Raw genomic sequence first — 53670 nt, 5'->3', positions numbered from 1 at the left:
CTTTGCCAAGTTCAGCGCTCCTGCGCGTGGAATCGATTGTCACGCACGTGGAAACGGCGGTACGCGGTATTTATTGGACGCAATTAGTTTGTCAATATGCCGTAAATGAGACGGCCGGGCCTCGATTGACGAGACCCGGCCGTCTTGCATGCGAATGGAATGTCAGCCCTTGTTGCGGTTGAAATAGCCGAGCAGCCGCATGGCATTGGCGGTCACCAGAACCGTCGCGCCGGTATCGGCGAAAACGGCGAGCCACAGGCCCGAAACGCCGGTGACGGTGGTGACAAGGAAGACCGCCTTCAGGCCGAGCGCGATGGTCACGTTCTGGCGGATATTGCTCATGGTGGCGCGCGACAGGCCGATCAGGCGGGCGGCGTCGCCGACATTGTTGCGCATCAGCGCCGCATCCGCCGCTTCCATCGCCACATCGGTTCCGGAACCGATGGCGACGCCGACGCTGGCCGCCGCGAGGGCCGGCGCATCGTTGATGCCATCGCCCACCATCACCACGGTCTTCTTTTCGGCAAGCTTGCGGATTTCCTCGACCTTGTTCTGCGGCAGCAGTTCACCGCGCGCCTCAAGGCCCAGCTTGTTGCCGATAGCACGCGCCGTGCGGGCATTGTCACCCGACAGCATCAGCGAGGAAATGCCCATTTCCTTCAGCGCTTTCACGCCTTCGGCCGCATCCTTGCGCGGCTCATCACGCATGGCGAAGAGGCCGCTTGCCGCCCCGCCGACTATCACGACAGCCACCGTCTTGCCTTCGCTTTCCAGTGCGGAAATGCGATCGGAAAGGTCCTTCGAGAGGGTGCCGACTTCCGTTGCAAAGCGCGGTGCGCCGATGAACAGCTCTTTTCCGCCGACATTGCCCTGCATGCCGCGACCGGAAATCGCCTTGATGTTGGAGCCGGGCAGGGGCTTCACGCCCAGCTTTTCGGCATGATTGACGATGGCGCGGGCGAGCGGATGGCTCGATTCGTGCTCGATGGTTGCGGCTTGCGCAATCAGCTCGGCCTCGTTGCCGTCAAGCGCCACCACGTCGGTCACGACAGGTTCGCCGAGCGTCAGCGTGCCGGTCTTGTCGAAGGCGACGGTTTCGGTGCGCGCCAGCATTTCGATGACCGCGCCGCCCTTCACCAGCATGCCGTGGCGTGCCGCGGCCGAAAGGCTGGAGGCGATGGCCGCGGGAACCGAGATGACCAGCGCGCAGGGGCAACCGATCAGCAGCAGGGCGAGACCGCGATAAATCCATGTATCCCAGTCGCCGAGGCCGACAAGCGGCGGCACGATGATGGTCAGCACCGAGATCGCCACGATCAGCGGCATGTAATAACGCGAGAAGCTCTGGATGAAGCGTTCCGTCGGGGCGCGGGCATCCTGTGCTTCCTCGACGAGCGTGATGATGCGGGCAATGGTATTGTCTTCCGGTGCGCGGTCGACGCGGATGCGCAGCGAGCCGTCGTGGTTGATCGAGCCGGCAAAGACGCGCGCGCCCTTTTCCTTGGCGACGGGGATGCTCTCTCCGGTCATCGGCGATTCATCGACGCTCGACTGGCCTTCCATGACAACGCCATCGGCGGCGATACGGTCGCCGGGACGCGCCACGACCACCTGGCCGATGCGCACCTGATCGGCCGCAACCTGTCGCAGCGCGCCGTTTTCTTCCACAAGCGCCGTTTTCGGCAGCAGCGAACCGAGCGCCTTGATGCCCGAGCGGGCGCGGGCGGCGGCGAAACCTTCCAGCAATTCGCCGACGGAGAAGAGCAACACGACGATGGCCGCCTCTTCCGCCTCGCCGATGATGATCGCGCCGATGGCGGCAATCGTCATCAGCATTTCGATGGTGAAGACCGCGCCGAAACGGGCGGCGTTGAAGGCATTTCTTGCGATCGGGAAGAGCGTGACCAGCGTGGCGATAATGAAGGCGTAACCGCCCCATGCCGGGAAGGTGAGTTCCGCCGCATAGGCGATGGCGACCAGAATGGTGCCGGTGAAGGTGTTGCGCGCCTTTGCGGTGCGCCACCACGCGCCTTTTTCATCCGCGCCATGGGCATGTTCCCCGCTCTGCACTGCAGCCGCCGGAGCGGAACCATGCGAATGGCCCGCATGGTCGTGGCCGGAATGATCGTGACCAGAATGGTCATGCTTGGAGTGGTCATGAACATGCCCGCCGCAGGACGCGTGATCGTGTGCGGAATGGTCATGCCCCGAATGGTCATGGTCGTGGTGATGGCCGCTGCATGACCCGTGATCATGGTCGTGATTGTGATCTGCTGCTTTTTCTCGCGCGGTCTTTTCCTGCGGCAGCAGGGCCGGCTTGAATCCGAGCTTGCGCAGCGTGTCCTCGATTTTTTCGACTGGAGTTTTGCTCTCGGCGAGCGAAAGGTTCAGCCTTTCGCGCGCAACGGAAACCTTGACGTCGGCAACGCCGGGCAGGCGGGAGAGCGCGGTCTCGATCTTGGCGGCGCAACTGCCGCAATCCATGCCGCCGACCGAGAAGGTCAGCGCATTGCTGCTGTCGGCGCTCGCTCCGGTATCGGCATGGTGGCCGCCGCAGGACGAATGATCGTGGTCATCATGACCGTGGCCGTGATGATCCGCTTCGACTTTTGCGCGGGAGACTTTTTCCTGCGGCAGCAAAGCGGGTTTGAATCCGAGCTTGCGCAGCGTGTCTTCGATTTTTTCGACCGAGGTTTTGCTTTCGGCGAGCGAAAGGTTCAGCCTTTCGCGCGCAACGGAAACCTTGATGTCGGCAACGCCCGGCAGGCGGGAAAGCGCGGTTTCGATTTTCGCCGCGCAGCTGCCGCAATCCATGCCGCCAACGGAGAAGGTCAGTTGCTCGCCGTCTTTGCCCTTGATGTTTATGCCTGTCGAAATATTCATGGTTTCCGCTCCTGAATTCCAGTCGACAGCCAATCTGGCACCTCTAGCAACTAGAGCTTCAAGAGCAAAAATGCGGTTTTTCGATTTTTTTTGAAAAACCGACGCCAGCTTCGCGCCAGCCGCACGGTTCATCATGCCGGCAGATTGGATTCCATGAAGCGGTTCAGATGATAGCACTCCTTTTGAAAAACGGTCGCCGGGCGGCCTCTCTGGCGGGGCTTGCCCTGCTGCCTCTCATGAGCGGCTGCCTTTTCGTGACGGATACGACCCGGATGGACCCGGATGTTTTCGTCAGGGAAACGGCGCCGGTATTCAATTTCAACTCCGTCAGCTCCAATCGTCAGCCGGAACTGCCGCCGCAGCCGGGCCAGCTTTCGACGCGCCCGCCGGATCTGTTCAGAACCCGCTTCCATCAGGAATACGGTCCGCCGGTGCGCGGGCAGGGGCTGCAAGCCCCGCAGGTGCAGGGTTATAACGCGCCGCAGCCGCAGGGCCAGACGATGGCATATGGCCTGCCTGTCTCCAATCCGCTGCACCGGGTCATGTATGGCCCGATCCGCGATGAGGACCGCTCGCTGCCGGCCATTCCCTATGGCCGCATCGATCCGCGTTATCTCAGGCAGGAAGTGAGCTACCAGACGGCGGAAGCCCCCGGCACCATTATCGTCGATACCAGACAGCATTTTCTCTATCTCGTGCAGTCCGGCGGCAAGGCGATCCGTTACGGCGTTGGGCTGGGGCGCGACGGTTATGCCTGGTCGGGCCGCGGCAAGATCCAGTGGAAGGCGAAATGGCCGCGCTGGACACCGCCCGATGAAATGGTCAAGCGCCAGCCGGAGCTCGCCTCCATCTCGGCCGCCAATGGCGGCATGACGCCCGGTCTCAACAACCCGCTCGGCGCGCGTGCGCTTTATATCTTCAAGGATGGCAAGGACACGCTTTACCGCGTGCATGGCACGCCGGACTGGCAGTCTGTCGGTAAAGCGACGTCCTCCGGCTGCGTGCGCATGCTCAATCAGGATGTGATCGATCTCTACGAACGTGTGCCGCAGGGGGCGCAGATTGTGGTTATCTGAACACGTTCTAAAAGAAAGAGATATTGGACCCATTCCGCCAGCGCCTTGTGACTGGCTTTTAGCGGTCGGTTAACTATTTTCGCAATACGCATGAAACGGAACAAATGACGTACAACGGCGATATAGCCGTTCGAAATGTGGGACAAACCGGCCTTATGACAAGCACCGACACAGATCTTTCCAGACGCACCTTCCTTTCCCTTCTCGGCATCTCCTCCGCTTCGCTTCTCGCAGGCTGCGCCTCGTCGGGCACGGGAGACGCCATTCGCCAGCAGGCAAGCGCCATCGGCAGCGATTTCCGGCAGATGTTTTCGCCGGGCGTCAGCGATGCGGAACTGGCCGTCATGTACGGCTCGGTTGAGGATGGCGGTTACGTCATTCCCGCCGTCCCCTATCAGAAAATCGACCGCCGTTATTACCGCCAGCGGGTTGTCGACCCGACCGGCGAACGTCCCGGCACCGTGGTTGTCGATACGCGCTCGCGCTTCCTTTATGTCGTGGAGCAGGGCGGCAGCGCCATGCGTTATGGCGTCGGCATCGGCCGCGAAGGTTTCGCCTGGTCGGGCGAGGGCGTCATCCAGTGGCGTCAGAAATGGCCGAAATGGACCCCGCCGGACGAAATGGTCGCCCGGCAGCCGGAACTGGTCAAATATTCCTCCAAGAACGGCGGCATGCCGCCGGGCCTGAAGAACCCGCTCGGCGCCCGCGCGCTTTATATCTTCCAGAACGGCAAGGATACGCTCTACCGTCTGCACGGCTCCCCGGAATGGAACTCCATCGGCAAGGCCGTCTCCTCCGGCTGCGTGCGCCTGATGAACCAGGATGTCATCGATCTTTACGACCGCGTGCCGCAGAAGGCGCGTGTGGTGGTCTGGCAGTAAGCCGGACTTCCCTTGCATAAGAAGGCGGCCTCTGGGGCCGCCTGGTCTTGCTCCCGGTGGCAAAACGATGGGCGAAAATGTCTCATCCGCACACCGTCACCCCGGACCTGATCCGGGGTCCAGCGCGATCAAGTCCTTGATCGCAAAAGACTCTTCCACGGCGCAGACGCGCCGTGGCTGGATGCCGGATCCAGTCCGGCATGACGTGGAAATGTTGCGCCCTGTTTTTTCGAGATCACGGACGGCTGAGACTGTCCTTCAGCGCATTCACCCGGTCGCGAATCTGCACCAGCTCCTCCAGCCCGCAGCCGGTGGCGCTGCCGATTGCCGCCATGATCTTCACGCCCTCTTTTTTGAGGTTCGCGCCCTTCGGCGTCAGGGCCACCAGCACCTGCCGCTCATCCACCGTGCCGCGCTTGCGGGTGATTAGCCCCGCATGTTCGAGCCTCTTCAGCAGCGGCGACAGCGTGCCCGAATCGAGACCCAGCATTTCGCCGAGCGCCTTGACGGTGGATGTCTCTTTTTCCCATAGCGCCATCATGACGAGATATTGCGGATAGGTCAGCCCGATCGGGTCGAGCAGCGGCTTATAGGCGCGCGTGAAGGCGTGTGCCGCGCCATAAAGGGCAAAACATATCTGCTGGTCCAGCCTCAGCAGGCTTTCCATCTTCTTCTCGTCGCCCTCTGCGTCCATTTTCCTGCTCCAAAATCAACCGGGAAGGGAACAATCAGCCCCCGCTTTCGGTTCCTGCCGCATGGATGCGCGGCGAAATTTCGTGAAAATTATCGCAAAAAACAAAATCTCATTCAATGTGCAAAACTATATTGCGCACAATTTAATTGTGCGTTATAAGATGCCCAACACCAACCCGAAGGAGTAAATGTCATGCCCATTCTCTACACGACCAAAGCATCCGCCACCGGTGGCCGCGCAGGCAACGCCAAGTCGGAAGACGGCGTTCTCGACGTGACGCTGACCGTTCCGAAGGAGCTGGGCGGCGATGGCGCCCGTGGCACCAATCCGGAACAGCTTTTCGCAGCCGGTTATTCCGCCTGCTTCCTGGGCGCGCTGAAATTTGTCGCCGGCAAGGAAAAGGTAAAGATTCCTGAAGACACGACTGTGACGGCAACCGTCGGCATCGGCCCGCGCGAAGATGGCGGCGGCTTCGGCATCGAAGTGTCGCTGAAGGCCAATATTCCAGGCGTCGAGCGCGAAGTCGCCGAAAAGCTGGTTGCCGCCGCGCACATCGTCTGCCCGTACAGCCACGCCATGCGCACCTCCACGGAAGTGCCGGTCTCGGTGGCCTGATCCAGTTTGCGTGACTATGCTATCTGAACAATGGGGCCGGGTTCATCCCGGCCTTCTTGTTTTCAGAAAGAAAAATGCTATATTCTTTCCAAGGAAAGGATATGCGCCATGAATATTCACGCCAAAAGCGCCATGGATCCCGCCTCGCAGGGCAGGGTCGTCACCAAGGCCGTTATCGCCGCCGCCGAGCGGCTGGGCCTGAATGCCGCGCGCACGGCCGATATTCTCGGCGTTTCCGCCCCCACAGTGTCGCGCATGAAACGGCTCGATTTCCTGCTGGAACCGGGCGCCAAATCCTTCGAGCTTGCGGTGCTGCTGATCCGGGTTTTCCGCTCGCTGGATGCGATTGCCGGCGGCGATGAGGCCGTGGCGAAAAACTGGCTGCGCAATCACAATGTTGCGCTGAACGCCGTGCCTGCCGACAAACTGACCACCATTACCGGATTGATCGATGTCCTCTCCTATCTGGACGCCCGACGCGCTCCTGTCTGAAAAACGCGCCGTATCGGGAAAATACTGGCGTCTGGTGGAAGCGCAGCATCAGGTCTCCACCATGAAACTGGTGGATACGGTGGAGGAGCAATCGCTGCTGGAAGATATTCTGGAGACGAGCAAGCGGCCCTTTCCGCCGGAATGCGCCGGTTTCGATTATCTTCTCGCCACGCCCTTCCGGTATGGAGCCGCCTATCCGCATGGTTCGCGCTTCCGCCGCGCGGGCTATACCGAAGGCGTTTATTACGCCGCCCAGAAGGTGGAGACGGCGCTCGCCGAAATGGCCTTTTACCGGCTGCTGTTCTATGCCGAATCGCCGGGCACGCCGCTGCCCGCCAATCCCGCTGACTATTCCGCCTTCGCCGCCCGTATCGCCACCGATGCGGCGCTCAACCTGACGAAACCGGAATTGAGCCGGGATACTCACCTGTGGACCGATCTGCAGAATTACGAACCATGCCAGGCGCTGGCCGATCAGGCGCGTCTGGCGAAGATCGAGGCTATCCTCTATCGCTCGGTACGCGACCCCGCCGGTGGCCTCAACATCGCGGTTCTGTCGCCGAAGGCTTTTGCCGCGAAGACGCCGGTGGAACGGATGAGCTGGCGTATCCACCTGTCGAAAACGGGGGTGCAGGCGCTCTGCGAATTTCCGATGCGCAGAACGGGTTTTGCGGTTTTGGATTTCGCCGACGATCCACGCCTCGCCAGCCTTTTGGGCTGACGGGCGTTTGCTTTTCAAGACCATCAGGCCGAGGCGAAAAACCCTTCGGGATCGTCGACTTCCACCAGCCTGCGCTTGTCGATCAGCCAGAAGCGGGTTCCGACAGCCCGCACGAAACTCCTGTCATGCGAGACGAACACGCAGCTGGCTTCGCGGTTGATGATTTCCGCCTCCAGCGCTTCCTGCCCCTCAATATCCAGATGGTTGGTGGGCTCGTCCAGCAGGTAGAAATTCGGCTCCGCCAACCGCAGCGCCAGCATGGCAAGCCGCGCCTTCTGCCCGCCGGAAAGCGCGGCGATGCGGCGTTTCTGCATTTCCATGTCGATGCCTGCGCCCGCGAGCAGGCCATGGATGCGCTGGTCGCCAATATCGAAGCGGCGTGATAGCAGCGAAACGGGCGTGCTATCGTCATCGATCTCGGCGAGCGACTGGTCGACATATCCGGCCACCAGCGAGGGCGTGGCCTTGATGCCGTCCTGTATCTGGCCCGCGCCCGATACGGCCGCCTTCAGAAGCGACATCAGCCGAGTCTTGCCGACGCCGTTGCGGCCGAGAATGACGATGCGGTCCCCCTGACGGACAAATTGCCGGCCGGTGCGAAACAGCACTGTTCCGTCCGGTGTCGAGACCGGCACATCTTTCAGAGTGACCAGAACCCTGGCATGGGTGCCGCGATTGGCGAGCTGGATCTTGCCGGCGGATCGCTCGATATGGGCTGGTCGCGCCTTCTCCTCGATCTTTTCCGCCCGCTCACGCAATTGCTTGGTCTTGACGGTCAGAAGATCGCTGCCGGAGTTGATGCCGATATTGTTGAGCTTGGCGGCCTGACGGCGCAATTGCTGGGCGGTTTTCATGTCGCGCTGGAAACGCCGCTCATCGGCGGCATCCTCTTCTTCCAGGACCGCCCGTGCGTGGCCATAGGGCAGCCGGAACAGCGCCGAATTTTCCGGCCGCAGGAACAGCGTGCTCCTGGTGACATTATCGAGAAAGGCGCGGTCATGGCTGACGATGATGACAGCCGTATCGCGCGGCAATTCACCGAGCCAGTTTTCCAGCACATTGATCTTTTCGAGGTCGAGATGGTTGGTCGGCTCGTCGAGCAGCAGCACATCCGGCTCGGTGATCCATGCCCGCGCCAGCATGGCAAGCCTCTGCCAGCCGCCGCTTAGCTCTTTCAGGCGGCGCTCGCGGAACGGCTCCGGCACCAGCATGGCGTCGAAAATAATGTCGGCGCGCCAGCTCTCGCTCTCGACCGTATCCTCCGGCAGGGCGGAAAGCACGGCGTCCCGCATCGTCTGTTCCATAAGCGGCAAGGGTAGATGCTGGTGGACGATGGACTGCGTCAGCCCGCGCAGCCGGGTGATATCGCCGCTGGTGGGCTCCATGTCACCGGAAAGGCAATGGAGCAGGGTGGATTTGCCGCAGCCATTGGCGGCGACGATGCCGATGCGGTCTCCCGCATTCACCGTGAGGCTGAGATTGGAAAAAAGCGGCTTGCCCAGAATGATTCCGAGGTTTCGAAGCGTGATGATGGTCATGAAGTCGTCTCTGGCAAGACGGACCCGTGACGAACCGTGGTCTGCCACAGGCAGTACGGGATTTCGGTTCGGGGTGATCCGTCGTGAAAACATGCGCAACGGCAGACAAGCTGCATTCTGCGCGGCCTTTTGGGCAAACCAGAGTGTTGGTGTTCCGGTCAGCCCTGCAAACGTGTCTGCAGGGCAAAAAGGTGGCAGAGCTGACGATTGCGCCAGAAGCAGGAAATATCCATGCGAAGCCTCCTTTCTTGAAACGGGTTGAATCGCTTCACCATTAACAGCGGCGGTTGTTCGAGGCAACGGCTTTTGCAACGGCAGGCGGGGGGAGAATGCGGCAAGCCCGCACACTCCCATTTTAATCCGGCGCTCGCCTGAGCGGCTTTATTGCTTCGCGACACGCGCGCGCAGTTCTTCCACATGCGCGGCGATTTCCGGCGTTACGGCGTCGCCGAAGTCTTCCATTTCGAACATCGGGCGGATTTCGATTTCGCTGCGCTCCAGCATCGGGTTCGGGCAGCGTTTCACCCAGGCCACGGCCTCGTCCATGTCCTTCACAGTCCAAATCCAGAAGCCGGCGACCAGCTCGTTGGTGTGCGGGAAGGGGCCGTCGATCACCGTGCGGCTGTCACCGTCGAACACAACCCTCTTGCCCTTGGAGGAGGGGTGCAGGCCGTCACCGGATTGCATGATACCGGCATTGACCAGCTCTTCATTGTATTTCCCCATCGCCTCGATCAGCTCGGTCGTGGGCATGCCGCCGTCTTCGCTGCTTTTGGTGGCTTTTACAAAAACGATTGCACGCATGATCATTCCTCCTTGATTGCGCTTTCTTCGTAGTGTCGCTCCCCGGCACGACGGCCGGATGACATTGTCGCCGACAAAAGTGGCGTCATGCCGTCAGTCCCGTCAGCCGAGGTCGACAAGGTCACGGCGCAGCCGGTCGGGGTCGCCGCTGCCGATGCGGGCTTCGATTTCGGCATGGGTCTGTTCCCAGATGGGGAAGGCGGCGGCGAGCACGGCCATGCCGTCCGCCGTCAGCCGCAGCCGCTTGCCGCGCTTGTCCTTCGGGTCCTGCTCGATGCTGACCAGCCCGCGCCGCTCCAGCGGCTTCAGCGCCGCCGTCAGCGTCGTGCGGTCCATGGCCAGAAGATTGGCGACCGGTCCCATCGGCGGCGGCTCCGGCCGGTTGAGCGACATCAGCAGCGAAAATTGTCCATTGGTGATGCCGACCGGCTTCAGCGCATTGTCGAACAACCGCGCCAATGCCCGTGCGGCGCGCTGCGCATGCAGGCACAGACAGGCATCCCGCACGAAAAGAGTTGTCGAAAAAGGAATCACGCTGGCGTTTGACATGGGATAAATATGTTGATATCAACCTAATTAGTCAAGCGGAACTTGATGTCCCGCAGACTGTTTATTGACTTTCAGCACAGAAATAGCCGGCGCCCACCGTCAAAGCGGGCGGTGCCGTGGTGAAAGACGGATCCAAGGAGGAAAGATCATGTCTCATCCCGTCGTTTCGAAAGAGGAGTGGCTTGCGGCCCGCCGCGATCTGCTGGTGAAGGAAAAGGAAATGACCCGCGCCCGTGACAGGCTGAACGAGGCCCGGCGTGCGCTGCCGTGGGAAGAGGTGACGAAGGATTATATCTTCGATGCCCCTTCCGGCCCCAAATCGCTGAAGGAACTGTTCGGCACCTGCAGCCAGCTCATCGTTTATCACTTCATGCTGGCGCCGGACTGGGAGGAGGGCTGCGTCGGTTGCTCCTTCTTTGCCGATCATGTCGATGGCGCGCTGATCCACCTCAAGCATGGCGATGCGGGTTTCGTTGCGGTTTCGCGCGCGCCGCTTGAGAAGATCGAAAGCTACAGGAAACGCATGGGCTGGAAATTCCCCTGGGTTTCGGCCGAAAGCAGCGATTTCAACTACGACTATCAGGCCTCGTTCCGCGACGAGGACATGGCCAAAGGTGAAATCACCTATAATTACCGTGATATGGCGCCCTATGGCGACCTGAAGGACCTGCACGGTATCAGCGTTTTCGCCAAGGGCGACGACGGCAAGATCTACCACACCTATTCCACTTACGCCCGCGGCGCGGAACAGACGCTCGGCACGCTGATGCTGCTCGATCTAGTGCCAAAAGGCCGTAACGAAGAGGAGGTAATGGACTGGGTGCGCCGCCACGACCAGTATGAGGACGCGCCGAAGGCGGCAGCCTGCTGCCACTGAAAACGGACGGACGAGGAGGAAACAACAATGGAAATGGAAATCGCCAAGCCGCAGAAGGAACATGAGTTCCTCAAGAGGATCGTCGGAGACTGGGTCATGACCTCCAGTTCCGGCCATGAGGGCTACGATGGCGACGACCCGTCGCAGCAATTCACCGAGACCGTCCGCTCCGTCGGTGGCTTGTGGATCATCGGCAACGGCACCGGCAAGATGCCTGACGGCACGGATATGACGGCTGTGATCACGGTCGGCTTCGACCCGGCCAAGGGCAATTTCGTCGGCACTTGGGTAGGGTCGATGATGACCAATCTCTGGGTCTACAAGGGCTGGCTGGAAGAGGACGGCAAGACCCTGACGCTGGAAGCGGAAGGCCCCGCCTTCGACGGTTCCGGCCGCATCGATACCTATCACGACGTGCTGGTGTTGCATGACGACAATCACCGCAGCTTTTCCGGCAGCGTCAGGCAGCCGGACGGCACATTCAAGACCTTCATGACATCGGAATTCCGCCGCACGGCCTGAGGCCCTGCGAAAATTCACCCGACAACCACCGGCGCCGCCGCATCCTGCGGCGGGCGCTTGCCGAAACACACCCGCCAAACTCTCCATAGGAGACGACAATGTCCGATACACATGGAAAATTCATCTGGGTCGAGCTGATGACGCCCGACATGGAAGCGGCAGCCCGCTTTTATGGTCATGTCGTCGGCTGGCAGACCAAGGATTTCGGCTCGCCGGAAATGCCCTATCTGGTGCTGGAGGCCGATGGCAAGGGCATGGGCGGCGTCATGGAGCTGACCGACGAGCACAAGGGTCAGGGCATTCCCCCGAACTGGACCGCCTATGTCGATGTCGACGATGTGGACGCCACGGCGAAACAATTCGCTGAAAAGGGCGGCGCGGTCAGGCGTCCGCCGCAGGATATTCCCGAAATCGGCCGCTTCGCCGTGGTCGCGGATCCCTTCGGTGCGGTGATCTGCATCATGACGCCGCTGCCGATGGAAACCGGCGGTTTCCCCGAGGATATGCAGGAAAAGCAGGGCCATGTCGGCTGGCACGAGCTCTTTACCGATAATGTTGACGAGGCCATGGCCTTTTATGGCGATGTGTTCGGCTGGACAAAGGACCATGATTTCGACATGGGCGACATGGGCCCGTACCGCATCTTCGCTTATAAGGGCAAGGCCGTCGGCGGCATGATGAAACGCATGCCGCAGGTCCCCGTCTGCCATTGGGGTTATTACTTCAATGTGGACGGTATCGATGACGCCATCACCCGCGTCAGCACCGGCGGCGGCCAGGTCGTCAACGGTCCGATGGAGGTTCCCGGCGAAAGCTGGATCGTCAATTGCGTCGATCCGCAGGGCGCTTATTTCTCGCTGGTTTCGCAGAGAAAATAGCCCTGTTTTCTAAGGATCTGCCGGGGCTCGCTCCGGCAGATTACCGCTCTCTCGACAGGCGGACGTGATCGATGAAGGCGCGCAGCTTCGGCGCAAGATTGCGGCGGCTGGGATAATAGAGATAAAATCCCGCAAAGCTCGGGGAATGGTCTTCCAGCATGGAAACGAGCTGCCCGCTTTCCAGATAGGGGCGGAATGTCTCTTCCATGCCGAATGTGATGCCCGCGCCGGCGCAGGCCAGCTTGATCATCAGCTGCATGTCGTTGGTAGTGAAGGCCGGCTCCACGGCCACCGCAAATTCACGGCCGTTTTCCGCAAATTCCCACCTGTATGGCGCTACACCCGGACGCGGTCGCCAGCCGATACATCTGTGCCGTATCAATTCGCGGGGCTGCGCCGGCAGGCCGAAGCGGTCCCGATAGTGCGGCGAGCAGACGGCGAGCTGCCGCTGCGGAGCGGAAACCGGAACCGCAATCATGTCCTGCGCGATCAGTTCTCCAAGACGCACGCCGGCATCGTAGTGCTCGGCGACGATATCGAATTCCTCGTCCGTCACGACGATATCGAGCTGCACTTCCGGATGTATTTCCGCAAAGCGCGCAAGCAATGGCCCGGATAAAAAGCGCTCGGCTATCGAGGAAACCGCAAGCCGCAACTGCCCGCGCACGGCGCCGCTCAGGGATGACGCGGCATTGGCAGCCTCAACGAGATTGCCGATGGATGGCGAGACATCCGCATAAAGCTGCTGTCCCGCTTCCGTCAGGCTGACGCTGCGCGTCGTGCGCTGCACCAGCGCTATTCCCATCGTTTCTTCAAGCTTGCGGATGGTCTGACTGACGGCGGAGCGGGTTACGCCCAGCCTGTCTGCGACGGCCCGGAAGTTACGTTCCTCGGCAACCATGCAGAATGTCGAAAGCGCGTTGAGATCGATATTCATTGGTTAGAAATTCTACCCATTGAGGTTATGATTGAGGCGGTTATCACGACAATGCACAAGCTTTATCTTCTCCGCAATGGCCGCTTCCAGAAAAGCCGGCCGTAACACCAAGGAGAAAGCCATGACATTGAACAAAGTCGTTCTCATCACAGGTGCATCGAGCGGGATCGGTGAGGGTATCGCAAGGGAACTGGCCGCGGCCGGGGCGAAGCTGGTGCTGGGCGCGCGCCGCATGGACCGCTTGCAGGCGCTTGCCGAAGAATTGCGCGGGAAGGGCGCCGAGGTCGTCATCCAGCCGCTGAACGTGACCGACAGACAGAGCGTCGAGGCCTTTGCGGAGGCAGGGCGCAAGGCGTTCGGGCAGGTCGACGTCATCGTCAACAACGCCGGCATCATGCCGTTGTCGCTGATGTCGTCCCTGAAGGTTGACGAATGGGACCGCATGATCGACGTCAACATCAAGGGCGTGCTTTATGGCGTCGCCGCCGTTCTGCCCGAGATGACCGCCCGCGCTTCCGGCCACATCATCAACATCGCCTCCATCGGTGCGCTCGCCGTTTCGCCCACGGCTGCCGTTTATTGCGCGACGAAATTTGCGGTGCGGGCGATTTCGGACGGGCTGCGGCAGGAAAACCGCGACCTGCGGGTCACCTGCATTCACCCCGGCGTGGTGGAAAGCGAACTTGCCCACACCATCACCGATCCCGCCGCCGCGGAACTGATGCAGACCTATCGGGCCATCGCCCTGAAGCCCGACGCCATCGGCCGCGCGGTGCGCTACGCCATCGAGCAACCCGACGATGTGGACGTCAATGAGATCGTCGTCCGCCCCACCGCCGCTTAAGGAGGATTGGCAATGAACATTGTTTCGACATCCGTTGCGCTCCTGCTCGCAACGGCTTCCACCGATACGGGTTCCAGCAAAACGAGCAACGCCATGGACGTGAATATGACCGAAACGTCTCAAACCCGGAACCACCCCTATATCGGCATGTGGGTCACCGGCGATGGCCACATTCGCCAGGAACTTCTGCCGAATGGCCGCTATGACGAGGCGCGGGGCAACCGCAAAAGCGCCTATCAGGGACGGTATGAGGTGAAGGGAAACCATATCGACTATTGGGACGATACCGGCTTCACCGCAGACGGCGAATTCGTCGACGATGTGCTTTATCACGGCGGCATGATCTTCTATCGCCAGAAGTAACGTCCCGCCAATCACGCGCCGCCCGCCCCATCGAGGGTGGGCGGCGTATCTGTTTTATCGCTTCAAACTACCGAGAATCCCGCGCACGATGGCGCGGCCGACCGAGGTAGCAACCGAGCGGGCCGCGCTTTTCATCGCCGCCTCGATCACCGTTTCGCGCTGGTATCCGGTCTTGCGTGCGCCGCCATTGCGCGAGCCGGTGGAGGCCGGTGCGGGTTCTTCATCGCCGAAGCCGGGCAGGCGCCAGCGGCCGGACGCGCTCTCGGACTGGCTGGCGGCGTTTTCTTCCTCCGCACGTCTGGCGGCTTCTGCATCGGCAGCCTTCTGGGCGCGGGCGGCGAGGATTTCGAAGGCCGATTCCCGGTCGATATCCTTGTCATATTGCCCGGCGACGGGGCTCACATCGATCAGGGACTTGCGTTCCGCATCGGTGAGCGGCCCGACACGGCCGGATGGCGGGCGTACCAGCGTGCGCTCGACGATGGAGGGAGCGCCCTTGTCGTGCAGGGTGGAAATCAGCGCCTCACCGGTGCCGAGCGTGGTGATGGTGTCGGCGGTGTTGAAGGCCGGGTTCTGCCGGAAGGTGTCGGCCGCGGTGCGCACCGCCTTCTGCTCGCGCGGCGTGTAGGCGCGAAGCGCGTGCTGCACGCGGTTGCCGAGCTGGGCGAGAACGGTTTCCGGCACGTCCAGCGGGTTCTGCGTCACGAAATAGACGCCGACGCCCTTGGAGCGGATGAGCCGCACCACCTGTTCCACACGTTCCACCAGCACCCGCGGCGCGTCGTTGAAGAGCAGATGCGCCTCGTCGAAGAAGAACACCAGACGCGGCTTTTCCGGGTCGCCCACTTCCGGCAGCTCTTCGAACAGTTCCGAAAGCATCCAGAGCAGGAAGGTGGCATAAAGGCGCGGGTTCATCATCAGCCGGTCGGCGGCGAGAACCGAAATCGTGCCGCGCCCATCCGTGCCCACACGCATGATGTCGGCGATCTTCAGCGCCGGTTCGCCGAAGAAATTCGCCGCGCCCTGCTGTTCCAGAACCAGCAACCCGCGCTGCAGCGAACCGACCGAGGCCTTGGAAATCAGGCCGAACTGGTTGGAAAGCTCGGTTGCGTTTTCGCCCATATAGTTCAGGAGCGATTGCAGGTCCTTGAGATCGAGCAGCGGCAGCCCGCCCTGATCGGCGATCTTGAAGGCGATGTTGAGCACGCCTTCCTGCGCTTCCGAAGCATCCATCAACCGGGCAAGCAGCAGAGGCCCCATTTCGGCGATGGTAGCGCGCACGCGATGGCCTTTTTCACCGTAGAGATCCCAGAAGATCACCGGCGATTTGCCATAGGCAAAATCGGTGAAGCCAATCTGTTCGGCGCGCTTCTGGACCCAGTCCTTGGCTTCGCCCTGCGCGGCGATGCCGGAAAGGTCGCCCTTGATGTCGGCGCAGAAAACCGGCACGCCGGCCTTGGAAAAACCTTCGGCCAGCACCTGCAACGTCACGGTCTTGCCGGTTCCCGTCGCGCCGGTGATGAGGCCGTGGCGGTTGCCGAATTTCAGCTCCAGATATTCGCCCTTGTTGAGGCTGTCGTCCGGATTGCGGCTGGTCCCGATATAGAGCTGTCCGTCCTGCAACATCGACCATTTCTCCTGCGGCTGGTGCATGACCCTAAAATCGCTGTGGATTTTGCAAAAGTCATCTCCGAATTTAAAGCGTCACTACCATGTTGCGGCCACTTCTGACGATAGCGGCCTTTTCATAGCTTGGTTGTGATGATCTTATAAGGACAGTTTCAAGGCGCAACAACTGCTTGATGGCGATGAATAAAAACCGCTTGATGAAAGTTGCCGCACCTGACCCTGGCCGCTTGAATGCGGCATGATATTGTTTTACGTTGACGTTAACGTCAGTTATTCGATGTTGGCGTCGTTTTTCAACAGGAGGCAAGAATGAACGAAGTCGTAAGCCAGATCGCCGAGAAGGCGGGAATAAGCCCCGAACTGGCCGAAAAGGCCATTGGCATGATTCTCGGTTTTCTCCAGCGCGAGGCTGCAGACGGCCCGATCGCCCGCATGATCGAAGCCATTCCCGGCGCCAGCGAACTGGTGGCGCAGTATAATGGCGAAGGTGCCGGCGGCGGCGGTCTGCTCGGCGGCCTGATGAGCGCCATCGGCGGCGGCGGCATCATGGGGCTGGGCCAGCAGCTGATGAGCCAGGGCCTCGGCATGAGCGAGATTTCCACGCTTGCCAAGGAAACCATCGCCGTTGCCCGCCAGCACGCCGGCGACGAAACCGTCGACCAGGTGATTGCCTCGGTTCCGGGCCTCAGCCAGTTCGCCTGAGGCGAAACTATTCCATAGCGGGGCGCGGCGGCTGTTCATTGAACAGGCGCCGCGCCTCTTCTATTTCGGCATGGTGCGTTTCCGCCCATATCCAAACGCCGCAAAAGGCGCTGCCCAGCGTGCGGCCGAGGTTCGTCAGGCCGTAATCCACATGCGGCGGGATAACGGGATGCACGGTGCGGCGCACCAGCCCGTCGCTTTCCATCTGCCGCAGCGTTTTCGTCAGCATCTTCTGGCTGATATTGCCGACCAACCTGCCGATCTGCGTGAAGCGCAGCGTGCCATGCTCTTCCAGCACTTCCAGAATGAGCATCGTCCATTTGTCGGCCACCTTGGCAATGATGTCCTGAACCAGCGCCTCTATTGCCGGATCGGTATCCGCGGGCGGCGGAACCTTGCGCCGGCTTTCGATGGCCGGGTCGGCGGGGTGCCGTTTCATCTTACACTCTCCTTCGGGTAAGTATAAATCTTTTGGGTGCCTACTTTCGATTGGAGAGTATCATAGCTAACTTCCTTTCAGCCAACAAGCAAAGGATGTTCCAATGAAAATCGCTGATAACACCATTCTCATCACCGGCGGCGGTTCCGGCATCGGCCGGGCGCTGGCGGAGGCGTTTCACAAGGCCGGCAACCGGGTCATCATTTCCGGCCGCCGCAAGGCCGTGCTCGACGAGGTGACGGCCGCCAACCCCGGCATGGCCTCGATGGTGATGGATGCGACGGACGCCGCAGGCATCCGCGCGTTTGCCGAAGCTCTGGTAAAGGCCCATCCGACCCTCAACGCCGTCATCAACAATGCCGGCATCATGCGGCCGGAAGACATCGCCGCAGCACCGGATTATCTCGACACGGCCGAAGAAACCATCGCCACCAATCTTCTAGCACCCATTCGCCTGACGGCGGCGCTTTTGCCGCATTTCCTCAAGCAACCCGCAGCCACTGTGCTGACGGTTTCTTCCGGCCTCGCCTTCGTGCCCATGGTGCTGACCCCCACCTACAGCGCCACCAAATCGGCCATCCATGCCTATTCGGTCGCGCTGCGCGAACAGCTGAAGGAAACGCCGGTGGAGGTCATCGAAATCGTGCCGCCCTATGTGCAGACGACGTTGATGGGCGAGGGGCAGGCGAGCGACGAAAGGGCCATGCCGCTCGACGCCTTCATTTCCGAGGTGATGGATATTCTTGAAAATCGCCCGGACGAGAAGGAAGTGGTGGTGGAACGCTGCAAGCCGCTGCGTTTCGCCGCGCAGAACGGCAATTTCGATCAGGTCTTCGCCATGATCAATCATATGCATCCGTAAACACCGCATCTGTCTCGACTGGGCATCCTGTGATAGCGTCGCGCTCAAATCTGCGGAGCGCGCGCTTTCATGGCCCAGGGCCGGTTCCTGATGCCGAAAACCATTCTGCCCGGTGTCGTCGCCGTGGCGGCGGATAGCGACCGTTCCTTTCCGCGCCATATGCATGATCAATTCGGTATCGGCCTCATCCATCGCGGCGCACAGAAATCCCTCTCCGGCCGCGGCGTGGTGGAAGCGGGCGCCGGCCAGGTCATCACCGTCAACCCGGGCGAGGTGCACGACGGTATCCCGCTCGGGGAGGGCGGCCGCGCCTGGCGGATGCTTTATCTCGACATCGATATCGTTCAACGTGCCATTGCCGATCTCAGCGGGAAGGACAGCGGCACCTTCGAATTCGTCCATCCCGTGGAGAAGAGACCTCTGGCCCAGCGCTTCAACGCTGTCTTTTCAGCCGTGACGGCAAATGAGCGGCCGGGCGAAACTCTCCTTTCCGAGGAGACGCTGCTGATGCTGCTGGGGGATGCCATGGAGAAGGCTGCCAATCCACCTGTCTTGGCCGTGCCTGCGATCATCAGGCGTGCGAAAAACCGCATCGATGACGAGCCTTCCCGACCGTTCCGCCTTGCCGATCTGGCTGAGGAAGCCGGCATGAGCCAGTTCCGCTTCCTGCGCGCTTTCGCCAAGGCGACGGGGCTGACGCCGCACAGCTATCTTCTCCAGCGCCGCGTGCATCTGGCGCGACATGCGCTGGCCAAGGGCACCCCGCCCGCCGAGGCGGCCTTCGTCGCCGGTTTTGCCGACCAAAGCCATCTGAACCGCGTTTTCGTGCGCCAATTCGGGGTGACGCCGGCGGTTTACCGGGCGGCGGCGGCTGGTTGATCTTTGCTCTCTTCCGTCATGCCGGACGAGATCCGGCATCCAGCCATCGCACGTCTGCGGCGTGAAAGGAGTCTTTCGTGGTCAAGGACTGGACCACGCTGAACCCCGGCTTGGGTGACGGTGTGCGGATGTGGCGCTGCAATTTCATCCAAGACACCCGCCCCGCGCACCATCATGCTCCCGTCCTCCACCCAAGAGGACAGACCCGCACCATGACACCTGAATTCCTCATCACATCCTTCATCGTCGCCGCATCTCCCGGAACCGGCGTGGTCTACACGTTGGCGGCCGGCCTTTCGCAGGGGGCAAAGGCGAGCGTTGTTGCGGCCCTAGGCTGCACGCTCGGCATCGTGCCGCATCTGCTGGCCGCCATCACCGGCCTTGCCGCCATCCTGCACACCAGCGCGCTCGCCTTCGGCATCGTGAAATATCTCGGTGTCGCCTATCTCCTCTACATGGCATGGAACACGCTACGCGAGGATGGTGCGCTGAAGATCGACGATGCCAAAGCGCCGCAGAAAGCCACCCGCGTCATCGGCGAGGCGATCCTTATCAATCTGCTGAACCCGAAACTGTCGATCTTCTTTTTCGCTTTCCTGCCGCAGTTTATCGCGCCGGATGAGATTGTGCCGACATGGCGCATGACCGAACTCGGGCTGGTCTTCATGGCCGTGACGTTTCTTGTCTTTACGCTTTACGGCTGCTTTGCCGCCTCGATCCGGCGGCAGGTGGTGTCACGTCCTTCGGTCCTCGCCTGGCTGAGGCGCAGCTTCGCCGCCGCTTTCGTGGCGCTGGGGGCGAAGCTGGCCCTGACCGAGCGATAAGACGGGACCCTATAGCCCCGTTGCCTCAGTCGTCCCAGTCGGGCGCGAGATGGCCCGGATTGACGATGCGGCCATCCAGCTTGGCAAGCGCGTGGATCGCCTGCATTTCCTCTTCCGTCAGCGCAAAATCGAAGATGTCGAAGTTCTCCTTCAGGCGGCTTTCGGTCGCCGTCTTGGAAAGCGCCACGATATCCGGCTGCTGCACCGCCCAGCGCAGGGCCACCTGCGCGGCCGTCTTGCCGTGCTTCGCGCCAATGTCCTTGAGAACAGGATCGTTCGGCACCTTGCCATCGGCCATCAGATAATAGGCCGTCACCGACATTCCGTGCTTACGTGCGGCCGAAATCACCTTCGTCTGGTCTAGATAGGGGTGATATTCGATCTGGTTGGTGGCAAGCGGCGTGTCGGACAGTTTCACCGCCTCTTCGGTCAGCGCCACGTTGAAGTTGGAAATGCCGATATTGCGCGCCTTGCCGGCCTTGCGCACCGCGTTCAGCGCGCCCATGCGTTCGGCAAGCGGAACATCGCTTTTTGGCCAGTGCAGCAGCAAAAGGTCGACATAGTCGGTCTTCAGTTTCGCAAGGCTTTCATCGACGGAAGCGAGAAAATCATCGTGGCGATAGCGGTCCACCCAGACCTTGGTGGTCAGGAATATATCATGCCGGGAAATGCCGGATTGGGCGATGACCTCTCCGACAGCGCCTTCGTTCTTGTAGATCTGGGCCGTATCGACATGGCGGAAGCCAAGCTTCAGCGCTTCCGGCAGAATGCGCCTGACATCGTCTTCCGGAATGCGGAAGGTGCCGAAACCAAGTGCGGGAATATCAGCACCATTCGCGTTGACGTGATACATGGAATGTCTCTCCTGTCATTGACTTGATGGACCGGCAGTAAAGCCGGCGGTGGGGCGTTCCGTTACTAACTGGTGTCAGTGCCATCGGTTTCAAGGTTTTGCATTCGCGGCTCATGGCATCCATTGCGGGTAGCCCTTTCCGGCGTTACCAATCTGGCGCTGGAATGCCGTCACCGGACCCGGCAGACGCAACGGAGAAACATCACGTGTCACGCTCACAGCGGCTCCTTGATCTCTTGCAGATCCTGCGGTCTCACCGCATGCCGGTCAGCGGCACCTTTCTTGCCGCCCGGACCGGCGTCAGCCTGCGCACGCTGTACCGTGACATCGCGACGTTGCAGGCGCAGGGGGCCGATATCGAGGGCGAAGCCGGGGTGGGTTACGTGTTGCGTCCGGGTTTCCTGTTGCCGCCGCTGATGTTTTCCCAGCAGGAGATCGAAGCGCTGGTGCTCGGCTCGCGCTGGGTGGCGGGTCGCGCCGATGCGGGATTGGCGGACGCTGCCCGTGCGGCGCTAGTCAAGATCGGCGCTGTGCTTCCCGATACCCTGCGCGAGGAACTCGATCATTCCACCCTGCTGGTCGGGCCGGGGCAGGGCCTCGCCGCCATCCATGTCGATCTGGCCGCCATTCGCGATACGATCCGTAAGGAAAGCAGGGTCATCATCACCTATCGCGATGAAAAGGGAGAGGTGACGGAACGGGTGATCTGGCCCTTCGCACTCGCCTTTTTCGATCTGGTGCGGGTGGTGCTTGGCTGGTGCGAGACACGGCAGGACTACCGCAGTTTCCGGGCCGACCGCATCGAAGATTTCCACCCTCTCGACAGCCGTTATCCGCGCCGACGCCAGGCGCTGCTGAAAGAATGGCGCGAAAGGGAAAAACACCGGCGGCGGCATCATGCTGACAAAAACTGACAGCAGCAGGGTCTAGAAACCGTTCATCCGCAACACAGGAGAACAGCCATGACCCACCCCGATTTCACCATCCTTTACGTCGACAACCCGCCGGCGAGCACCGAATTTTACAAGGAGCTGCTGGGTGCGGAGCCGGTCGAAGCCTCGCCGACATTCGCGCTCTTCGTGCTTCAGAACGGCATGAAGCTCGGCCTCTGGTCGCGGCACACCGTGGAGCCCAAGGCATCCGTTACGGGCGGCGGCGGCGAGCTTGCCTTCCGCGTTGAAAACGCGGCGCGGGTGGACGAGATTTTTGCGGATTGGAAGGCGAAGGGCATCGACATGCTGCAGCAGCCGGCAGGCATGGAATTCGGCTACACCTTTACCGCCGCCGACCCCGACAATCATCGTCTCCGGGTCTATGCTTTCGCGGGCTGAAGTTACTTCTTCACCGCCACCACAAAAAGGCGGGGAAAGCGCAGGAGCAGGCGGCCGTCCGCCATCGGCGGATAGGCCGCCTTGATGCGCCGCGTATAGTCAGTGAGGAAGGCTTCGCGGTTTTCCTCGCCGACGGCGGTGAGATAGGGGCGCAGCCCCGTGCCCTTGACCCATTCGACGATGCTTTCCGCGTCCTTCATCGGATGATTATAGATGGTGTGCCACACATCCACCCGCGCGGATTTCGGCACCAGCGCATCGAAATAATCCGAAGGCGCGGGCAGGGGTTTGCGGCGCAGCCTGCCATCTGAAAACGCATCCTTCCAGGAACCGTTCGCTCCGGTCTCTTCCATGGCGCGATGCGTTGGCTCCTGCAGATTGTCGGGCATCTGCACGGCCAGAACGCCGCCGCTTTCCAGCTGGTCCATCAGTTGCGAAAGAACGGTGAGATGATTCGGCACCCATTGGAACACGGCATTGGCGTAAAGCAGGTCCGCCTTCTGCGCCGGCTTCCACTGGGAAAGATCGGCCTTGCCGAAGCGCGTGGTCGGCAGCCGGTCCGCCGCCTTCTCCAGCATGTCGTCATCGCTGTCTATGCCGGTAATGACATTGACGCCGTAACGGTCGGTCAGAAGTTCGGTGGAATTGCCGGGGCCGCAGCCGAGGTCATAGCCGTTCAGCACCCGCTCCAGCGGCACCTGCGCCAGAAGATCCCGCGCGGGGCGCGTCCGCTCGTCTTCGAATTTCAGATATTGCTGTGCGGACCATGCCATGATTTTTCTCCTGCGGACTGCCGTCAGATCGTCAGCATCGCATGGGCGAAATCGCCCCGCCATCATTCAATCGATGAATTATTGTGATGAATCTATTCATCAACCTTTTGTTTCGCCTCATAAAACGTGCTCACGGGGCCATCGCTTTGTTATTTTCCATCAAAATCAGAAATCGCTGCAATTAAAACTTGACCTCGTCCGGGGAGAGGCATTCACTCCGGCCGATTTCCAGCACATGCCCCGTTGCGAGCGCGCAGCGCTCTTCATCCGGCAATGCATCAGAACAAAAAAGACGGAGCGTTTTTACCGAACGAAAACGCTCGAGACAGGAGACCACCATGAGCGTCGATACCGCACCCCGATCAACCACCTGGACCTATGTTGACGGTCAATGGCTGCCCGGCAACCCGCCGCTTATCGGCCCGACCTCGCATGCCATGTGGCTGGCTTCCACGGTGTTTGACGGTGCGCGCTGGTTCGATGGCGTGGCGCCCGATCTCGATCTGCACTGCCAGCGCGTCAATCGCTCCGCCGTCAATATGGGCATGAAGCCGACCATGACGGCCGAGGAGATCGAGTCCCTGGCGCTCGAAGGCGTCAAGAAATTCGACGGCAAGATGGCGATCTACATCAAGCCGATGTACTGGGCCGAACACGGCATGCCCGGCAGTGTCGTGGCGCCCGATGCCGGCTCCACCCGGTTTGCGCTTTGCCTTTTCGAAGCGCCGATGGATGCCGGCAAGCCGCTGACGCTCACCGTCTCGCCGCTGCGCCGCCCTTCGCCGGAAACCGCCATGACCGACGCCAAGGCCGGCAGCCTTTATCCCAATAGCGGCCGCGCCATTCTGGAAGCACGCTCGCGCGGTTTCGACAATGCCCTGATGCGCGACATGAACGGCAATGTCGCCGAGTCCGCCTCAGCCAACATCTTCATGGTCAAGGACGGCGTCGTCCTTACCCCGGTTCCCAACCGCACCTTCCTTGCCGGCATTACCCGTTCGCGCGTGATCGGTCTTCTGCGCCAGGCCGGTTTCGACGTGCGCGAAGCGACGCTTTCGGTCGAGGATTTCCGGGAGGCAGATGAAATCTTCTGCTCCGGCAATTATTCCAAGGTTTCGCCCGTCGTGAAGCTCGATGATCGTGAATTGCAGGCAGGCCCCGTCGCCCGCAAGGCGCTCGATCTCTATATGGACTGGGCGCGTCTCGGCGCGGACGTTTAAGGCCGGGTAAGCCCCATAGTTTCAAAAGGCCGCGGCAGGCTCATTCCTGCCGCGGCCTTTTGTTTTGAACCGCATTATTTCCCATAAAAATTCAGGGGGAATTTAATCCAATTTTAGAGGACCACACGCTAGCTTGCGGCATTATCGATCCGGGCTAATGGGGGCCGCCAAATGTCTTTCAGCATACGTAATATACTTGTGGGATTTTTTCTGCTCGTCGGCATCGCGCTGGCGGGCTTCGTGGGCAACGGCATGTTGCAGTCCGTGCAGCGTGCCCGCAGCTTTTCGGAGGTGGCGCAGCTCGTTTCGCTGGACAGGCTGCTTTTCAACGCCTTGCTGAACTTTCGCAGTGAACGCGGCAACAGCGCCTCGGCGCTGACGGTCGACCCGGCGAAGACGGCCAGTACCATCGCCAGCGTGCAGGCGTCGCGCCAGAAGGTGGATGCCGCCATGGGCGCCTTTCTCGAACAGGCCGCCGCGCTCAATCAGGCTGGCCTCAAGGCCCCGCTTGCCCGCGTGAAGGATATCTATACGCAATTCCTGGAGCTGCGCAAAAAGGTTGACGCCAACGTCACCCTGCCGCTCGACCGTCGTGAAAACGGGCTGGACAAGACCGTGCTGGCGCTCGGTCAGGATTTCCTGACGGCGCTCGAAGCGGGCTCGACGGCGGTGGAAGGTGAGGTTCGCTCGCTGGACCAGAGCCTGACCGGCCTCATCCAGTTGCGGTCCTATGGCTGGTCGGCGCGTGCACTCGGCGGCAGCGCCACCGTTGTCATCAATGCGGTCGTGGCCCAGCAGCGGCCGCTGACCCCGCAGGAAACCCAGCAGCTCGGTAATTTCGATGCCGGCGCGGCCTTTGCCTGGAAAGCCACCGGCGACCTCGTCGCCCATGAATCGACGCCGCAGGCGCTGAAGGATATCTATGCCGTTGCCGACAGGACCTATTTCAAGGGTGATTTCGTCGCGCAGCGCGCAAAGCTGATCGACGATCTGAACAACGGCCGCACGCCTGCCTTCACCATCGATACATGGCGCAATACGGTCACCGCGAACCTCGATACGGTCGCGAAAATCGCCTCCGAGGCGATGGATGTTCTCAACGCCAATGCCGAAAAGGCCAGACAGGACGCCTTTATCGGCGCGATGATCTATCTCGCTGCGTTCATTCTCACGCTTGGCATCTGCATTCTCTGCCTTGCCGTCATCGTCGGCCGCGTCACCCGTCCGATCAGCCGCCTGACAAAGGCGATGATGGAATTGTCAACCGGCAACCTGACCATCGATGTGCCCGGCGCAAAACGCGGCGACGAGATCGGCGAGATGGCCCGCGCCGTGGAAATCTTCCGCGAAGCGGCCATCCGCAACCGGCAGCTTGAGGACGAAGCCATCGGTAACCGCGAGCAAGCCGAGCGTGACCGTATCGAGCTGCAGCAGCGCGCCGAGGCCGAGGCCGAAGAGCGTCTCAATCAGGCCACGGGGTCGCTGGCTGGCGGTCTTCGCCGGCTTGCCTCCGGGGATATGGTCTGCGAGATCGCCACGCCGTTTGCGCCGCAATTCGAGACGCTGCGGCACGATTTCAACAGCTCCGTGCATCAGCTGCGCGAAGCGCTCACCAGCGTTGGCCAGTCCGTGCAGACCGTGAACGGCGGCGCCCACGAGGTATCCTCCGCATCCGACGATCTTTCCCGCCGCACCGAACAGCAGGCCGCTTCTCTCGAAGAAACCGCCGCGGCGCTGGAAGAGATCACCGCCAATGTTTCCGCCACCTCCAAACGGGCGAGCGATGCGCGCGACACGGTGCGTGAGGCAAGGACAAAGGCCGATCTTTCCGGCAAGGTGGTGCGCGATGCCGTCGCCGCCATGGAACGCATCGAACATTCCTCGCGCCAGATCGGCCAGATCATCGGCGTCATCGACGAAATCGCCTTCCAGACCAACCTTCTAGCGCTGAATGCCGGCGTCGAGGCGGCAAGGGCGGGCGATGCGGGCAAGGGCTTCGCCGTTGTCGCACAGGAAGTGCGCGAACTGGCGCAGCGCTCCGCCAATGCCGCCAAGGAAATCAAGCAACTCATCACCGCGTCAGCCGTTGCGGTGGGTGAGGGCGTGAAGCTGGTGGCCGATACCGGCGTCGGCCTTTCCGAGATCGAGCAGCTGGTGCTTTCGGTCAACACCCATATGGATGCCATCGCCACAGCGGCGCAGGAGCAGTCGGCCGGTCTTTCCGAGGTCAACACGGCCGTCAACCACATGGATCAGGCCACGCAGCAGAATGCCGCCATGGTCGAGGAAATGAATGCGGCCGGTGCGGGTCTTGCACAGGAATGCACCAACCTTCACGCGCTGCTTGCGCAATTCCAGCTCGGCCAGCAAAGCTCGGCACTGCGGGACACGGCACGGCATATGCAGCGCGCCGCAAGCCCGGCCCACGCGCCCGCCGCACCGGTCGCACCGGCGCGGAAGGCTCGCCCCGTTGCTGCACGCGGCAATGCGGCGCTGGCCGTGAAGGGGGATGAGTGGACGGAGTTTTGAGAACGAACCTCGTGGACTGAATGTGTGGGTGGAGGCTTGGTTATGGGCTCCGTCACCCCGGACTGGATCCGGGGTCCAGCGCGATCAAGTCCTTGATCGCGAAAGACTCTCTTCACGGCGCGGACGCGCCGTGGCTGGATGCCGGATCCAGTCCGGCATGACGGAGGGGAGAGTACGGTTCCATGTCGTCAACAAGTCGAAGCCTGCCCTCGCAACGGGCGCGAGCTTCACCGTTTCCGCACATCCGGCAGCGCAGCGGCAAGCGCCCGCAGCGGCGCGGTCATATGTTTGTCGCGGCGCATCGCCAGCGCGATCCGCCGTTCAAGTGGCGGTTCGAGCGAGCGCCATTCGAGCCCGGATGCCGCGCCTTCATGCTCCATCGCCATGCGCGGCACGATGGCAAGGCCAAGGCCCGCGCCTGCGAGCTTCTTGATCGCCTCGACGCTGCCCAGTTCCATGGCGGGCTGCACGGTGCGGCCGCTCGCCGAAAACCATTGATCCACCAGCCGGCGCGTATTGCCGCCCTCGTAAAGCAGCAGCGGCCGCGCCGAAAGCGTCTCGGCGTTGAGCGCCGTTGTGTCAGAAACGGAGCCTTGCGGGAAAACCGCGACCAGCTCGTCGAGATGGATATCGCTGATATCGAGGCTGCGGCCGCTGGCGGGCAGGGCCACCACCGCCGCATCGATGGTATTGGCCTCCAGAAGCCGGAGGATATCGTGGGTATTGCCGGTCTGCACGACGATCTCGATGCCGGGCATGGCCTGCCGGATTTTGCCCAGCACCGGCGGCAGCAGATAGATGCAGGCGGTGGCGCCGGTGCCGATGCGCAGGCGTCCCGTCACCCCGCTGCGATGCGGCGCAACGGTATCGATCGCATGCGCCACTTCCTCGGCAATCCGCCTTGCATGGATGAGAAAGTCGCGCCCCGCCGCCGTCGGCTGTGCACGCCTGCCAACCCTTTCGATCAGCCGCACGCCGAGCTGTTTTTCAAGCAGCCTTATATGCAGGCTGATGGCCGGCTGCGTCAGCCCCACCTTGTCGGCGGCGGCGGAAAAACTGCCGAGATCGGCCACATCCATGAAGCTGCGCAGCTGCCGCAGGTCGAGGTCCATCATCAAAGAAAACCTTATCGTTTGTATAAGACAGATAATCTTTATTTTGGCTGCGCCGCAATGCACAATGACGGCGTGAATGATCCGCAGGACAAGAGAATGACCCTTTCCACCGTTTCCAGCCTTACCATCCGCCCTTGCGAAGAGGCGGATATTCCAGCCATTGCCGAAATCTACCGGGACGCCGTGCTGCACGGCCGCGCGAGCTTCGAGATCGATCCGCCGAGCGCGGGGACGATGCTCGAGCGCCGCCGCCTTCTGGTGGAGGGCAATTACCCCTATCTCGTCGCCGAATGCGATGGAAAGATAGCCGGATATGCCTATGCCGGCGCCTATCGCCCGCGCCCGGCCTATGGCGCGGCGGTGGAGAATTCCGTTTATATCGATCCGGGTATGAAGGGCATGGGCATCGGTCGCAAGCTGCTCGAGGCGTTGATCGAGGCGGCGACGGCAGGCGGCTTCCGGCAGATGATTGCCGTCATCGGCGATTCGGCCAATGCCGCCTCGATCGGCGTGCACCGCGCCGCCGGTTTCGAACATGTCGGCACCTTCAAGTCCATTGGCTGGAAACATGGCCAATGGCTGGATACGGTGCTGATGCAGCGTGCGCTGGGCGAGGGTGACACCACACCGCGCTTTTGAACGATCAGGGCTTGGTGGAGCCGGGTATTTCCACCTTCAGCGTATCGCCAGAAAGCTCGCTGCCCAGCTCCACGGCCTTGGTCTTCTTGTCGTACACACAGATATGGCTGACGGTCGCATCCGCGCCCCCACTCTTCCCGGTGAGTTTGGCCTTGCCGGTGAGAATGGCGAGGCCGTAATTCTCGCTGCCGACGGGATCGACCACGGCCTTCGCGTCCTCGATCATGTCCTTGGCGCCGGCAAGGCAGGCCGTCTGCACATCTGCCACGAACTCCTTCCAGGCGTCATCCGACGATGCGGCGGCGGGCAATGTGAGCGACGAGAACGCCGCAAGGAGGAGGATGGTGCGGGGGATCGGACGGGTCATGGAATTTCCTTCCTGCAATCTCGTCAAAAGCGAACCGATAGGGTGGAAAACGGTACGCCAGGGTTGTGAAACAAATGTGGTGGCGGCCGCGCGGAGAGGAATTTTCTCTTTTGTCGGAACATTTTGATATTTCGCAGGTTGCCCAAACAGAGGTTCGCTCCTATGGTCCGCTCACACGGTTTCTAGGAGCGGTAACCCGCTGCAAAAAGGAGTAAAAACCATGGCCTTCGAACTTCCCGAACTCCCCTACGACTACGACGCGCTTGCACCCTACATGTCGCGCGAGACGCTCGAGTTCCATCACGACAAGCACCACAAGGCATATGTCGACAACGGCAACAAGCTGGCGGCCGAAGCAGGTCTTTCCGACCTGTCGCTCGAAGAAGTCGTGAAGAAGTCCTTTGGCACCAATGCCGGTCTCTTCAACAATGCGGCCCAGCATTACAACCACGTCCATTTCTGGAAGTGGATGAAGAAGGGCGGCGGCGGCAACAAGCTGCCTGGCAAGCTCGAGCAGGCATTCGCCTCCGATCTCGGCGGTTACGACAAGTTCAAGGCCGATTTCATCGCTGCCGGCACCACGCAGTTCGGCTCCGGCTGGGCATGGCTCTCCGTCAAGAACGGCAAGCTTGAAATCTCCAAGACCCCGAACGGCGAAAACCCGCTGGTTCATGGCGCCGATCCCATCCTCGGCGTCGACGTCTGGGAACACTCCTACTACATCGACTACCGCAACCTGCGTCCGAAGTACCTCGAAGCCTTCGTCGACAACCTCATCAACTGGGACTACGTCCTGGAGCGTTACGAAGCCGCCGCCAAGTAAGGCTTGCGGAATGCGTGGTTGCTTATCGAAGCAGCCTCCTCCCGCGCGACGTCATCCTCGGCCTTGTGCCGAGGATCTGCTCCGTCTCTCAAAACGCGATGTGGCAGATGCTCGGGACAGGCCCGAGCATGACGACAGAGGAAATATCCACGTACTTGAGACGCCCGGCTTCAAGCCGGGTGTTTTGCATTTGTGATAGGGCGATGCGGCCTGTCGGATTTTATTGTCACAAGCCTGTCATCCGCCGGGTTTATCGCGGCGCATTATGACTGAAAAAACCACGCCTCTCTTCTCCTTCGGCATTGTCGCCGATCCCCAATATGCCGATGCCGCTCCCCGTCCGGAAATGGGCCGTTATTACGCCGAGAGCCCGAAAAAGCTCGCAGACGCGGTCGACGCCTTCAACCGCGAGGAGCTGGCCTTCGTGGTGACGCTCGGCGATATCATCGACCGCGGCTTTGAAAATTTCGATGCGATCCTCAGCGTTTATGACGCGCTTCGTCATCCTTCGGTGCTGCTGCCGGGCAATCACGATTTCGCCGTCGCGCCCGAGCATCTTTCCGCCATCCATGCCCGCCTTGGCATGAAGGCTCCCTGGCATGATTTCGCCATCGGCGACATCCGCTTCGTCGTACTTGACGGCAACGAGGTCAGCCTCTTCGCCCCGCCGCCCGGTGATCCGCGCCGCGCGATCGCGCAGGAGCGATTGAAGGGTCTCAAGGATGCCGATGCCATCAATGCGCAGGACTGGAACGCCTCACTGAGCGACGGGCAATTCGAATGGCTGCGCACCGTTCTGGAAAAGGCGGATGCGGCGGGCGAAAAAGTGATCGTGCTGTGCCATTATCCCGTCTATCCGGAAAATGCCCATAACATGTGGGACGCGCCGCGCATCCTCGATCTTCTCGGCTCCCATCCGTCCGCTGCCGCATGGTTCAACGGCCATAATCACGAGGGCAATTACGGCCTGCTCGGCACCACCCACTTCGTCAATTTCAAGGGCATGGTGGATACGCCGGACCAGAACACCTTCGCCATCGCCGATGTGTTTGCGGACCGGATCGTCATTCGCGGTTTTGGGCGGGAGGAGAATCGCCTTTTACGGCTGTGAGTACGGGCTCGCCGGCTGGTTGCTCTGCCAGCCGCTCATCCACAATTGCCGCAGCTTCTCCCCTTCCGTCTTGAAGAAGCTGCCCGTCGCGGCGCAGCCCAGCACCCGGTCCGAGCGGAAATTGCGGATCGCGTGGCGCAATTCGCACCAGGCGACGATATTCACCGTCTCGGAATAATAGATCACCGCAATCGGCCGAATCCGTCGCTGCGTTTCCGCGCCGCTTTCGTCGCGATAGCTCAGGTCCAGCCGCTCTTCATCACGCACCGCCCGCCTGACCATCGCAAGATCGATGCCGGCGGGGGCGGGCGCGATGCTGCCCCAGGCGTGCAGGGCATTGGCGGAAAGCGTCTTCGACAGCGGTTCGGGCAGGGAGGCGGCGATCTTGTCACTGACCTTTTTCGCCGCCTGGCGCAGTTCCGCATCACTGGAGCGGCCGACCATGGCGAGCGCCAGCACGATCGCCTCGGTTTCTTCGATGGAAAACATCAGTGGCGGCAGGTTGAAGCCGGGACGCAGGATGTAACCGACACCGCGCTCGCCTTCGATCGGCACACGCATGGTCTGAAGCGCGGCGATGTCGCGATAGACCGAGCGCACCGTCACTTCCAGCATGTCGGCAATCGTCTGCGCGGTCACCGGGCGGCGCGCCAGCCGCAGGATCTGGATGATCTCGAATAGTCTCGACGCCTTGCGCATTGCCGTTTCCTGGTGGCTCTCCCGACGCAACTGACACAACGCTGTCAGTTGGCTTTCCCTATAAACCGAAAAACACATTGAGAAACATGGATTTTCCCGAATGTGTCGTGAACCGTTTTGGGAGATACTGACATGAGTTACGCCGAAAATCTCTGGCTTTTCTTTCTGGTCCTGTTCGGCATCATCATCCTGCCGGGCATGGATATGCTGTTCGTGCTGGCAAGCGCGCTGACGGGCGGCAAGAGAACGGGTCTTTCCGCCGCAAGCGGCATGAGCGCCGGCGGCATCGTGCATTCGCTTTACGGCGCCCTGGGCGTCGGCATGCTTGCCGCCTGGATGCCGTCGCTGTTCCTGCCGCTTCTGGTTTTCGGCGCCGCCTATATGATCTGGATCGGCATCGGCCTGATGCGCAGCGCGATTGTCGTGAACGGCGATGAGGCGCAGGCGAGTGCTTCGGTCAGAAAGGCCTTCTGGCGGGCGGTGCTGACCTGCCTTTCCAATCCGAAGGCCTATCTGTTCATGATGGCGATCTATCCGCAATTTCTCAAACCGGCCTATGGTCCGATCTGGATGCAGGGGCTGGTGATGGGCGCGATGGTGGCGGTCACGCAGTTCACGGTCTATGGCGCGCTGGCGCTGACGGCGGATAAAAGCCGGGCATGGCTGGTTTCTTCGCCCGCCGCCACGATCTTCATCGGCCGCGCCGCCGGTTTCATGCTGATTGCCGCAGCGCTGCTGACACTGTGGGAGGCCTTGTCTTAGGCTTCTGTTTTCACGATGGAATTCACCGCAATGTGACTTCTTTTCGCCATCCGGAAAGGGCATCCTCGCGCCGTTCCATCAAGCGTCCGGTGTCCCGGCCGGAATCAAGGAGAGTTGCATGAAACTGAAAACCATCACCGCGGCCATGCTGTTCGGCTGTCTTTGCGCCGGAGCGGTCTACGCTGCCGGCGAAGTCGAAAAACGTGAAGGCATGATGAAGCAGATCGGTGGGGCGATGGGTTCGCTCGCCGCCATCTCCAAGGGCGAAAAGCCCTTTGACGCCGATACCGTCAAGACTGCCGTAACCACCATCGGCACCAACGCCAAGGCTTTCCCGGACCAGTTCCCCGCCGGCACCGAGACCGGCAGCGCCGCTGCCCCCGCCATCTGGGAAAATTTCGACGACTTCAAGGCCAAGGCCGCCAAGCTCGGTACGGATGCGGACATGGTTCTCGCCAATCTCCCCACCGATCAGGCGGGCGTCGCCACCGCCATGAAGACGCTGGGCGCCGATTGCGGCACCTGCCACCAGACCTATCGTCTGAAGAAATAATCGCAGCACTTTGGAAACGCCGCTTACCGGCGGCGTTTTCTCAGGCACGAAAGACATCTGACCGGGTCAGGTGAGAATGGGGAGAGGGGCATGTCCTCCATCTGGACGAAACTCGTGGGCGGGGCCGTCGTCGCGGCCATTGCGGGCTACGGCATATTCGCCTGGGTCACCGCGCCTCAGCGGCAGGCGCCCAGCCACTGGGTCAGCCTGGGCGAACCGGATCTGGCCAATGGCGAAACGCTGTTCTGGGCGGGCGGCTGCGCAAGCTGCCATGCCGCACCCGATGCGAAAGGCGAGGCGCTGTTGACGCTTTCGGGCGGGCAGGCGCTGAAAAGCCCCTTCGGCACCTTCCATGTCCCCAATATTTCCTCCGATCCGCAGCATGGCATCGGCAGCTGGACGCTGGCGGAATTCGGCGATGCGATGACGCGCGGTGTTGGCAGGAACGGCGAACATCTCTACCCGTCCTTTCCCTATGCCTCCTATGCCCGCATGACGCAGAAGGACATCAACGATCTCTTCGGTTATCTGAAAGCCCTGCCGGCCAGCCAGAACGATGCGCCGGATCACGAGTTGCCGTTCCCCTTCAATCTGCGCATGGCGCTGGGCGGCTGGAAATTCCTTTATTTCGACCCCTCGGCGCGGCCCCGCGTGGAGCTTGCCAATGCCAATGCCGAATTGCTGCGCGGCCAATATCTGGTGGAAGGGCCGGGCCATTGCGGCGAATGCCACACGCCGCGCAACGCGCTTGGCGGTTTCGTGAAAGACAAGTGGCTGGCCGGCGGTCCCAACCCGGAAGGCGAGGGCCGCATTCCCGACATTACCCCCGGCTCGCAAAGCATCGGCAGCTGGGCCGAGGCCGATATTGCGAGCTATCTGGAAAACGGCTTCACCCCGGAATTCGACAGCGTCGGCGGCTCCATGGTCAAGGTGCAGCAGAACATGGCGCATCTGACGCCTGAAGACCGCGATGCGATTGCCGCCTATCTGAAGGCCATACCGTCGCGGTAACCCTCAGCCGTCATGCCGGACTAGATCCGGCATCCAGCCACGGCGCGTCTGCGCCGTGAGAAGAGTCTCTTGCGATCAAGGACTTGATCGCGCTGGACCCCGGATCTAGTCCGGGGTGACGGAGATGGAGGCGACGGCGCGCAGTTCGAAAGCAGGCCCACCATTGACTCCCGACCCTGCCCATCGGATAACAATCCTGTGATGGTTCCTTCCGGGCGTTCCGGAAGGTGAAAAGGGAACACGATAGGGAGAGATCCTCATTCGTGGCTGCCCCCGCAACTGTGAGCGGAGAGCCTGAAACGAAATGCCACTGGCAAGCCATCTCGCCGGGAACCGAAGGTTTCCAGAGAGGGTGACGCCGGGAAGGTGTTTCAGGTTTTGACCCGTAAGCCAGGAGACCTGCCATCGCGGAAATATCCATGCCGGCGGGGTGTCCGGAAGAGCGGAATTTCAGGGTGGCGGGATCGACGCCTCCCTGTGTCAGTCTCGTATCCCCGTGGTGAAGTGTATCGTAGCGGCTCGACGGCCTTTGCCGTCCGGTCGCGTCCAAAGGCGCGGGGTCGCGCCGGAGAGGGGTCACCATGTCCATCAACCAGAATACGGCCAACGCCGCCGTTTCCGCAAAAACAACCAGCTTCGCGCAATCGCTGACGGCGATCGTGCTTGGCCTGTTCGTTGTCGGTTTTGTCGGCTTTTCCCATGTGGAAGCCGTTCATAACGCTGCGCATGACACGCGTCATGCCAATGCCTTCCCCTGCCATTGAGGGGAACGGCATGTCGTCTTTTCGCAATATCGTCTTTACCGCCGTTCTCGTCGGCATTCTTGGCGGTTTCGCCGTCTCGGCAATGCAGGCTTTTAGCACGACGCCGCTCATCCTTCAGGCGGAAACCTATGAAAGCGCCGGCGAAGCGCCCCACAGCCATGATGCGGCGGCCCCCGGCGCTGCCGTTCCCGCCCATGAGCACAATGACGAGGCCTGGGCTCCGGCCGATGGCTTCGAGCGCACCGCCTATACCGTCGCCGCCAATGTGCTGACTGCCATCGGTTATGCGCTGGTGCTGACCGGCCTGATTTCGCTGCGTGGCACGAATGGCGGCTGGCGCGAAGGCCTTCTCTGGGGCGTTGCCGGTTTTGCCGCCGTCATGCTGGCGCCGATGATCGGCCTGCCGCCGGAACTGCCGGGCAGCCCGGCTGCCGCACTTGAGGCGCGGCAGATCTGGTGGCTTGCGACGGTTGCCGCAACCGCGGGCGGCATTGCGCTGATCGCATTCCGCCGCGAACCCTGGGCCATCGTATTGGCGCTGGTGCTGATCGTCGCACCGCATGTGGTCGGCGCACCCTTGCCGCCGGAAGGTGAACATGCGCTGGCGCCGCTGCCGCTGGAGCGTCAGTTCATCGTCGCCGCCACCATCACGAGCTTCGTTTTCTGGGCTTTGCTCGGAACATTGAGCGCGTTTTTCCTGAAGCGCTTCCAGTCGGCGTAAATCCATGCAGGACGCGGCGGAATGGAGTGAGGAACTCGATGCGCTGCGTTTTGCCGTTCCCGGTCACGGCGCTTTCTGCGCCGTGCACCGCCTTGCCTTCAAGGCTGTCCTTGGGGCGGCCCCGGATCGCGAGGCCGCTCTCGCCTGTTTTCATGAACACGAGGCCGCTTTTATCGCTGCGGCGCTCAGCAAGATAAAAGGGTCGAATTTACCCGCCGGCCGCAGCCTGCATCTGAACAGCCGCGATATTCGCCGTGCGATTGCCGGGGAGGGCGAGGAGCCAGCGGCGCGCGTGTGCCGGGTGCTGGATCGGCGATAATCATCGCTGTTTTCACCGCCGTCACCCCGGCCTTGAGTCGGGATCCAGCCAGCCCAAGTCCTTGGGCTGAAAGGACTCTTTTCACCGCGCAGACGCGCGTCGGCTGCATTCCGGCTCAAGGCCGGAATGACGGGGAGTAGAGGGAGCGCAAACAACCGAGGCGGCTATGCCTCAGCGATGCTCCGCCGCAAAAACCTGAAGTTCCGCCTCGGCTTCCGGACCAAAGAGGCCGAGGTGTTTCAGGATTTCCACAGCGAAACTGACCGGCGCGCTGCCGGCGGCGGTGACGATGCCGCGATCGCTAACCGCTTTCGGCTGGTCGCGGTAAAGCGCCTCGCCGCTATAGACGGCATAAGCCTTGTGGGACGCCAGCGAATTGCCGGTATGGGCGACATCGTTCAGGACGCCCGTGCCGCCGAGCGCGCTTGCCGCCGCGCAGATGCCGGCCACCAGCCGGTCCCTGTCGCGAAACCGGTGCACCAGCCCGCCAAGATCGACAGCCGTTCCCTTTTCCCAGCTCAAGCCGCCGGGAATGACAAGCGCATCGATGCCAACAGGATCAAGCGCGTCATAGGATGTGTCAGGCGTCACATTCAGCCCGCCCATGGATGTCACCGGCCTGCCATCGGGGGTAGCGTAGACGATCTCGACGCCCAGATAACTGCGGGCTGCGGCAGCAAGCAGCGCCGGTTCCCAGTCCGCAAAATCCTGCGCCAGCGCAATGGCGATCCGTGTCATGGCCGTCTCCGTGGTTTTAATCAGGCGATGGACTGCATGTAGCGCATGCCGGTGACCGGCCGGGGCGCGAAATCCATGTTTTCGTAGAAACGATGCGCCGCGACATTGCCGGTCGTGGCGCTGACGGAAAGATAGTCGCAACCGAGACGCTTGGCGATATCGCGGGCGCGGGAAACCAGATGCTGGCCGGTGCCATGGCCGCGATGCCCATCGCGCACGAAGAGATGATGCAGCTCAAGCCCGCGCCGGCCTTCCTGCGCCCTGTAGAGGGGCAGAAGCAGGGCGTAACCGATCAGCGCGCCATCGGCTTCGGCCACGAGGCCATGTACCCACGGCAGCGGGCCGAACAGGTCGCGTTCCAGTTTCGCCGGCGTGATCGCCGCCGCATCGCCGTGGTAGGAGGCAAGCAGCGTGATCATCTCGTTGAGTTCCGGCAAATCCGTCTTGCGTGCGCCGCGAATGATGACGACGGGCGGTCTTTCCAGTGTAAGGGAGCTATCTTCGGTCATTTTTCGGTCCTTTGGTCTTATCGGTGCCGTCAGGACGCTTGAGAAACAACAAAGCCGCCTGACGGCGGCTTGTTGACAATATGATCTGTCGAGCCGCCCTTAGAGGTAGGCCCAAAAGTACGAGCAGGAGATGGGTGCGCGTTCGTTGATCATGGGACATCCAATGCGCCCGAATCCGTAATCTGTCAAGCCCGGTTTTCCGATCAATGCTCACCCTCGCACATGCCGTGATTGGAAAGCGCGCGGATGACGTAGCAATCCTCGATCGAATGGCCGTGGCAATGGGAGACGATGCGCTCCAGCTCATGCTCCAGCTTCTTCAGGCTGGCGATCTTCTCGCGCACATGGGCGAGGTGTTCGGCGGCGATGCGGTCCGCGCCTTCGCAGGGCATCTGTCGGTGCTGGCTAAGCGCGATCAGTTCGCGGATGGCGTCGATGTTCAGCCCGAGATCGCGCGCATGGCGGATGAAGGCCAGCCTTTCGAGATCGGTCTTTTCGTAGCGGCGCTGGTTGCCGTCCGAACGGTCGGCTTCGCGGATGAGGCCCATCTGCTCGTAATAACGGATAGTCGGCACCTTGACGCCCGTGCGTTTGGACAGTTCACCGATGGACAGCATCTTTTTCTCCATATCTCCAGTCTCTAGAGATATGGCTTTTCCGTCCCCGGTTCAATGGCCTTAAGCGGCGTCGTTGACGCCAAGCGCCTGGGCCAGTGCCTTCAGAATCTGCGATTCGAGGCTTGCCATATCCGGCTGGGCGGAAGCGGCCACCTCAGCATTGGCGCCAGTGGAGGCGGAAACGCCGCTGTCCATGTTCCAGAGAGCAGCAGCCAGGCTCGCGGAGGCGCCGGCCAGCGGGGCGACGGTGGTGGCGACATTGCCTGCCACCGAAATGGCGCGATGGGCCGCCCGCGTCAGCTCCTGCAAAGCCTCGGTGGTAGACTGGCTCTCCCGGTTATGCGCAGGCGCGATGCCGCCGACGGGAGAGGCGAAATTGATGCTGCTGGTTGCTGCGATAGTCGTCATGACTGTGAGTCCCCTAGTTCTGATGGGGCATTTTTAAGGTCCGAAACATTCCCGAAGATTGCGTCATGCACGCCTTGCGCAAAAAATAGCGGCAATATACTATACCCCCCTATAGTATATGAGGTGCCCATGTCCCATACGATCCGCAACAAGGAGAAGCTTCTGGCCCGCATCCGCCGTCTGAAAGGGCAGATGGAGGCGGTGGAGCGCGCACTGGATGATGCCAAGCCCTGCGGCGAGGTGCTGCAGCTGCTCGCTTCGGTGCGCGGCGCGCTTTCCGGCCTGACCGGGGAGGTGATGCAGGAGCATCTGCATGAGCATGTGGTGCATGCCGAAAATGAAGACGAGCGGGCGCGGGCGGCGGAAGAGCTGGCCCAGGTGCTGAAGACCTACATACGGTAAAATCGAACAGGATTAGCGACATGACGACGACATCCGAACACCGTGCAGCAGCCGGTCACGACCATGTTTTCCTTGGCCAGAACCATGAGCGCAACGAAAGGCGTGTTTGGATGGTCATTGCGCTGACCGCGGCCATGATGGTGGCGGAAATCGTTGCCGGCCACTGGTATGGCTCCATGGCGCTGACGGCGGATGGCTGGCACATGTCTACCCATGCCGGCGCGATGCTGATTTCGGCGCTCGCCTATCTTTATGCCCGCCGCGAGGCGCGCAATCCGCGCTTCACCTTCGGTACCGGCAAGTTCGGCGATCTGGCGGGTTTTGCCAGCGCCATCGTGCTGGCGGTGGTGGCGCTGCTGATTGCCGTCGAAAGCGCGATGCGCCTCGTCAATCCCGTCGAGATCGATTTCAACCAGGCTATCCTCGTCGCCATCATCGGCCTTGCCGTCAATCTCCTCAGCGCCGTGCTTTTGAAGGATGACCATCACCACGATCATGGACATGGACATGGACATGGACATGGCCACGCCCACGGTTCGCATGCCCATCATGGTCATGGCAGCCACGCCCATCATGATCACGGCTCGCATGCCGGTCACCATGCGGACCACGGCGCAAAGGGCGGGCGGGACAATAATCTGCGCGCGGCCTATCTGCATGTGCTGGCGGATGCGCTGACTTCGGTTCTCGCCATCGTCGCGCTGCTGCTCGGCAAGTGGAACGGCTGGTCGTTTCTTGATCCGGCCATGGGCATCGTTGGCGGTCTGGTCATCGCCCGCTGGTCATGGGGGCTGATCCGCTCCACGGCGACGACCCTGCTCGATGCGCTGCCGCCGGCGGAGGATTTGCCGCAGGAAATCCGTGAAAGCGTGGAGACGGAAGAGGATCGCATCACCGACCTGCATGTCTGGCAGGTAGGGCCGGGGCATCACGCCGCCATCGTGGCGATCCATTCACAGGCACCGAAAGCGCCGGCTTTCTACAAACAGAAACTTGCCGCCATACATGAACTCTCGCATGTGACGGTGGAAGTGAGCCCGGCAAGGGCCTGATTGGAATCGCCTATTCGGTATATTCCGAATAGGCGCTGCGCACCCATTCCACCTCGGCTTCCGCCTTGTCCTCGGCGGAAGCCGCCGCCGGATCCTGATAAGCGGGCGCGCTGCCGTTGCCAACGGCCCACAGCACATTGGCCAGCGACTGGGAAAGAATGGTGCTGGAAACGGTGGGATTGCCGGGGCCGCGTTTCACGGCCTGCTCTTCCGGCGCGGCCTGTGCGCTGCCGGCTTTCTCGATGTCGCGGATGCGACCCTGATAGTTATATCCGCCAATATTGCTTTCGATCTGCATGTCGGTGATTCCGCGTTCAAAAGTTAACGAATGGTTAACGGCGGCGACTTGCCTGAAACTTGCGCTTGCTGCGCTGCAGCGACCGCCAAGGGTTGACAGCCGGCGAAGTAGTGCTTCGTTTTTGCATAAAGGGGGCGGGGCAGGAGGCGATTGCCAGCTTTGTCCCTCGCGGCATTGCAGTCCGGGTTAAATTTCTGGCGCCGTGAACACCTCACTCCCGTCATTCCGGCCTTGAACCGGAATCCAGTCGACGCGCGTCTGCGCGGCGGGAAGAGTCCTTTCAGCCCAAGGACTTGGGCTGGCTGGATACCGGCTCAAGGCCGGTATAACGGAAAGAGGAAATGTCGCGGACGCGGCCAATCCGTCCGGTGTCGGATTATGCCGTTTCCTTCTCCACAGGCATAACCGCTTCCAGGAGCTTCTCCGGCTCCTCCACCGCTTCCGCCTCAACCTCCTGCGGCGCGGGCGTCACCATCGCAGCCACCAGCGTATCGAGGCCGATGCTGCCGACCGGTTTGCCGTCCTCGTCCACCACATGGGCGGTGGTCTCGTTGGCTTCCGACATGTCGCGGGCAATCGTTTCCAGCGTCGCGTTTTCCGGCACGGGCATGCCCTCGGGGCGGCTCTCCAGCGGCTCCATCACCGTGGTCGCCTGCAGCACGCGGCCGCGATTGACGTCGCGCACGAAGTCGGTGACGTAACCATCTGCCGGGGAGAGGATGATGCTCTGGCCGTCGCCCTGCTGCACCACTTCGCCGTCTTTCAGAATGGCGATATGGTCGCCGAGCCTGAGCGCCTCGTCCAGATCGTGGGTGATGAACACCACGGTCTTTTTCAGCTCCTGCTGCAGATCGAGCAGCATGGTCTGCATGTCGACGCGGATCAGCGGATCGAGCGCCGAATAGGCTTCGTCCATCAGGAGAATATCGGCATCGTTGGCAAGTGCGCGGGCAAGGCCGACGCGCTGCTGCATGCCGCCGGAAAGCTGGTTCGGATAATAATCCTCGTAACCGGCAAGGCCGACACGCTCCAGCCAGTAACGGCCCTTTTCCTCGCTTCTGCCGCGCGGTACGCCCTGAATGTCCAGGCCATAGACGCTGTTTTCCAGCACGGTGCGATGCGGCAGAAGGCCGAATTTCTGGAACACCATCGCCGTCTTGTGGCGGCGGAATTTCCTGAGCGCCGAGGCGCTCATGCCGCAGATATCCTCGCCGTCATACAGAACCTCGCCCGCTGTCGGGTCGATCAGCCGGTTGATGTGGCGGATCAGCGTCGACTTGCCGGAGCCGGAAAGACCCATGACGACGGTGATCTTGCCGCCCGGCATGGTGATGTTGATGTTGTTGAGGCCAAGCACGTGGTTGTGTTTGTCGTTCAGTTCGGCCTTGTCCATGCCGGATCGCACCGCTTCGAGATATTTCTCGGGATGCTTGCCGAAGATCTTGTAAAGGTTGCGGATTTCGATGCTTTTAGCCATGGGAGACCTCGCGGTATTTCTGCAGGCGCTTGCCAAAAGCCTGGCTCGCCCGATCGAACATGATGGCGATGGCGACCAGAGCGAAACCGTTCAGGAAGCCCACCGTGAAGAACTGGTTATTGATGGCCTGCAGCACGTTCTTGCCGAGCCCGCCGACACCGACCATGGAGGCGACGACGACCATGGCGAGCGCCATCATGATGGTCTGATTGATGCCGGTCATGATGGTGGGCAGCGCCAGCGGCAGCTGCACATTGAAAAGCTTCTGGCCATTGGAGGAGCCGAAGGCATCGGCCGCTTCCAGCACTTCGCGGTCCACCAGACGAATGCCAAGGCTGGTGAGGCGAATGACGGGCGGAATGGCGTAGATCACCACTGCGATCAGGCCCGGTACCTTGCCGATGCCGAAAATCACCACCACGGGGATGAGATAAACGAAGCTTGGCAGGGTCTGCATCACGTCGAGCACGGGATTGATGAGGCGTTGCAGGCGTTCGGAACGACCCATCAGGATGCCGAGCGGCAGGCCGATGACGATGGCGATCAGGGTGGCGATGGCGACGATGGAGAGCGTCGTCATGGCATCGCGCCAGAGGCCGACAGCACCGATCATCAGCAGGGAAAGGGCGGTTCCGGCCGTGATCTTGAAGCTGCGACCGGCCAGATGCACGATGGCGAGAATGATGAGGAGCGTGATGATCCACGGTGTCTGGATGAACAGCCGCTCCGAGGAATTGAGGAAAAGCTGCAGCGGATGCACGACGACGTCAATCGCATCGCCGTAATTGCGCACGATATCGCGAAAACCATCATCGATGGTCTTGCGTGCCACACGCATCGTGGAATTGTCGATGGCCGGGAACTTGCAGAGCATGTCCGGCAGGTAAGTGCAGAGGGCCATTATTGTTGTTTTCCCTTTGGGTTTTGGGGATGGTGCGGCGGGCGATGGAGGCTGGGATACCCCCCTCTGTCCTGCCGGACATCTCCCCCTCAAGGGGGGAGATCAGCAAGACGAGCGGCATCGCTTCATCCGCAACGTGAGAGTGGGGCGATACCCCCGCCGCAAATCGATCTCCCCCCTTGAGGGGGAGATGCCCGGCAGGGCAGAGGGGGGTAAGCGGCTTGCGCCGACTCCCCCATCAACCAATCACATCGAAGCCTTGATCTTCTCCGCCACCTCGGGCGAAACCCACTTCGTCCAGAGTTCCTCATGGTTCTCGAGGAAATACTCGGCCCCATCTTCGTTGGTACCCTGGTTCTCATCCATCCACGCTAGAACCTTGGCAACGGTGTCGTTGTCCCACTGCCGCTTGCGGATATAGTCGATGGAAGGGCCGGCCTTTTCGGCGAAGTCCTTGGTCACGACCGTGAACACCTCGGCGACCGGATAGGCATTGGGCTTCGGGTCAGCGCAGTCGGGCTTGGCGATGCAATTGTCGTAAGCTGCGCGGTCAAGCGGAACGCCATCGTCCAGCTTCACCATATCGTATTTGCCGAGAATGGCCGTCGGAGCCCAATAATAGCCGAGCCAGCCCTGCTTCTTTTCGTACGCATTGGAAATAGAGCCATCCAGCCCGGCCGCGGAGCCGGTATCAACAAGTGCAAAGCCCTTTTCGTCAGCCTTGCGTGCCTTGAACAGGTTGGCGGTCGTCGGCTGGCAGCCCCAGCCCGGCGGGCAGCCGAAAACGGCACCCTTGCTGGCATCTTCAGGTGCCGGGAAAAGCTCGGGATGCTTGAGTGCATCCTCAACCGTCTTGATGTCAGGGTGTTCGTCGGCAAGATATTTCGGGATCCACCAGCCTTCGACGCCGCCCTCGCTCAGGATTTTGACTTCCTGGATGAGGTTGCCCTTCTTGACGGCGTCCTCATAGGGGGTGCCAAGGGTGTTCACCCACATTTCGGGCGCCATATCCGGCTGGCCCTTTTCGTTCATCGAGGTGAATGTCGGAGTGGTATCGCCGCTGACGACATTGACCGTGCAGTCATAGCCGTTTTCCATGATGAACTTGTCGACGTAAGCCGCGACACCGGCGGATGCCCAGTTCATTTCGGCGATGGAGATGCTGCCGCACTCTTCGGCGGCATTGGCGGAATGTGCTGCACCGGCAGCGATGGTAAAGCCCGTTACGAGAATGGTCGAGGCGAGGAGTTTCTTCATGTGTAAGACCCCCAAGTCTGATGCAGTGTTTTCAATTGGCAAAGCGGGAGCACTGCAAAGCCCGGATTGCCAAGGGCGAACTGACATGGCGCATGGAAAAGCCGAAAAAAGACGGCAAGAAGAATATCCACAGAACACGCTGCGGCATTGCCGCAGGAAACGCGGCGAAAAGGCGCATGAATATGTCAACGACCGGCATAATACGGCCAAAAAGTGATATTGCAACGCAAAATGGCGCATCGCAGCCATGCGTTCGATTCCCGGAACATTTTTTCAGGTGGCGTAATACATGAAATGCATTTGGGATTTACTCAAGTCTATTGCGACTTTTAGTAATACGAAATAAAAATCCACGCTTCAGCAAAGTGAAGTTAAAAGAAAAGCAAGCGATGCGTTTTTGTGGAAAAAATATTCAGAAAGAGGTTTTTTGAAGGTATTTTCATACTGTTTTGTCCGGGCGGCGGCTCTGTCGCCGCCCGTTTCGCAATCAGGGTCTTACACGGCATCCCTGCCGGCCACCTTAAGCGCGAAGGCATATTCGAAGGCGATTTCTTCCAATCGCTGGAAACGGCCGGACTTGCCGCCATGGCCCGCCGCCATATTGGTTTTCAGCAGGATGGGCGCTTCTCCCGTCGTCTTTTCGCGCAGCTTCGCCACCCATTTGGTCGGTTCCCAATAGGTCACACGCGGGTCGGTGAGACCGGATAGCGCCAGAATCGGCGGGTAGGGCTTCGCACCGACATTGTCATAGGGGCTATAGGCGGCGATCCACTGATACTCCTCCGCCGATTCCAGCGGATTGCCCCATTCCGGCCATTCGGGCGGGGTGAGCGGCAAAGTGTCATCGAGCATGGTGGTCAGCACGTCCACGAAGGGAACGGCGGCGATGATGCCGGCGAATTTCTCCGGCGCCATATTGGCAACGGCTCCCATCAGCATACCCCCGGCCGAGCCGCCTTCGGCGATGATGCCCTTATAGGAGGTGAAACCTTCCTGAACCAGATGATCGGCAGCGGCGATGAAATCCTTGAAGGTATTCTGCTTGGCCTCCATCTTGCCGGTTTCGTACCATTCGAAACCCTTGTCCTTGCCGCCGCGAATATGGGCGATGGCATAGATGAAGCCGCGGTCCGCCAGAGACAGCGTCGTGGTGGAGAAGGAAGCGGGAATGGTGATGCCGTAAGCGCCATAGCCATAGAGCAGGCAGGGAGCGGAACCATCGAGCGGCGCGTCCTTGCGGTAAAGCAGGGAGACCGGCACCAGCTCACCGTCATGGGCAGGGGCCATGATGCGGCGGGTGATGTAATCATCAGGGTTGTGGCCGGAGGGCACTTCCTGCGTCTTCAGAAGCGTGCGTTCGCGCGTCACCATGTCGTAATCGAACAGCTGGCTCGGTGTCGTCATCGAGGAATAGGAGAAGCGGATGACGTCAGTGTCATATTCCGCCGCGCCATGCAGACCGAGCGAATAGGCCTCCTCGGCAAAGGCGATGGAATGTTCCTCGCCGGTGCGGCGGTCGCGGATGACGATGCGCGGCAGGCCGTCACGGCGCTCCAGCCAGATCAGATGGCGGGCATAGGCATCGACGGAGAGGATAAGGCGGCCCGGCTCATGCGGGACCACCTCTTTCCAGTTTTCCCTGCCAGGCGCTGTCACCGGCGCTTCCACGATGCGGAAATCCTTGGCGTCGCCGTCATTGGTGAGGATGAAGAAGACATCGCCGCCTTCGCACATCGAATATTCGATGCCCTCTTCGCGCTCCGCCACGATAGCAGGCTCGGCCGTCAGGTCTTTGGTGGAGAGAATGCGATATTCGCTGGTCTCATGGTCGTGAATGTCGATGAAGATGAAATCGTCGAGCACCGACGCGCCGACGCCCATGAAGAAACCGGGGTCCTTTTCCTCATAGACCAGCCGGTCGGACGATTGCGGCTCGCCGATGATATGGTGGAAGACCTTGGAGGGGCGGTGGTTCTCGTCCTGCAGCGTATAGAAGAAGCTCTTGCCATCAGGCGCCCATGCGCCGCCGCCGCCGGTGTTTTCGACGATATCGGCAAGGTCTTCGCCGGTTTCGAGGTTGCGGATGCGCAGGGTGAAATATTCCGAGCCCTTGTCGTCATAACCCCAGATGCCGTGGCTGTGATCGGAGGACTGGTCGAGACCGGCAAGACGGAAATAATCCTTGCCCTCGGCCTCTTTGTCGCCGTTCAGCAGCACGTGTTTTTCGCCGCCGCCGCGCGGGGTGCGGAAATAATGCGGCTGCTCGCCGCCGGTCACGAACAATGTCCCGTAAGCATAAGGACCGTCATTGACCGGCACGGAGGAATCATCCTGCTTGATGCGGCCCTTCATTTCCTCGAAAAGTTTTTCCTGAAGCGCCTTGGTGTCACCCATGGCCGCTTCCATATAGGCGTTTTCCGCTTCCAGATGGGCGCGGATCGACGGGTCGAGCAGAGTAGGGTCCTTGAACATGGCCTGCCAGTTATCGGCCCGGAACCATGCGTAATCGTCGGTGCGGGTAATGCCGTGATGCGTATCCTGAACGGGCCGTTTTTCGGCGGTCGGGGCGGCAGGCAGGTTCTTGAAAATCGGCAAGGGAAACTCGCTTTCGTATGAAGAATTCTTGGGCGGCACCAAGATGTAGAGCGGGCCTTGCGGCCGATCAAGTTTCAAATCTCCACAGGCGGAATGCGGCTTGGGCACAATTTCGTCAGCTTTCGATCACATTTTGGCAATATCCGGCAAATCAGCGATGATGGATGCAGGCCGCCCGGCCTGCCGCCCACCACAAGAACAAACGAAAAAACTGACAGGATCCCATGCGAAAGCTTCTTCCCGCTGCCCTTTCTGCCTTTTTCCTTGGCTTGCAGACCTTCACCCCCGCCTTCGCGATCGACGCCAGCGTCATGCGGCAGTTGAACGCGCTTGCCCCCGAAGAGCGGCTGGAACAGCGCTGCGATATCGAGGCGATGGAAAGGATAGCGACCGAGCAGAAGGGCATGCGGCCGGACAAGGTCATCGCCTATACTTTCGGCGATCCGGAAGTGGGAAAGAACTCCATCAAGGCGCCGGGCGCAGTCTTCAGGAGCGCGGGCGAATGGTACAAGCTCAAATACAAGTGCCAGCTCAAGAGCGACAGTCTCAGCATCCAGTCCTTCGATTACCGTGTGGGCGATAAAATTCCCGAAGAGCAGTGGAAGAAGTTGTATCTTTATGACTGAGCACGGAATTTTTCGATTTCAGACCGGCGTTTAGCCTCCGCTTTTCTTGCCGCGTCGTCAACGGCTCTATAACCCTGCTTGCCGATCAAAGCGAGGGAGATGGGCATGGCGACACGATTCAAGGGACTTTCGGCTTTTCCGATCACGCCGGCCGACGAGGCCGGGCAGGTCGACACGCAGGCCTTTTCCGCCCTCATCGAGCGGCTTGATGCGGCCGAGGTGGATTCCGTCGGCATTCTCGGCAGCACCGGCATCTATATGTATTTGTCGCGCGCGGAGAGACGTCGCGCCATCGAGGCCGCCGCCGCCATCCTCAAGGGCAAGCGCACACTCATGGCCGGCGTCGGCGCATTGCGCACCGATGACGCCGTGGCGCTCGCCAGGGATGCGGAAGCGGCCGGCGCCGATGCGCTGCTGCTTGCACCCGTCTCCTATACGCCGCTGACGCAGGAAGAGGCCTATCACCATTTCGCCGCCGTGGCGGGTGCGACGGCTCTGCCGCTCGCCATCTACAACAACCCGACGACGACCCGCTTTGCTTTCAGCGACGAGCTTCTGGTGCGGCTTGCCTATATCCCCAATATCCGCGCCATCAAGATGCCGCTGCCGGCCGATTCCGATTATGCCGGCGAGCTTGTGCGGCTGAGGCCGAAGCTGGGGCAAGATTTCGCCATCGGTTATAGCGGTGACTGGGGCTGCGCCGACGCTACGCTTGCCGGCGGCGACACATGGTATAGCGTCGTCGCCGGCTTGCTGCCGGTTCCGGCCCTGCAGCTGATGCGGGCCGCTCAGGCCGCCAATGCGGAAGAGGTCAAACGGATCGATGCGGCCTTCCAGCCGCTCTGGGCGCTGTTTAAGGAATTCGGCAGCATCCGCGTGGTTTATGCCGCTGCCAACATCCTGTCGCTCACGGTGAGCGAACCGCCCCGGCCGATCCTGCCACCCACCAGCGCGGAACGCCAGCGGGTGGAAGAGGCGCTGGAAGCGCTGTCGGCACTGGAAACCGCGCCTTAATTCGGGCGCTTTGCGGGCGGATTGCCACCTCTCACACTCCGGAACATAAAATGCTGCGTCGCCTCTTCATCGCCACCCTATTTTTCTGCGCCTCTTCCGCCGCCTTTGCGGGGACTGGCCTTGTCGAGCCGACGCTGAAAATGTCGCCGCAGCATGACGGCAAGGTGCGGGTGGCGATGACACTGGACGCCTGCATGGGCAAGACCGACCACCGCATTCTCGATACGCTGGTGAAGGAGCGCATTCCGGCGACGATCTTCGTCACCGCCCGCTGGCTGAAGCACAATAGTGAGGCGCTGGCCACGCTCATGGCGCATCCGGATCTGTTCGAGATCGAAAACCATGGCGAAAACCATGTGCCGGCAGTGGATAAGCCGGTTTCCATCTACGGCATCGCCGCCGCCGGCTCTGAAGCGGCGGTCGAGCAGGAGGTGGAGGGCGGCCGTCAGGCCATCGTCGCCGCCACCGGCCTCCAGCCGCAATGGTTCCGGGGTGCCACTGCCAAATACACCAAGTCCTCCATGGCCACCATCAACCGGCTCGGCATGCGGGTGGCCGGTTATTCCGTCAATGGCGATGGCGGCTCGCTGCTGGGTGCGGCCGCGACGGCGAAACACATCGCTTCCGCCAGGGATGGCGATGTCATCATCTCCCACATCAACCAGCCCACCCATGAAGCGGGCGAGGGCGTGGTGAAAGGCCTTCTGGCGCTGAAGGCGCGCGGCGTGATTTTCACAAGGCTGGACGATCCGTCCTTCGCACCGCCGGGGAATTGATCCGCAAGGTCGCCGCCCGTTTCTTCTCCCCGCCGGGGAGAAGATGCCCGAAGGGCAGATGAGGGGGCAAGCTTTCCGCATCTCTCCGCCGTCGCCCCCTCATCCGTCGCTGCGCGCCACCTTCTCCCCGGCGGGGAGAAGAAATATGCCGCACCGGCTTGGCCAAACGGCGCGGACGAAACGAGCCGACAACATCCCCACATCCATGCCCGTTTTTCGGCGGCGTGCCGCTTAAATTTGCGCTAGCATCCTCCCCATGATGCTGTTCAAACGCCCCGACACCGAAACGCTCTATTCCGCCCTTGTGAACAAGGACCCCGCCTATGAGGGCGTGGCCTATGTGTGTGTGACGTCGACGAAGATTTTCTGCCGCTTCACCTGCACGGCGCGCAAGCCGAAGATCGAAAACTGCCGGTTCCGCGAGACCATCGCCGAATGTCTGGAAGCCGGTTTCCGTCCCTGCAAGCGCTGCAAGCCGATGCTCGCCTATGGCTCCGCCGATGAGACCGTGACATCGCTGCTGACGGCGCTGGAAAACGAACCGGCGCGGCGCTGGCGCGAGGAGGATGTGGTGGCGATGGGCCATGATCCTTCCACCGTGCGCCGCACCTTCAAGCGCCGTTTTGGCATGAGCTTCTTGGAAATCGCCAGATTGCGGCGGGTAGGCGATGCGGCGGAAAGCCTCGCTTCGGGCGAAGCTGTGATCGGCGCGCAGATCGATGCCGGTTACGAATCCGGCAGCGGCTTCCGCTCCGCCATCAACCAGTTCTTCGGCTCTTCGCCCGCCGCCATGAAAGGCAAGGGGTTTTTGAAGGGCGACTGGATCGATACGCCGATCGGCCCGATGCTCGCCGTCGCCGACGATCATGCCCTGCATCTCCTCGAATTCGCCGACCGACCGGCGCTTCCAGCCGAACTCAGGCGGCTGAAGACGCGCACCGGCGCGGATATGGTGCTTGGCCGGACGGCTGTGACCGGCCAGATCGAAGCGGAACTCAAGGCCTATTTCGCCGGGCATTCGGCCGCCTTCGAAACGCGGCTCGCCGGCCACGGCACACCCTTCGAGCGCGATGTCTGGCGCAACCTGCGGGAAATACCGGCGGGTGAGATCGTCAGCTATTCCTCCCTCGCAACCGCCATGGACAGGTCATCCGCCGTGCGCGCGGTCGCGCGCGCCAATGGCGCGAACCAGATCGCCATCGTCGTGCCGTGCCACCGTGTACTGGGCGCGGATGGCAGCCTGACCGGCTATGGCGGAGGGCTGTGGCGCAAGAAATGGCTGATCGAGCATGAGCGCCGTATGGCGAGCGCGCAGGCGCAGGGAATGTCGCTCGCTTCCTGAAGGGTCTGACTGCTGGCGCGTGGGGCTTACCCCCCTCTGCCCTGCCGGGCATCTCCCCCTCAAGGGGGGAGATCGGCAGGACGCGCTACCGCCATTTCATTCTCAACGTTGAGATGGGCGAAAGCTCGCGGCAGATCGATCTCCCCCCTTGAGGGGGAGATGCCCGGCAGGGCAGAGGGGGGTAAACGCCACACGCCCCCGTCAAAGGACAATCTCCTTACAGCTCAAACCGGAGTGGTTCGCATTTCCAGCCGGAAAGCCGCCGGTCAATCCGGCAGTTTCGGCACCACCCGGCGTGAGGGGAAGAGTTCCCGCGTCACCGTCATGACGATCAGCGACAGCGGCAGCGCCAGCATGGCCCCGGCCGCGCCCCACATCCACGTCCAGAAGATGATCATCACGAAGACGAGGAAGGGGTTTATCTCCATGTTGCGGCCCACCACCGCCGGAAAGGCGAGGTTTTCCATCAACAGGTGAATGGTGAAGAAGATCGCCGCCGGCAGCAGCGCCAGAATGATGTTGTCATGGGTGATGATGCCCGCCACCGTCAGCGAAATCGTCATGGCGGTGATGCCGAGAAACGGCACGAAGCTGGAGAGGAAGGCGAACAGCCCCCACAGAAGCGGCATGGCCAGTCCGCCGAAATAGGCGATGACCACCATCGTCACGCCCAGCCCGGCATAGATCAGCGCCGCCGTGGCGAAATAGGTGCCGAGCACCTCTTCCACCGAACCGATGATGCGGATGGTGCGAAGCCGCTGGTGGCGGGCCGGAAAGGCCATGATGATCGCCTTGCGCAGCCGCAGCCGGCTATAGAGGAACATCAGCAGCGCGGCGAGGAAGATCAGGCCCTGAATGACGGCCGGGGTGACGTTGGAGCCGAGCACGGAAATGATTTCACCGCTGCGCGAAATCAGAGATTCCATCGACATCGAGCCCAGACTGAAGCTCGCCGCCGAAATATTCAGCCATCTGAGGCTTTGCAGATAAGGCAGGAAACGGTCGATGCTGCGCTCCACCAGCGCCGGCCCTTCCGAAGCGAGAAGCGAGAGCGGCTCGGTCAGCGAATTGACCACGAAGAACATCACCGCCGCCACGAGGCTCGATAGAATGAGCGCGACGCCGAAGCCGGGAATGCCGTAGGAACCGAGCTTTTCGGCGGCGATCCCGAGGATCATGCCCACCACGATGGCCATCACCACCGGAATGAGGATGAGCGACAATTCGTGGATGACCGCCATCAGCATGATAAGGAAGATGCCGATCACCGACCAGGCGACGACCACATCCAGCGCTTCGCGGCCAAGCGGCTGCTGGCTGCGCGCATCGTCGCGCCGTGAGCCGGAAGCTGGCACTTCCAGCGGGTCCGCTCTTGTTGCCGCAGCGGTTGCCGCGGTGTTGACCAAGCTGCCGGTCTTGTCCGGCCTGGCATTTTCATTCATCGAACGGTCCCCCAATAAGGTGACAAACGTTCGAAAAATGTGGCGGTTCCGGGGCGGCAAAAATTTCCGCCGCCCCTTTTTTGCGTTTAGGCGGAAAGCTTTAGGCCGATGCCCCACGGATCTTTGAGGACAATGCCGTCACTTTGCCGCTCTGTGGCGATTTCCAGCCGGTCGAGCGCGGCAATCGCCGTCTCAAGCGCGGCCGGCTCGTTGAAGGTCAGCGAATAGCCGGAAAGGCCGGTCATATTGTCCTTGCGGGCCGCAGCACCCCGGCTGTTCCAGATATTGGCGGCGACGTGGTGGTGATAGGCCCCGGAACCGAAGAAGCTCGCGCCGGGATAACGCGCCATGATCTTCAGCCCCAGCACATCCTGATAAAATTCATCCGCCTGCGGAATATTGCCCACCTGCAGATGGATATGGCCGATGGCTGTTCCTTCCGCCGCCCCGGTAAAGGCCGTCTTCGGCGCGCTGTCGTAAAGCGCCTGAAGGTTGAGGCTAAGGGTGGCCATCTCCACCGTGCCGTCCTGCTGGTAGGTCCATTCATCCGGCGAACGGTCGCGATAGACTTCGATGCCGTTGCCTTCCGGGTCGGCAAGATAGATCGCCTCGCTGACCAGATGGTCGGACGCGCCCTGAAGCTGGACATTGTTATGGGCGGCATGCGTCAGCCAATGGGCCAGATCGTTCCGGCTCGGCATCAGGAAGGCGGTGTGGAACAGGCCTGCGGCGTTGCGCGGCGCGCGTTCCGCCGTGCCGGAGGTGGAAAGTGTAAGCAGCGGCTGGCCGCCGACACCCAGCACTTCACCGCTCGGGTTCTTTTCAAGAACGGAAAGGCCGATGATCTTCTGGTAGAAATCCGAAACGCGCGGCAGATCGTGAACGACGAGGTGCGCCTGGCCGACATAGGCCGGCCGCGTCAGGGCGAATTGTTTGATTTCACTCATCATGATCTCCATATTGAATCCGAAGCGCCCTGGGGCGGATCGGTCGCCGAAACCATCGGCCGACGCCGCTTCGCGGCGTTTGTCGAAGGCGAATATGGGCTGGTTTCGTCGTTCAGCAAAGATCGTCGTCTGGCGATTGACCGTCCACTATTCGTTGACAATGCCCCGTTCCGGCCCGGCTCCGGCTTTTGACTTCGATCAAGGTGAAGGCCGTGCCAAAGGGGAAATATAAGCCTAGCCCGACACGCTAAACGGCGGATCAAGCCAAAGGAGACAGCCATGTACAAGAAGATCATCGTACCGGTAGACCTCAGCGCCACCGACAAAGGGGAAAAGATTCTCGAAAAGGCCAAGGCGCTTCTGGATCCTGATGGCGAGATCGTTCTCATCAATGTTGTCGAGGAACTGCCGGGCTATATGGCGATCGACCTGCCTGTCGACCTGATCGAAAACGCCATCAAGGACGCCAAGACCAAGCTTTCGGACATCAAGACCAGGGCCGGTTTCAAGGGCAGCCAGGAAATCAGAAGCGGCGCGCCCGCGCGTGAAATCATCGCCGCCGCCGAGGAACACAAGGCCGACCTCATCATCATCGCGTCGCACACGCCGGATTTCAGCAATTATTTCATCGGCGCCACCGCCGACCGCGTGGTGCGCCACGCCAAATGCTCGGTGCTGGTGGACCGATAAAAGCCTGACGTTTTAGCGTTGTGGGCGGGTTTTCCGCCCGTACCGGCTGGAGGAAAAAAACATGAATGTCGAAAGGTACGAGAAAATCCTGCGTGACCGCCAGCGCGAGCTTTATCGCCGCCTGCACAAAATCGAAGCCGATTTCGAAGAGCCTCGCAATCCCGATGACGAGGATCGCGCCACCGAACGCAGCAATGACGAGGTGCTGGACGAGCTGGGGCAGGTGGGTCAGGACGAGCTGCGCGCCATCGACGCAGCCCTCGACCGTATCGCCAGCGGCACCTTCGGCACCTGTGTCAAATGCGGCAAGCGGATTTCGGAGGATCGGCTGAAGGCGGTGCCCTATACGCCGTTTTGCCAGGAATGCGCTGCGGCTTTGTGATTGCGGCTAAAAATAAGCGAGGTTGTCGCGACGTCTTTCTTCTCCCCGGCGGGGAGAAGGTGGCCCGAAGGGCCGGATGAGGGGGCGCCCTCTCCGTATATCTCTACCCTTGCCCCCTCATCCCGCTGCCGCGGACTTCTCCCCGGCGGGGAGAAGAAACAAGCGGCATCCGCTCGCGCTCACGCGATTGCTCTGGGGCGGACCTCTCCTTTCGCAACAGCCTCGAACGCAATTTGATTGCCGTTAACCGGGCGCTGTCTTGTTCCTGTCTAATATTGTCTCCATGCTTTGGGGAAAGCACGCAGACGGGATTGGACTATGAGCGATTTGTGGCGGTTCGGGCGCCAGTATGATTTTCACGAGATTGTCGCCGATGGCATCGTCCATGGTGTCGGCATCGTGTTTGCGCTTATCGGTGCCACGGCGCTGATTTTCTACGCGACCGCCTGGGGGACGATCAGCGCGATCGCCGCCGCGTGGATCTACGGTCTCGGCCTCGTCGCCTGTCTCTCCGTGTCCTTCACCTACAATATCTGGCCGCACTCGAACGTAAAATGGTTCCTGCGCCGGCTGGATCATTCGGCGATCTTCATCCTCA

Annotated in this window: 63 protein-coding genes and 1 riboswitch (2 of these 64 only partly in view); of the genes, 38 read left to right on the top strand and 25 right to left on the bottom strand. The window is 61.2% G+C overall.

Translation table 11 applies throughout. The annotated features are described in order from the left end of the window. Positions 1-9: the start of a glycosyltransferase family 32 protein gene (locus tag F3H58_RS11460; protein ID WP_188128877.1), read on the bottom strand. The gene continues 774 nt to the left of window position 1, outside the view; only the first 9 of its 783 coding nucleotides appear in the window; the start codon lies at positions 7-9; the stop codon falls past the left edge of the window. Positions 10-162: 153 nt separating this feature from the next. Continuing rightward, on the bottom strand, positions 163-2883 hold the full coding sequence (locus tag F3H58_RS11455; protein ID WP_149742267.1) for a heavy metal translocating P-type ATPase: 2721 nt from the start codon (positions 2881-2883) through the stop codon (positions 163-165). A gap of 167 nt (positions 2884-3050) precedes the next feature. Here F3H58_RS11455 and F3H58_RS11450 point away from each other — a divergent pair, with 167 nt between their 5' ends. Together F3H58_RS11450 and F3H58_RS11445 are read left to right on the top strand one after the other, a co-directional pair. Further along, positions 3051-3959: a L,D-transpeptidase gene (locus F3H58_RS11450; protein WP_149742266.1), complete on the top strand. Its 909-nt coding sequence runs from the start codon at positions 3051-3053 to the stop codon at positions 3957-3959. Between the two features lie 155 nt (positions 3960-4114). Further along, positions 4115-4840, top strand: a complete 726-nt coding sequence (locus F3H58_RS11445) for a L,D-transpeptidase (protein ID WP_065654265.1) — start codon at positions 4115-4117, stop codon at positions 4838-4840. Positions 4841-5075: 235 nt separating this feature from the next. Here the strand turns inward: F3H58_RS11445 and F3H58_RS11440 are convergent, their stop codons facing one another. Continuing rightward, positions 5076-5534, bottom strand: coding sequence for a MarR family winged helix-turn-helix transcriptional regulator (locus F3H58_RS11440; protein WP_020009598.1), 459 nt, complete (start codon positions 5532-5534; stop codon positions 5076-5078). A gap of 192 nt (positions 5535-5726) precedes the next feature. On the opposite strand from F3H58_RS11440, the gene F3H58_RS11435 reads away from it, so the two are divergent. From F3H58_RS11435 to F3H58_RS11425, 3 genes are all read left to right on the top strand, one after another. Further along, complete coding sequence (locus F3H58_RS11435) at positions 5727-6149, top strand: organic hydroperoxide resistance protein (RefSeq protein ID WP_003509379.1); 423 nt, start codon at positions 5727-5729, stop codon at positions 6147-6149. Positions 6150-6257: 108 nt separating this feature from the next. Continuing rightward, a complete protein-coding gene (locus F3H58_RS11430) occupies positions 6258-6641 on the top strand; it encodes an MbcA/ParS/Xre antitoxin family protein (protein WP_020813119.1) in 384 nt (127 codons plus the stop codon). Further along, positions 6601-7362, top strand: a complete 762-nt coding sequence (locus F3H58_RS11425) for an RES family NAD+ phosphorylase (RefSeq protein WP_188128876.1) — start codon at positions 6601-6603, stop codon at positions 7360-7362. The genes F3H58_RS11430 and F3H58_RS11425 overlap by 41 nt, the downstream gene beginning before the upstream one ends. A 23-nt stretch (positions 7363-7385) precedes the next feature. Here F3H58_RS11425 and F3H58_RS11420 read toward each other — a convergent pair whose 3' ends face one another. The 3 genes from F3H58_RS11420 to F3H58_RS11405 form a co-directional block, all read right to left on the bottom strand. Next, complete coding sequence (locus F3H58_RS11420) at positions 7386-8900, bottom strand: ABC-F family ATP-binding cassette domain-containing protein (RefSeq protein WP_149742265.1); 1515 nt, start codon at positions 8898-8900, stop codon at positions 7386-7388. A 381-nt stretch (positions 8901-9281) separates the two neighbouring features. Beyond that, positions 9282-9704, bottom strand: a complete 423-nt coding sequence (locus F3H58_RS11410) for a YciI family protein (RefSeq protein ID WP_149742263.1) — start codon at positions 9702-9704, stop codon at positions 9282-9284. A 102-nt stretch (positions 9705-9806) separates the two neighbouring features. After that, complete coding sequence (locus tag F3H58_RS11405; protein WP_142778861.1) at positions 9807-10253, bottom strand: MarR family winged helix-turn-helix transcriptional regulator; 447 nt, start codon at positions 10251-10253, stop codon at positions 9807-9809. Between the two features lie 148 nt (positions 10254-10401). Between F3H58_RS11405 and F3H58_RS11400 the strand changes: the two genes are divergently transcribed. The 3 genes from F3H58_RS11400 (at position 10402) to F3H58_RS11390 (ending at position 12530) form a co-directional block, all read left to right on the top strand. Next, positions 10402-11130, top strand: coding sequence for a DUF899 domain-containing protein (locus F3H58_RS11400; protein ID WP_149742262.1), 729 nt, complete (start codon positions 10402-10404; stop codon positions 11128-11130). 27 nt (positions 11131-11157) lie between these two features. Beyond that, a complete protein-coding gene (locus F3H58_RS11395; protein ID WP_149742261.1) occupies positions 11158-11652 on the top strand; it encodes a DUF1579 domain-containing protein in 495 nt (164 codons plus the stop codon). 98 nt (positions 11653-11750) lie between these two features. Further along, on the top strand, positions 11751-12530 hold the full coding sequence (locus F3H58_RS11390; protein ID WP_149742260.1) for a VOC family protein: 780 nt from the start codon (positions 11751-11753) through the stop codon (positions 12528-12530). Positions 12531-12570: 40 nt separating this feature from the next. Here the strand turns inward: F3H58_RS11390 and F3H58_RS11385 are convergent, their stop codons facing one another. Beyond that, positions 12571-13467, bottom strand: coding sequence for a LysR family transcriptional regulator (locus F3H58_RS11385; protein WP_149742259.1), 897 nt, complete (start codon positions 13465-13467; stop codon positions 12571-12573). A 121-nt stretch (positions 13468-13588) separates the two neighbouring features. Here F3H58_RS11385 and F3H58_RS11380 point away from each other — a divergent pair, with 121 nt between their 5' ends. Together F3H58_RS11380 and F3H58_RS11375 are read left to right on the top strand one after the other, a co-directional pair. Next, a complete protein-coding gene (locus tag F3H58_RS11380; RefSeq protein ID WP_142843903.1) occupies positions 13589-14311 on the top strand; it encodes an SDR family oxidoreductase in 723 nt (240 codons plus the stop codon). Between the two features lie 12 nt (positions 14312-14323). After that, a complete protein-coding gene (locus F3H58_RS11375; protein ID WP_078051105.1) occupies positions 14324-14674 on the top strand; it encodes an Atu4866 domain-containing protein in 351 nt (116 codons plus the stop codon). Between the two features lie 54 nt (positions 14675-14728). On the opposite strand, the gene F3H58_RS11370 is transcribed toward F3H58_RS11375, so the two are convergent. Next, positions 14729-16300 (bottom strand): helicase HerA-like C-terminal domain-containing protein, encoded by a 1572-nt coding sequence (locus F3H58_RS11370; protein WP_078051104.1) that lies wholly within the window; start codon positions 16298-16300, stop codon positions 14729-14731. A gap of 312 nt (positions 16301-16612) precedes the next feature. Here F3H58_RS11370 and F3H58_RS11360 point away from each other — a divergent pair, with 312 nt between their 5' ends. Continuing rightward, the gene (locus F3H58_RS11360; RefSeq protein ID WP_149742258.1) at positions 16613-17005 is read left to right on the top strand and encodes a hypothetical protein; all 393 of its coding nucleotides are present in this window, start codon (positions 16613-16615) and stop codon (positions 17003-17005) included. 7 nt (positions 17006-17012) lie between these two features. On the opposite strand, the gene F3H58_RS11355 is transcribed toward F3H58_RS11360, so the two are convergent. Beyond that, the gene (locus tag F3H58_RS11355; protein WP_065654255.1) at positions 17013-17444 is read right to left on the bottom strand and encodes a winged helix-turn-helix transcriptional regulator; all 432 of its coding nucleotides are present in this window, start codon (positions 17442-17444) and stop codon (positions 17013-17015) included. Between the two features lie 103 nt (positions 17445-17547). Between F3H58_RS11355 and F3H58_RS11350 the strand changes: the two genes are divergently transcribed. The 3 genes from F3H58_RS11350 to F3H58_RS11340 all read left to right on the top strand — a co-directional run bounded on the left by F3H58_RS11350 (position 17548) and on the right by F3H58_RS11340 (position 20009). Continuing rightward, positions 17548-18306 carry an SDR family oxidoreductase gene (locus F3H58_RS11350; RefSeq protein ID WP_059753982.1) on the top strand — a complete coding sequence of 253 codons (759 nt, stop codon included), beginning with the start codon at positions 17548-17550 and terminating at the stop codon, positions 18304-18306. Between the two features lie 69 nt (positions 18307-18375). Further along, positions 18376-19185, top strand: coding sequence for an AraC family transcriptional regulator (locus F3H58_RS11345; RefSeq protein ID WP_149742257.1), 810 nt, complete (start codon positions 18376-18378; stop codon positions 19183-19185). Positions 19186-19397: 212 nt separating this feature from the next. Continuing rightward, positions 19398-20009, top strand: coding sequence for a LysE family translocator (locus tag F3H58_RS11340; RefSeq protein ID WP_149742256.1), 612 nt, complete (start codon positions 19398-19400; stop codon positions 20007-20009). A gap of 25 nt (positions 20010-20034) precedes the next feature. Here F3H58_RS11340 and F3H58_RS11335 read toward each other — a convergent pair whose 3' ends face one another. Further along, positions 20035-20862, bottom strand: a complete 828-nt coding sequence (locus tag F3H58_RS11335) for an aldo/keto reductase (protein WP_149742255.1) — start codon at positions 20860-20862, stop codon at positions 20035-20037. 206 nt (positions 20863-21068) lie between these two features. Between F3H58_RS11335 and F3H58_RS11330 the strand changes: the two genes are divergently transcribed. Together F3H58_RS11330 and F3H58_RS11325 are read left to right on the top strand one after the other, a co-directional pair. Continuing rightward, on the top strand, positions 21069-21776 hold the full coding sequence (locus F3H58_RS11330; protein WP_149742254.1) for a helix-turn-helix transcriptional regulator: 708 nt from the start codon (positions 21069-21071) through the stop codon (positions 21774-21776). 48 nt (positions 21777-21824) lie between these two features. Further along, positions 21825-22193, top strand: a complete 369-nt coding sequence (locus F3H58_RS11325) for a VOC family protein (RefSeq protein ID WP_149742253.1) — start codon at positions 21825-21827, stop codon at positions 22191-22193. A 2-nt stretch (positions 22194-22195) separates the two neighbouring features. Here F3H58_RS11325 and tam read toward each other — a convergent pair whose 3' ends face one another. Continuing rightward, on the bottom strand, positions 22196-22966 hold the full coding sequence (gene tam / locus F3H58_RS11320) for a trans-aconitate 2-methyltransferase (protein WP_149742252.1): 771 nt from the start codon (positions 22964-22966) through the stop codon (positions 22196-22198). Between the two features lie 338 nt (positions 22967-23304). Here tam and F3H58_RS11315 point away from each other — a divergent pair, with 338 nt between their 5' ends. Beyond that, a complete protein-coding gene (locus F3H58_RS11315; protein ID WP_059753963.1) occupies positions 23305-24186 on the top strand; it encodes a branched-chain amino acid aminotransferase in 882 nt (293 codons plus the stop codon). A 171-nt stretch (positions 24187-24357) separates the two neighbouring features. Next, complete coding sequence (locus tag F3H58_RS11310; protein ID WP_149742251.1) at positions 24358-26715, top strand: methyl-accepting chemotaxis protein; 2358 nt, start codon at positions 24358-24360, stop codon at positions 26713-26715. 227 nt (positions 26716-26942) lie between these two features. Here F3H58_RS11310 and F3H58_RS11305 read toward each other — a convergent pair whose 3' ends face one another. Further along, the gene (locus F3H58_RS11305; protein WP_149742250.1) at positions 26943-27830 is read right to left on the bottom strand and encodes a LysR family transcriptional regulator; all 888 of its coding nucleotides are present in this window, start codon (positions 27828-27830) and stop codon (positions 26943-26945) included. A gap of 96 nt (positions 27831-27926) precedes the next feature. Here F3H58_RS11305 and F3H58_RS11300 point away from each other — a divergent pair, with 96 nt between their 5' ends. Continuing rightward, positions 27927-28469 carry a GNAT family N-acetyltransferase gene (locus F3H58_RS11300; protein WP_149742249.1) on the top strand — a complete coding sequence of 181 codons (543 nt, stop codon included), beginning with the start codon at positions 27927-27929 and terminating at the stop codon, positions 28467-28469. A gap of 4 nt (positions 28470-28473) precedes the next feature. On the opposite strand, the gene F3H58_RS11295 is transcribed toward F3H58_RS11300, so the two are convergent. Beyond that, on the bottom strand, positions 28474-28836 hold the full coding sequence (locus tag F3H58_RS11295) for a hypothetical protein (protein WP_174056479.1): 363 nt from the start codon (positions 28834-28836) through the stop codon (positions 28474-28476). 220 nt (positions 28837-29056) lie between these two features. Here F3H58_RS11295 and F3H58_RS11290 point away from each other — a divergent pair, with 220 nt between their 5' ends. Together F3H58_RS11290 and F3H58_RS11280 are read left to right on the top strand one after the other, a co-directional pair. Continuing rightward, a complete protein-coding gene (locus F3H58_RS11290; protein ID WP_003522258.1) occupies positions 29057-29659 on the top strand; it encodes a superoxide dismutase in 603 nt (200 codons plus the stop codon). 265 nt (positions 29660-29924) lie between these two features. Beyond that, entirely contained in the window at positions 29925-30770 is an 846-nt protein-coding gene (locus tag F3H58_RS11280; protein WP_149742246.1) for a metallophosphoesterase, read from the top strand. Here F3H58_RS11280 and F3H58_RS11275 read toward each other — a convergent pair. Then, complete coding sequence (locus F3H58_RS11275) at positions 30759-31469, bottom strand: helix-turn-helix transcriptional regulator (protein ID WP_149742245.1); 711 nt, start codon at positions 31467-31469, stop codon at positions 30759-30761. The two genes, F3H58_RS11280 and F3H58_RS11275, sit on opposite strands and share 12 nt — an antisense overlap. A gap of 132 nt (positions 31470-31601) precedes the next feature. Between F3H58_RS11275 and F3H58_RS11270 the strand changes: the two genes are divergently transcribed. The 6 genes from F3H58_RS11270 (at position 31602) to F3H58_RS11245 (ending at position 35599) form a co-directional block, all read left to right on the top strand. After that, positions 31602-32231: a LysE family translocator gene (locus F3H58_RS11270; protein WP_003522261.1), complete on the top strand. Its 630-nt coding sequence runs from the start codon at positions 31602-31604 to the stop codon at positions 32229-32231. Positions 32232-32349: 118 nt separating this feature from the next. Next, positions 32350-32784: a c-type cytochrome gene (locus tag F3H58_RS11265; protein WP_003522262.1), complete on the top strand. Its 435-nt coding sequence runs from the start codon at positions 32350-32352 to the stop codon at positions 32782-32784. A 90-nt stretch (positions 32785-32874) separates the two neighbouring features. Then, on the top strand, positions 32875-33795 hold the full coding sequence (locus tag F3H58_RS11260; RefSeq protein ID WP_149742244.1) for a c-type cytochrome: 921 nt from the start codon (positions 32875-32877) through the stop codon (positions 33793-33795). Between the two features lie 185 nt (positions 33796-33980). Beyond that, positions 33981-34216, top strand: a riboswitch (cobalamin riboswitch). Positions 34217-34376: 160 nt separating this feature from the next. Continuing rightward, the gene (locus tag F3H58_RS11255) at positions 34377-34559 is read left to right on the top strand and encodes a CbtB domain-containing protein (RefSeq protein WP_003522264.1); all 183 of its coding nucleotides are present in this window, start codon (positions 34377-34379) and stop codon (positions 34557-34559) included. Between the two features lie 10 nt (positions 34560-34569). Then, entirely contained in the window at positions 34570-35280 is a 711-nt protein-coding gene (locus F3H58_RS11250) for a CbtA family protein (RefSeq protein ID WP_149742243.1), read from the top strand. Between the two features lie 4 nt (positions 35281-35284). After that, positions 35285-35599 (top strand): hypothetical protein, encoded by a 315-nt coding sequence (locus F3H58_RS11245; protein ID WP_149742242.1) that lies wholly within the window; start codon positions 35285-35287, stop codon positions 35597-35599. A 171-nt stretch (positions 35600-35770) separates the two neighbouring features. Here the strand turns inward: F3H58_RS11245 and F3H58_RS11240 are convergent, their stop codons facing one another. From F3H58_RS11240 to F3H58_RS27220, 4 genes are all read right to left on the bottom strand, one after another. Next, on the bottom strand, positions 35771-36337 hold the full coding sequence (locus F3H58_RS11240; protein ID WP_149742241.1) for a type 1 glutamine amidotransferase family protein: 567 nt from the start codon (positions 36335-36337) through the stop codon (positions 35771-35773). Positions 36338-36357: 20 nt separating this feature from the next. After that, a complete protein-coding gene (locus F3H58_RS11235) occupies positions 36358-36846 on the bottom strand; it encodes a GNAT family N-acetyltransferase (protein WP_003509304.1) in 489 nt (162 codons plus the stop codon). 203 nt (positions 36847-37049) lie between these two features. Then, entirely contained in the window at positions 37050-37463 is a 414-nt protein-coding gene (locus tag F3H58_RS11230) for a MerR family transcriptional regulator (protein WP_003522268.1), read from the bottom strand. A 60-nt stretch (positions 37464-37523) separates the two neighbouring features. Beyond that, positions 37524-37871, bottom strand: coding sequence for a hypothetical protein (locus F3H58_RS27220; protein WP_188128875.1), 348 nt, complete (start codon positions 37869-37871; stop codon positions 37524-37526). A gap of 129 nt (positions 37872-38000) precedes the next feature. Between F3H58_RS27220 and dmeR the strand changes: the two genes are divergently transcribed. Continuing rightward, a complete protein-coding gene (gene dmeR / locus F3H58_RS11220) occupies positions 38001-38273 on the top strand; it encodes a Ni(II)/Co(II)-sensing transcriptional repressor DmeR (RefSeq protein ID WP_003509296.1) in 273 nt (90 codons plus the stop codon). A 20-nt stretch (positions 38274-38293) separates the two neighbouring features. Beyond that, positions 38294-39325 (top strand): CDF family Co(II)/Ni(II) efflux transporter DmeF, encoded by a 1032-nt coding sequence (gene dmeF, locus F3H58_RS11215; protein WP_149742240.1) that lies wholly within the window; start codon positions 38294-38296, stop codon positions 39323-39325. A 10-nt stretch (positions 39326-39335) separates the two neighbouring features. Here dmeF and F3H58_RS11210 read toward each other — a convergent pair whose 3' ends face one another. From F3H58_RS11210 to F3H58_RS11195, 4 genes are all read right to left on the bottom strand, one after another. Further along, positions 39336-39623 (bottom strand): hypothetical protein, encoded by a 288-nt coding sequence (locus F3H58_RS11210; protein ID WP_149742239.1) that lies wholly within the window; start codon positions 39621-39623, stop codon positions 39336-39338. 376 nt (positions 39624-39999) lie between these two features. After that, positions 40000-41100, bottom strand: coding sequence for a quaternary amine ABC transporter ATP-binding protein (locus tag F3H58_RS11205; RefSeq protein WP_149742238.1), 1101 nt, complete (start codon positions 41098-41100; stop codon positions 40000-40002). Beyond that, on the bottom strand, positions 41093-42001 hold the full coding sequence (locus F3H58_RS11200) for an ABC transporter permease (protein WP_149742237.1): 909 nt from the start codon (positions 41999-42001) through the stop codon (positions 41093-41095). The genes F3H58_RS11205 and F3H58_RS11200 overlap by 8 nt, the downstream gene beginning before the upstream one ends. A gap of 246 nt (positions 42002-42247) precedes the next feature. After that, positions 42248-43258, bottom strand: coding sequence for an ABC transporter substrate-binding protein (locus F3H58_RS11195; protein WP_149742236.1), 1011 nt, complete (start codon positions 43256-43258; stop codon positions 42248-42250). Between F3H58_RS11195 and F3H58_RS27215 the strand changes: the two genes are divergently transcribed. Then, complete coding sequence (locus F3H58_RS27215; protein WP_162540018.1) at positions 43257-43475, top strand: hypothetical protein; 219 nt, start codon at positions 43257-43259, stop codon at positions 43473-43475. The genes F3H58_RS11195 and F3H58_RS27215 overlap by 2 nt on opposite strands. Positions 43476-43753: 278 nt before the next feature. On the opposite strand, the gene F3H58_RS11185 is transcribed toward F3H58_RS27215, so the two are convergent. Continuing rightward, a complete protein-coding gene (locus tag F3H58_RS11185; protein WP_149742234.1) occupies positions 43754-45853 on the bottom strand; it encodes a S9 family peptidase in 2100 nt (699 codons plus the stop codon). Positions 45854-46077: 224 nt separating this feature from the next. On the opposite strand from F3H58_RS11185, the gene F3H58_RS11180 reads away from it, so the two are divergent. The 4 genes from F3H58_RS11180 to F3H58_RS11165 all read left to right on the top strand — a co-directional run bounded on the left by F3H58_RS11180 (position 46078) and on the right by F3H58_RS11165 (position 49611). Then, on the top strand, positions 46078-46479 hold the full coding sequence (locus F3H58_RS11180; RefSeq protein WP_059753914.1) for a DUF930 domain-containing protein: 402 nt from the start codon (positions 46078-46080) through the stop codon (positions 46477-46479). Between the two features lie 105 nt (positions 46480-46584). Continuing rightward, positions 46585-47493 carry a dihydrodipicolinate synthase family protein gene (locus F3H58_RS11175; protein WP_149742233.1) on the top strand — a complete coding sequence of 303 codons (909 nt, stop codon included), beginning with the start codon at positions 46585-46587 and terminating at the stop codon, positions 47491-47493. 50 nt (positions 47494-47543) lie between these two features. After that, positions 47544-48269: a polysaccharide deacetylase family protein gene (locus F3H58_RS11170; RefSeq protein ID WP_149742232.1), complete on the top strand. Its 726-nt coding sequence runs from the start codon at positions 47544-47546 to the stop codon at positions 48267-48269. A gap of 256 nt (positions 48270-48525) precedes the next feature. Then, a complete protein-coding gene (locus F3H58_RS11165) occupies positions 48526-49611 on the top strand; it encodes a bifunctional transcriptional activator/DNA repair enzyme AdaA (protein WP_149742231.1) in 1086 nt (361 codons plus the stop codon). A 266-nt stretch (positions 49612-49877) separates the two neighbouring features. Here the strand turns inward: F3H58_RS11165 and F3H58_RS11155 are convergent, their stop codons facing one another. Together F3H58_RS11155 and F3H58_RS11150 are read right to left on the bottom strand one after the other, a co-directional pair. Further along, positions 49878-51053, bottom strand: a complete 1176-nt coding sequence (locus tag F3H58_RS11155) for an AI-2E family transporter (protein ID WP_149742230.1) — start codon at positions 51051-51053, stop codon at positions 49878-49880. An 86-nt stretch (positions 51054-51139) separates the two neighbouring features. Further along, positions 51140-52000, bottom strand: coding sequence for a VOC family protein (locus tag F3H58_RS11150; RefSeq protein ID WP_149742229.1), 861 nt, complete (start codon positions 51998-52000; stop codon positions 51140-51142). Here F3H58_RS11150 and F3H58_RS11145 point away from each other — a divergent pair. From F3H58_RS11145 to trhA, 4 genes are all read left to right on the top strand, one after another. Beyond that, on the top strand, positions 51983-52192 hold the full coding sequence (locus F3H58_RS11145) for a hypothetical protein (protein WP_286169409.1): 210 nt from the start codon (positions 51983-51985) through the stop codon (positions 52190-52192). The genes F3H58_RS11150 and F3H58_RS11145 overlap by 18 nt on opposite strands. Before the next feature lie 87 nt (positions 52193-52279). After that, on the top strand, positions 52280-52690 hold the full coding sequence (locus tag F3H58_RS11140; protein WP_003522284.1) for a universal stress protein: 411 nt from the start codon (positions 52280-52282) through the stop codon (positions 52688-52690). 61 nt (positions 52691-52751) lie between these two features. Then, the gene (locus F3H58_RS11135; RefSeq protein ID WP_149742228.1) at positions 52752-53072 is read left to right on the top strand and encodes a TraR/DksA family transcriptional regulator; all 321 of its coding nucleotides are present in this window, start codon (positions 52752-52754) and stop codon (positions 53070-53072) included. Positions 53073-53390: 318 nt separating this feature from the next. After that, positions 53391-53670: the 5' portion of a PAQR family membrane homeostasis protein TrhA gene (gene trhA, locus F3H58_RS11130; RefSeq protein ID WP_149742227.1), read on the top strand. 389 nt of this gene lie beyond the right edge of the window; 280 of the gene's 669 nt are visible here — the first part of the coding sequence; it begins with the start codon at positions 53391-53393; its stop codon lies off the right edge, out of view.

It is taken from the genome of Rhizobium sp. NFACC06-2, from assembly GCF_900101425.1.
Lineage (GTDB): Bacteria > Pseudomonadota > Alphaproteobacteria > Rhizobiales > Rhizobiaceae > Agrobacterium > Agrobacterium leguminum.
The sequence above is the reverse complement of the archived record's forward strand: the minus strand, read 5'-3'. Positions and strand labels throughout refer to the sequence as shown.

What these genes read in the sequence shown, in the direction of transcription:
- F3H58_RS11200 (WP_149742237.1), bottom strand. Translation starts at nt 42,001, where the DNA reads ATGGCCCTCTGCACTTACCTGCCGGACATGCTCTGCAAGTTCCCGGCC.
- F3H58_RS11250 (WP_149742243.1), top strand. Translation starts at nt 34,570, where the DNA reads ATGTCGTCTTTTCGCAATATCGTCTTTACCGCCGTTCTCGTCGGCATT.
- F3H58_RS11280 (WP_149742246.1), top strand. Translation starts at nt 29,925, where the DNA reads ATGACTGAAAAAACCACGCCTCTCTTCTCCTTCGGCATTGTCGCCGAT.
- F3H58_RS11140 (WP_003522284.1), top strand. Translation starts at nt 52,280, where the DNA reads ATGTACAAGAAGATCATCGTACCGGTAGACCTCAGCGCCACCGACAAA.
- F3H58_RS11350 (WP_059753982.1), top strand. Translation starts at nt 17,548, where the DNA reads ATGAAAATCGCTGATAACACCATTCTCATCACCGGCGGCGGTTCCGGC.
- F3H58_RS11290 (WP_003522258.1), top strand. Translation starts at nt 29,057, where the DNA reads ATGGCCTTCGAACTTCCCGAACTCCCCTACGACTACGACGCGCTTGCA.
- F3H58_RS11230 (WP_003522268.1), bottom strand. Translation starts at nt 37,463, where the DNA reads ATGCTGTCCATCGGTGAACTGTCCAAACGCACGGGCGTCAAGGTGCCG.
- F3H58_RS11235 (WP_003509304.1), bottom strand. Translation starts at nt 36,846, where the DNA reads ATGACCGAAGATAGCTCCCTTACACTGGAAAGACCGCCCGTCGTCATC.
- F3H58_RS11340 (WP_149742256.1), top strand. Translation starts at nt 19,398, where the DNA reads ATGACACCTGAATTCCTCATCACATCCTTCATCGTCGCCGCATCTCCC.
- F3H58_RS11150 (WP_149742229.1), bottom strand. Translation starts at nt 52,000, where the DNA reads ATGAGTGAAATCAAACAATTCGCCCTGACGCGGCCGGCCTATGTCGGC.
- F3H58_RS11430 (WP_020813119.1), top strand. Translation starts at nt 6,258, where the DNA reads ATGAATATTCACGCCAAAAGCGCCATGGATCCCGCCTCGCAGGGCAGG.
- F3H58_RS11335 (WP_149742255.1), bottom strand. Translation starts at nt 20,862, where the DNA reads ATGTATCACGTCAACGCGAATGGTGCTGATATTCCCGCACTTGGTTTC.
- F3H58_RS11175 (WP_149742233.1), top strand. Translation starts at nt 46,585, where the DNA reads ATGGCGACACGATTCAAGGGACTTTCGGCTTTTCCGATCACGCCGGCC.
- F3H58_RS11400 (WP_149742262.1), top strand. Translation starts at nt 10,402, where the DNA reads ATGTCTCATCCCGTCGTTTCGAAAGAGGAGTGGCTTGCGGCCCGCCGC.
- F3H58_RS11435 (WP_003509379.1), top strand. Translation starts at nt 5,727, where the DNA reads ATGCCCATTCTCTACACGACCAAAGCATCCGCCACCGGTGGCCGCGCA.
- F3H58_RS11375 (WP_078051105.1), top strand. Translation starts at nt 14,324, where the DNA reads ATGAACATTGTTTCGACATCCGTTGCGCTCCTGCTCGCAACGGCTTCC.
- F3H58_RS11135 (WP_149742228.1), top strand. Translation starts at nt 52,752, where the DNA reads ATGAATGTCGAAAGGTACGAGAAAATCCTGCGTGACCGCCAGCGCGAG.
- F3H58_RS11260 (WP_149742244.1), top strand. Translation starts at nt 32,875, where the DNA reads ATGTCCTCCATCTGGACGAAACTCGTGGGCGGGGCCGTCGTCGCGGCC.
- F3H58_RS27215 (WP_162540018.1), top strand. Translation starts at nt 43,257, where the DNA reads ATGTGTAAGACCCCCAAGTCTGATGCAGTGTTTTCAATTGGCAAAGCG.
- F3H58_RS11450 (WP_149742266.1), top strand. Translation starts at nt 3,051, where the DNA reads ATGATAGCACTCCTTTTGAAAAACGGTCGCCGGGCGGCCTCTCTGGCG.
- F3H58_RS11425 (WP_188128876.1), top strand. Translation starts at nt 6,601, where the DNA reads ATGTCCTCTCCTATCTGGACGCCCGACGCGCTCCTGTCTGAAAAACGC.
- F3H58_RS11370 (WP_078051104.1), bottom strand. Translation starts at nt 16,300, where the DNA reads ATGTTGCAGGACGGACAGCTCTATATCGGGACCAGCCGCAATCCGGAC.
- F3H58_RS11445 (WP_065654265.1), top strand. Translation starts at nt 4,115, where the DNA reads ATGACAAGCACCGACACAGATCTTTCCAGACGCACCTTCCTTTCCCTT.
- F3H58_RS11395 (WP_149742261.1), top strand. Translation starts at nt 11,158, where the DNA reads ATGGAAATGGAAATCGCCAAGCCGCAGAAGGAACATGAGTTCCTCAAG.
- F3H58_RS11380 (WP_142843903.1), top strand. Translation starts at nt 13,589, where the DNA reads ATGACATTGAACAAAGTCGTTCTCATCACAGGTGCATCGAGCGGGATC.
- F3H58_RS11240 (WP_149742241.1), bottom strand. Translation starts at nt 36,337, where the DNA reads ATGACACGGATCGCCATTGCGCTGGCGCAGGATTTTGCGGACTGGGAA.
- F3H58_RS11295 (WP_174056479.1), bottom strand. Translation starts at nt 28,836, where the DNA reads ATGACCCGTCCGATCCCCCGCACCATCCTCCTCCTTGCGGCGTTCTCG.
- F3H58_RS11310 (WP_149742251.1), top strand. Translation starts at nt 24,358, where the DNA reads ATGTCTTTCAGCATACGTAATATACTTGTGGGATTTTTTCTGCTCGTC.
- F3H58_RS11210 (WP_149742239.1), bottom strand. Translation starts at nt 39,623, where the DNA reads ATGCAGATCGAAAGCAATATTGGCGGATATAACTATCAGGGTCGCATC.
- F3H58_RS11405 (WP_142778861.1), bottom strand. Translation starts at nt 10,253, where the DNA reads ATGTCAAACGCCAGCGTGATTCCTTTTTCGACAACTCTTTTCGTGCGG.
- F3H58_RS11245 (WP_149742242.1), top strand. Translation starts at nt 35,285, where the DNA reads ATGCAGGACGCGGCGGAATGGAGTGAGGAACTCGATGCGCTGCGTTTT.
- F3H58_RS11255 (WP_003522264.1), top strand. Translation starts at nt 34,377, where the DNA reads ATGTCCATCAACCAGAATACGGCCAACGCCGCCGTTTCCGCAAAAACA.
- F3H58_RS11170 (WP_149742232.1), top strand. Translation starts at nt 47,544, where the DNA reads ATGCTGCGTCGCCTCTTCATCGCCACCCTATTTTTCTGCGCCTCTTCC.
- F3H58_RS11385 (WP_149742259.1), bottom strand. Translation starts at nt 13,467, where the DNA reads ATGAATATCGATCTCAACGCGCTTTCGACATTCTGCATGGTTGCCGAG.
- F3H58_RS11180 (WP_059753914.1), top strand. Translation starts at nt 46,078, where the DNA reads ATGCGAAAGCTTCTTCCCGCTGCCCTTTCTGCCTTTTTCCTTGGCTTG.
- F3H58_RS11165 (WP_149742231.1), top strand. Translation starts at nt 48,526, where the DNA reads ATGATGCTGTTCAAACGCCCCGACACCGAAACGCTCTATTCCGCCCTT.
- F3H58_RS11325 (WP_149742253.1), top strand. Translation starts at nt 21,825, where the DNA reads ATGACCCACCCCGATTTCACCATCCTTTACGTCGACAACCCGCCGGCG.
- F3H58_RS11205 (WP_149742238.1), bottom strand. Translation starts at nt 41,100, where the DNA reads ATGGCTAAAAGCATCGAAATCCGCAACCTTTACAAGATCTTCGGCAAG.
- F3H58_RS11265 (WP_003522262.1), top strand. Translation starts at nt 32,350, where the DNA reads ATGAAACTGAAAACCATCACCGCGGCCATGCTGTTCGGCTGTCTTTGC.
- F3H58_RS11270 (WP_003522261.1), top strand. Translation starts at nt 31,602, where the DNA reads ATGAGTTACGCCGAAAATCTCTGGCTTTTCTTTCTGGTCCTGTTCGGC.
- F3H58_RS11155 (WP_149742230.1), bottom strand. Translation starts at nt 51,053, where the DNA reads ATGAATGAAAATGCCAGGCCGGACAAGACCGGCAGCTTGGTCAACACC.
- F3H58_RS11360 (WP_149742258.1), top strand. Translation starts at nt 16,613, where the DNA reads ATGAACGAAGTCGTAAGCCAGATCGCCGAGAAGGCGGGAATAAGCCCC.
- F3H58_RS11440 (WP_020009598.1), bottom strand. Translation starts at nt 5,534, where the DNA reads ATGGACGCAGAGGGCGACGAGAAGAAGATGGAAAGCCTGCTGAGGCTG.
- F3H58_RS11195 (WP_149742236.1), bottom strand. Translation starts at nt 43,258, where the DNA reads ATGAAGAAACTCCTCGCCTCGACCATTCTCGTAACGGGCTTTACCATC.
- F3H58_RS11315 (WP_059753963.1), top strand. Translation starts at nt 23,305, where the DNA reads ATGAGCGTCGATACCGCACCCCGATCAACCACCTGGACCTATGTTGAC.
- F3H58_RS11355 (WP_065654255.1), bottom strand. Translation starts at nt 17,444, where the DNA reads ATGAAACGGCACCCCGCCGACCCGGCCATCGAAAGCCGGCGCAAGGTT.
- F3H58_RS11300 (WP_149742249.1), top strand. Translation starts at nt 27,927, where the DNA reads ATGACCCTTTCCACCGTTTCCAGCCTTACCATCCGCCCTTGCGAAGAG.
- F3H58_RS11410 (WP_149742263.1), bottom strand. Translation starts at nt 9,704, where the DNA reads ATGCGTGCAATCGTTTTTGTAAAAGCCACCAAAAGCAGCGAAGACGGC.
- F3H58_RS11455 (WP_149742267.1), bottom strand. Translation starts at nt 2,883, where the DNA reads ATGAATATTTCGACAGGCATAAACATCAAGGGCAAAGACGGCGAGCAA.
- F3H58_RS11390 (WP_149742260.1), top strand. Translation starts at nt 11,751, where the DNA reads ATGTCCGATACACATGGAAAATTCATCTGGGTCGAGCTGATGACGCCC.
- dmeR (WP_003509296.1), top strand. Translation starts at nt 38,001, where the DNA reads ATGTCCCATACGATCCGCAACAAGGAGAAGCTTCTGGCCCGCATCCGC.
- F3H58_RS11305 (WP_149742250.1), bottom strand. Translation starts at nt 27,830, where the DNA reads ATGATGGACCTCGACCTGCGGCAGCTGCGCAGCTTCATGGATGTGGCC.
- F3H58_RS11345 (WP_149742257.1), top strand. Translation starts at nt 18,376, where the DNA reads ATGGCCCAGGGCCGGTTCCTGATGCCGAAAACCATTCTGCCCGGTGTC.
- F3H58_RS27220 (WP_188128875.1), bottom strand. Translation starts at nt 37,871, where the DNA reads ATGACGACTATCGCAGCAACCAGCAGCATCAATTTCGCCTCTCCCGTC.
- tam (WP_149742252.1), bottom strand. Translation starts at nt 22,966, where the DNA reads ATGGCATGGTCCGCACAGCAATATCTGAAATTCGAAGACGAGCGGACG.
- dmeF (WP_149742240.1), top strand. Translation starts at nt 38,294, where the DNA reads ATGACGACGACATCCGAACACCGTGCAGCAGCCGGTCACGACCATGTT.
- F3H58_RS11275 (WP_149742245.1), bottom strand. Translation starts at nt 31,469, where the DNA reads ATGCGCAAGGCGTCGAGACTATTCGAGATCATCCAGATCCTGCGGCTG.
- F3H58_RS11420 (WP_149742265.1), bottom strand. Translation starts at nt 8,900, where the DNA reads ATGACCATCATCACGCTTCGAAACCTCGGAATCATTCTGGGCAAGCCG.